The organism is Streptomyces specialis, from assembly GCF_001493375.1.
Lineage (GTDB): Bacteria > Actinomycetota > Actinomycetes > Streptomycetales > Streptomycetaceae > Streptomyces > Streptomyces specialis.
Genome location: NZ_LN929895.1, coordinates 167,328 through 221,586 on the forward strand (window position 1 = coordinate 167,328; position 54,259 = coordinate 221,586).

The window sequence follows — 54,259 nt, forward strand, 5'->3', positions numbered from 1 at the left end:
GAGTCCGACCACAGCAGCACGGTCAACGCGCCGTTGCCGGAGACGTGCCGGGTCGCGAGGTCGAAGCCCCACGGCGCGTCGGGCCCGTACATCACGTGCCGGTGCTGCCACTCGTGCAGCAGGAACAGCAGCACCGTGGTGGCGAAGCCGATGCGGACGATCGCCGTCTGGTACGGGCCGAGGGCGCGCCGGGTGATGTGGCCGACGCCGCGGCCGAGGGCGGCGTCGAAGCTCCTGCCGAGGCCGCGGAACGGCGACGGCGGGTCGGCCGGGCCGTCCGCCGGAGCCGCCGGGGTCTCCCGGGAACGCTGCGGGGGAACGGTCACGGCTGCTCTCCTTCGTCGTCCTGGGCCAGGGCGCCCCGCGGGAGGTCCTCGGTGGTGACGACCCACCAGTCGAGTTCCTCGTAGGACGTGGCGGTGTCGAAGTCCTCGCGGCGCCAGGCCGGCGACGGGACGCGGGCGGTGGACGAGCGGAGCTGGACGCGTTCGACGTCGTCGAGGTCCACGTCCGTCGCCTCGCCCAGCCGCATCAGCGCGATGCGGTGCACGAAGCTCGCCGACAGCTCGCCGCGCTGGCCGACCGGGTCGCCGTTCTCGTCGTGGGAGCCGACGTAGAAGTCCCAGGCCCGGCGCGTCAGGTTCTGCGCGGTGTGGCTCGGCAGCAGGTTGTGCCGGATGCCCTCGACGTCGAGGGCGCCGAGGTCGAGCCACTCGGTGACCCGGGTCCCGCCGTCCTCCTCACGCACCTCGGCCCGGACCGACAGACCCTCCTGGCGCTGGAGGGGGTTGGGCGCGAACAGCTTCCAGTTCTGCTCGAACTCCGGGTAGATGTAGCCCTGGACGGTGTCCTGGTAGTCCTCGCTGAGCGTGTTGGACGGGGCCACGAAGAGGAAGATCATGGTCAGGTGCCAGACCGTGAGGACGGCCATGGCGCCGACCGCGACGGCGATGATCATCCGGGCGGGCAGGGACAGCGCCCCCAGCCTGACGGATTCCGTCGGCACGTACGCGGTCCGGACCGCGCGGAGGGCGTCGTGTTCGGCGTCGTGCTCCGGTGCCGGGTCGGATGGCAGCATGCTTCGGCTCGTTCCACAGGACTACGGGTCTGCTCAAGGGTTGACCCGTGAACCGTACCTGCCACCGGGCCGCGTTGGCAGGCCCGGTGCCGGACACCACGGCACACCCCTGCCCCGTGCCGCCCTGCCCCGCCCTAGGGTGGGGCCATGAGTCGCGCGAGCGAGATCTCCATCTTCACCGAGATGACCGAGCTGGCCGCCCGCACCGGCGCGGTCAACCTCGGGCAGGGCGTGCCCGAACTCGACGCGCCGCCCGCCCTGCTGGCCGACGTGTCCGCCGCGGTGCTGGCCGGCCGGAACCAGTACCCGCCCGCGTCCGGCTTCCCCGCCCTGCGCGAGGCGGTCGCCGCGCACCAGCGCGCGCACTACGGCCTGGAGTACGCGCCGGACGGCGAGGTGCTGGTGACGACGGGCGCGACCGAGGCGCTGGCCTCGGCGTTCCTGGCGCTGACCGGGCCGGGGGACGACGTCGTCACGTTCGACCCCTGCTACGACGCCTATCCGGCGGGCGTGCGGCTGGCCGGCGCCCGGCTGGTGCCCGTGCCGCTGGCCGCCGACGGCGACGGATTCGCGCTGGACGCGGACGCGCTGCGCGCCGCCGTCGCCGGCGCGCGCCGCCCCAGGCTGCTGGTGCTGAACTCGCCGCACAACCCGACCGGCAAGGTCTTCACGCCCGCCGAGCTGGCGACGGTCGCCGAGGTCTGCCGCGCCCACGATCTGACGGTGGTCACCGACGAGGTGTACGAGCACCTGGTGTACGACGGCGGGCGGCACGTGCCGATCGCGACGCTGCCCGGGATGCGGGAGCGGACGCTGGTGATCTCGTCGGCCGGCAAGACGTTCAACGCCACCGGCTGGAAAGTCGGCTGGGTCTGCGGGCCGGCGCGGCTGGTGGCGGCGGTCGCCGGGGTCAAGCAGTGGCTGACGTACGCCTCGGGCACCCCGTACCAGGAGGCCATCGCGCGGGCGCTGGGCTCGGTGCGGGAGTGGTCGGCGGGGCTGCGCGCGACGCTCACCGCCAACCGGGACCTGCTGGCCGCGGGCCTGACCGAGGCGGGGCTGCGGCCCTACCGGGCCGACGCGGGCTACTTCGTGCAGGCCGACATCAGGCCATGGGGGTTCACGGACGGGTCGGGGTTCTGCCGTGAGCTGCCGGAGCTGGCCGGGGTGGTGGCGATCCCGACCTCGGCGTTCCGGCCGGGCGCGGACCCGGCGCCGTGGCTGGTGCGCTTCTCGTTCTGCAAGCGGCCGGAGTCGATCCGCACGGCGGTGGAACGGCTGGCCGCCGCCCCGGCCGGGGTCACGCGACGAACGGCTCCCCCGCGTCGCTGACCAGCGCCCGGCCCGAGTCCTCCCAGGCGTGCAGGCCGCCGTGCACGTTGGCCGCGTCCAGGCCCTGCCGCACCAGGTACGCGGTGACCTGCGCGGACCGGCCGCCGACCTTGCACACCACGTACAGCCGCTGGTCCCCGGCGTGCTCGGTGATCTCGTCGATCCGCTCCACGACCTGCCCGATGGGGATGTGCAGCGAGCCCGCCACGTGACCCGCGGCCCACTCGTCCGGCTCGCGGACGTCGAGCAGCGGGGCGCCCTCGGGCACGGCGTCGGCCGTGACGGCCGGAAGTGCGAAGCTCATGCCCCGACCCTACCGGGCGAGCAGGGTGGCCAGTTCGGCTTCCTTCCCGGTGACCCGGCGGCGCAGCTCCTCGGCGATCTCGGCGAGCATGGCGTCGGGGTCGTCGCCCGCCATCCGCAGCATGGAGCCGATGGCGCTGTCCTCCAGCGCGGCGGCGGCGTCGGCCAGGAGTTCCTTGCGCTCGGCCAGCCACTCCAGGCGCGCGTACAGCTCCCCGGCCGGGTCGTGCTCGGGCGCGCGGGCGGGCCCCGGGCCGCCGCGTTCCCATTCGGCGGCCAGCTCGCGCAGGGTGTCCTCCTCGCCGCGCGCGTACGCCTGGTTGACGCGGGTGAGGAAGGCGTCGCGGCGGTCGCGCTCGGTGGCGTCGGTCACCAGATCGGGGTGGCAGCGGCGGACCAGCTCGCGGTAGAGGCGGCGGGCCTCCTCGCCGGGCCGGACCCGGGGCGGCTCCTGGACGGACTGGCCGGTGAGCATGGCGTACGCCTCGGGTCCGAAGCCGTCGGCGTCGAGCCAGCCCTGGAACAGTTCGGCGACGCCCGGCATGGGGGCGACGGCGGCGCGGGCCTCACGGGCGCGGCGCAGGTCCTCGGGGGCGCCGGTGCGGTCGGCGACGGCCTCGGCGATCAGGGCGTCCAGCTCCTCCAGCCGCGCGTAGAGCGGGCCGAGGCGCTGCTCGTGGAGCCGGGAGAAGTTCTCCACCTCGATCCGGAAGGTCTCCACCGCGATCTCGAACTCGATGAGCGCGGTCTCGGCGGCGCGGACCGCGCGCTCCAGCCGGGCGGTCGCCTCGTCGGCCCCGGCCGGGCTTCCCGTCTCGCTGTCGTCCATCACCCGGCCAGACTATGCGCCGGGCGGCGCCGCACTGAGCCGGGTCGGTCGCCGGGTCGGTCGCCGGGTCAGGGGCGGAACTCGTCGGGGCAGTTCTTGGCGTCCTCGGGCAGGTGCGACTCGGCCCAGCGGGTCAGCTCGGCCAGGGCCGGGCGCAGCCCGAGGCCCGCGTCGGTGAGCCGGTAGCTGACGCGCAGCGGGGGGCCTTCCTGCACATGGCGGGTGACCAGGCCGGCGTGGGTCAGCTCGCTGAGCCGGTCGGACAGCATGCGCTCGCTGATGCCGGGGACGGCGCGCTTCAGCTCGGCGAAGTGGCCGGGGCCGCTCATGAGGGCGGCGATGACGACGCCGGTCCAGCGTTTGCCGAGCAGCGCGAAGACGCGCCGGAGCGCGGACTCCGGGACCGCGCAGAGCCCGTCGTCCGCGCACTCCCCGGTCCCGGTCCCGTTCTCGCCGTCTCTCGCCGCGTCGGCCTCCAGCATGATTTCAGCCTACCCGAAGGAGAGTGGATGCAGAAAAGTAAGTTCATGTGTTATTACTAGTACCGCACGGGCTTGCAGTACCTAATCTACTTGGTCCGCTTGATCTACTCGTTGGAGCACCCCATGGCCACGCTTCTGCACCTCGACTCCTCCCTGAACGGCGAGAACTCCGTCTCCCGCGACGTCACGCGCACCTTCCGCACGGCGTGGGAGGAGCAGCACCCCGAGGGCACCGTCGTCTACCGCGATCTCGCCGCCTCGCCGCTGCCCCACATCGACGCCGGCGCGTACTACGCCTCCTTCACCCCCGCCGACCAGCACACCCCGGAGCAGCGCGCGCAGTTCGCGCTCCGCGACGAGCTGGCCCGCGAGCTGGAGACGGCGGACGCCGTGGTGATCGGCGCCCCGCTGTACAACTACGCGATCGCCTCCTCGCTCAAGGCGTGGCTGGACCACGTGATCATCATCGGCCGGAACGCGTCCACCGCGGACTCCCCGCTCACCGGCAAGCCGGTCGTCGTCGTCTCCAGCCGCGGCGGCTCCTACGCCCCGGGCACCCCCCAGGAGGGCAACGACTTCGCCGAGCCGCACCTGCGGTTCGTCCTCGGCACCGCCCTCGGCATGGACGTGCAGTTCGTCGTTCCCGAGCTGACCCTGGCCCGGACGACCCCGGCCATGGCGCACCTCACCGACGCGGCCGACGCCTCCCTGGCCCAGGCCCACGAGGAGGCCCGCGCCAAGGCCAAGGCGCTGGCGGCGCGGCTCGCGGGCTGAGCCGCGCGGGTCCTACCGGGCGGCGGGGCGGCTCAGCCCGGCGGGCCGGTCCGCGCCCTGGCCCGGCATGCGCGGGGCGGCGGCGGACCGCCGTCCCGGCACGTCCCGCAGGTGCCGCACCAGGCGCCCCGCGGTGAACGACACGCCGTGCACGAACCGCATCGCCGGGCCGAAGGACGGCGCGCTCAGCAGCCCGGCGAAGAACAGCCCCGCCCGGGACGACTCGAACCCCCCGCTCAGCGCCGGCGCCCGCGTGCCGCGCACGGTCCGCAGGCCCTCGCGCAGCGCCGGGTCCAGCAGGTCGAGCCGCCGCAGATCGGGCACGAACCCGGTCGCGGCGATCACATGCCCGGTCTGATACGTCTCGGGGTTGCCCCCGGCCGAGGCCACCGTCAGCCGTACGCCGGACCCGGCCGGCTCGGCGCGCAGCACCCGCAGACCGAGCCGCACCGGAACGACGCCCTCGAACCGTTCGCGCAGCCACCAGGCGCCGGCCGGGCCGAGGGCCGTGGCCACGACCCGCGCGCGGGCCGCCTCCGGCAGGCGGCGCACCGCCCACGGCAGCTCGGACCACACCCATGTCGTCCAGCCGGTGCCGAGCCCGCTGTGCGGGGCGCGCAGCGCGGCGAGCGCGCGGCGCCGCAACGGCACGGGCGGGGTGTTCCAGCGCAGCCGCGTGGCGCGTGCCACGACGGTGGGCCTGGCCCCGGCCTCGGCCAGCAGCGCGGCGGTCTCCAGGGCCGCCTGCCCGGCGCCGACGACTGTCACGTCCACGCCCCGGAAGCGGCCGAGGTCGCGGTGGTCGCTGCTGTGCGAGGCGAGGGGTCCCGGCAGCCCGCGCAGCGCGCCCGGCAGGTGGCCGAACGGCATGACGCCGACCGCCAGCGCCACGTTCCGGGCGGTCAGCGTCCCGCCGTCCGCCGTCCGCACCACGAAGCCGCCGTCGCGCGGGGCCACGGCGGTGACCTCCCGTTCCTCCACGGGCAGCGGCAGCCCCTGGGCGAACCACGTGCCGTACCGGGCGAACGTGTCCACCGGCAGCGGGACGCCGTGCTCCGCGCGCAGGCCCTGATCGGCGCAGTAGGCGGCGAGGGTCCGCCGCCGGCCCGGCTCGGACAGGTCGGTGGCCCACGGCTCCGACTTCAGGAACATCCCGGCCGGCATGTGGTCGCGCCAGGACGCCATCGGGCGGCCCAGGACCCGCGCGTCCAGCCCGGCCGCCGCGGCGTGGGCGGCGACCGACAGTCCGTACGGGCCGGCGCCCACCACTACGAGGTCATGCATGTCGCCTCACCGCTCACTCTCGTCTCGTGCTTCTGGTGCTTCCCGGGGTCGTGCGGCCGGTGCCCCCCGGACGTCACGGGCATCCGGCTCCGCGGGCCGGGGCGCGCCGCCCCTCCGGCCGCGCCCGCCAGCCGCCGCCCGAGGGACAGCGCGCCCCGGCCCAGCCAGCCGCCGGTCATCGCGAGGAACGGCGCCGGGTCGTCGGCCGCGAACCACGCCCACTCCACCTCCCGGCGCCCGGCAGCGACCGTGCCGCGCGGGAGGCGCCCGCCCGCGGCCAGGGCGGCGAGCGGCCCGTAGTTCTCCGCCACGAAGACCCGCCCGGCGACGGGCCGTCCTGGCCGCACCGGCCGGCCGGTCAGGTCGAGGTGCAGGGCGCGGACCACGTCGAGCCCGGAGCCGTCCGTGAACAGCCGGAACTGCGCGCCGGGTCGCGGGTTGAAGCCCAGCAGGTGGTGGACGCCGGTCGCGGCGTCGCGCCGGAAGTCGAGGTCCGCCACGCCCCGGAAGCCCAGGTGCCGGGCCAGCCGCCGCGCCACCGCCGCGATCTCCGGGCTCGGCCGCCCGCTCCCCACCGCCGTCAGCCCCGCCCGCACCGGCCAGGACAGCTCCTTGCGGCCGGTGCCGCCCATCAGGCACTCGCCGCCGGCCCCGAAGCAGCCGTGGAAGAACCAGTCCGCGCCCGGCCCCCCGGGCACCAGCCGCTGGAGCAGCAGCCGGCTGCCCGCCAGCGGCGCCGCCCGGAACAGCTCGCGCGCCTGCGCGGCACTCGTCACCAGCGTCGTGCTGCGCAGCCCGCCGCCCGGCGGCAGCAGCCACGGGCGGCTCCACTTGGCGACGGTGGGCAGCCCCAGGCCGGTGACGGCCGCCGCCGCCTCGGCCGCGCTGGACGGCATCAGGGTGGTCGGGTGCGGCACCCCCGACCGGGCGCACAGCGCCGCCAGTTCCGCCTTGTCCGCGACGCGCTCGGCCAGCCCGTCCGGCAGCGCGGGCAGCAGGAACCGGCCGCCCAGCCGGCCCGCCAGCCGCGCGGCCGTGACCGCGCCCACGTCGTCCATCGGGATCAGGACGGCGGGCCGCCCGATGCGCGCGGCGGCGGCGAGCAGCGCCCGTTCCACGTCCGCGGCGGACGCGGGGTCACCGGTGAAGACGTGGGCGCGCCGCAGGAAACGGGAGCGGCCGAGCGGCGTGCCCGGTCGCTCCACGAAGGCGTGCACCTCGACCCCGGCCCGCCCCAGCGACCTGACCGCGCCCAGCGAACCGTGGTGGAACGGGTTGCGGTCGAGCCGGAGCAGCAGGGCGGGCACCTCGGTGTCGAGCGGTGACATGCCACCGATCCTCCCCGGCGGGTACCGGCCCGGTGGGCGACGCCTCGATCGGCCTACGGGAAAGCGTTCCCCCGGCGCATTGAAAGGATCGTGTGCTTAATGCGGTGGCGGCACGGGCGAGCATGCCGGGCGGGACCGCACGAACGGGTGAAGTTGCCTTGCTTTGCTGTCATTTGGAGCGATGGTCTGTTTACCGTCCGGTGCATGGATGAACAGCGCGAAGCTCCCGGCGGCCGGGCTCCCCGCGAGGGCGCCATCGACATCGACGACTTCGTCCACGCGGCCACCGGGACCCGGGTGCGGCGGCTGACGATGCCGGACGGCACCCACTGGTTCCCGGCGGCGGACGTGCTCCGCGCGCTGGGGTACGCCAACCCCGACAGGACGTTCAGGGAGCAGGTCCCGGCGGAGGCCCGCACCTCGCTCGCGGCCCTCACCGAGCGGTACGGTGTCGCCGTTCCGCCGGGTCAACGGCTCAGGAAGTCCCTGCGCATGGTGGACCTGGCCGGGCTGCTGGTCCTGGTGGCCGGCTCCACCGAGCCGGCCACGCGGCCCTTCAAGCGGTGGGTCGCGCGGGTCATCGCGACCGTCCGGCGCGAGGGGTCCTACGCCCTCGACGAGGCCGAGATCCAGCCCGCCGCCGCGTCCGGGGCGCCCGCCGCCCACGCGATGCCCCGGGAGGTCGCCGACGCCCTCGTCCGGCTGGAGCGGCAGGCCCTGGACGGCGACGGGACGACCGTCGACGTGCCGCGGACCGTCGCCGAGGCGCAGCGGCGGTCGGTGCTGGCGATGCGGGATGTGATGGTGGACGTCGCCCGTTCCATGTCCCGGCTGGCGGACTCGGTGGAGGATCTGGTCGACCGGATGCCGCCGCGCCCCGCCGCACCGCCCGCCGAGCCGCGCGTGCCGCGCCGGGGCGGGCCCGTGCTCAGCGCCGGGCAGGTGCTGACGGCCTGGCGGGCGCGGCTGACCGTCACCGACGACGCGTGGGCCGTCGCCGTGCTCCTGGCCCCCGCGCTGGCCGAGCGCGGCGAGGTCCGGCTCGGCGTCGGGACGATCGCCGCCCGGACCGGCCTCACCCCGGACCGGGCGCGCGACGGCCTGCGCTCCCTGCTGGAGCACGAGTGCATCCGGCGGATCGGCACCGTGCACGACACCCCCGTGTACGAACTGCGCCGCGCCTAGCCGTTCAGGCGATGATCCCCGCGTCGCGGGCGGCCTTCAGCCAGGAGGGGAACTCCGACAGCAGCCGGTCGTACAGCTCCCCGTCCGGGACCCCGCCGATGTCGTCCACCGAGAAGAAGCCGACGTTGTCGATGGCGCGGCCCGGGAGGGTGTCGAAGCGTTCCAGGACGCCGTAGTTGGCGCGGCCGAGACCGACGAACTGCCAGAACACGGGCTCGGCCGCTGCCGCCCGGAGCTGGGCCTCGATCTCCCGGTCGCGGTAGACGCCGCCGTCGGAGAAGAAGAGGACGAGGGTCGGCACGGCGGCCGGGTTCTCCCGGACGAAGGCGCGGACCTCCTCGATGACCTTCTGCTCCTCGTTCTGGATGCCCACGGCCTTCATGTCGACCTGTCCGGGCGCCAGGTCCCGGCCCGGCCGCTTGCGGCGGCCCCCGAAGAGGCTCAGCTCGCCGACCCGGACGTGGAGCCCGAGCCAGTGGGGCAGTTCGGGAAGGCGCAGGTCGGGCAGGCGGGCGGGCCGGGAGGCGAAGGTCCACGCCTGCATCTCGCCGTCGTCGTCCAGCGCGGCGGCGACGGCCGCCATCCGTTCCACGACGTCCGCGACGACGCCGTCCCGGTAGAGCGCGGTCATCGAGCCGGACGCGTCGAGGACGAGCACGACCCGCGCCCGCACGCCGGGCACGCCGTGCTTGCCGAGGCTGACGGCGACCTTCTCCTTGCGCAGCGACAGCCGCTTGCGCATGTCCACCGGCAGCCGCTCCAGGGACGGTTCGGCCGAAGCCGAAGCTGGCGCCGGGGTCGGGGGCCGACGCGGTGGAGGTCGATCTCGCCGCCCTGGAGCCGGGCGTGGAGCGGGTGGTCCTCGCGGCCTCGGCGGACGGCGGGACGTTCGGGCAGGTCAGCGGGTTGCGGCTGACGCTGTCGGACGCCGGGACCGGGGCGGAGGTCGCGGTGTTCGACATGGCGGCGACCACGGAGACGGCGTTTGTGAGCGGCGAGCTGTACCGGCGGGCCGGCGCGNGCGCTGCTGCTCGGCGCGGACGGACGGGTGCGCGGGGACGGCGACTTCGTCTTCTACAACCAGCCCCGGCACGCGTCCGGCGCCGTGCGGCACACGGGGAAGCGGTCGGGGGCCGACGCGGTGGAGGTCGATCTCGCCGCCCTGGAGCCGGGCGTGGAGCGGGTGGTCCTCGCGGCCTCGGCGGACGGCGGGACGTTCGGGCAGGTCAGCGGGTTGCGGCTGACGCTGTCGGACGCCGGGACCGGGGCGGAGGTCGCGGTGTTCGACATGGCGGCGACCACGGAGACGGCGTTTGTGAGCGGCGAGCTGTACCGGCGGGCCGGCGCGTGGAAGTTCCGCGCGGTGGGCCAGGGGTACGCCTCCGGACCTGTCTCTTTTTCACATCTTCCCGCCCCCGAGACCGGCAGGAAACTCGTTTGCCGTCTTTTGCTTTTAAACCAACAACCTACACAACTAAACATATAATATATATCTGCTCACTGAAACAATTAAAACGTCATGCACGTGATATTTCAGTGAGCAGATATATATTATATGTTTAGTTGTGTAGGTTGTTGGTTTAAAAGCAAAAGACGGCAAACGAGTTTCCTGCCGGTCTCGGGGGCGGGGAGATGTGAAAAAGAGACAGGTCCGGAGGCGTACCCCTGGCCCACCGCGCGGAACTTCCACGCGCCGGCCCGCCGGTACAGCTCGCCGCTCACAAACGCCGTCTCCGTGGTCGCCGCCATGTCGAACACCGCGACCTCCGCCCCGGTCCCGGCGTCCGACAGCGTCAGCCGCAACCCGCTGACCTGCCCGAACGTCCCGCCGTCCGCCGAGGCCGCGAGGACCACCCGCTCCACGCCCGGCTCCAGGGCGGCGAGATCGACCTCCACCGCGTCGGCCCCCGACCGCTTCCCCGTGTGCCGCACGGCGCCGGACGCGTGCCGGGGCTGGTTGTAGAAGACGAAGTCGCCGTCCCCGCGCACCCGTCCGTCCGCGCCGAGCAGCAGCGCCGACGCGTCCACGTCCGGCGTCCCCGCACCGCCCACCGACCACGACAACACCGCGCGCACCGACGCGGCACCCACCGGAACGTTCGCACCCTTGCTGAGGGACATGGCAGTCATGCGGCCAAGTGTGCCCGAGGGGACCGGCGTCACGGCCCCGGACCGTCGTGGAGCGGGGCCACGACGGTCGGGGCGGGCCGCGCGACGCCGGTGGTCAGTCCGCCATGGGCAGGTAGACCCGCCCCCCGGCCTCCGCGAACTCCCGTGACTTGGCGAGCATTCCGGCCTCGACCTCCGCGTCGCTCAACTCCCCGGCCCCGTCGGGCGCGAAGCGCTCCGCGATGCCGCGGCTGATCTTCATCGAGCAGAACTTCGGGCCGCACATCGAGCAGAAGTGCGCCGTCTTGGCCGGCTCGGCCGGGAGGGTCTCGTCATGGAACGCGCGGGCCGTGTCCGGATCGAGGGAGAGGTTGAACTGGTCCTCCCAGCGGAACTCGAAGCGCGCGTCGGACAGGGCGTCGTCCCAGACCTGGGCGCCGGGGTGCCCCTTGGCCAGGTCGGCGGCGTGGGCGGCGATCTTGTACGTGATCACGCCGGTCTTCACGTCGTCCTTGTCCGGCAGGCCCAGGTGCTCCTTGGGCGTGACGTAGCAGAGCATCGCCGTGCCCCACCAGCCGATCATCGCCGCGCCGATGCCGGAGGTGATGTGGTCGTACCCGGGGGCGACGTCCGTCGTCAGCGGGCCGAGGGTGTAGAACGGCGCCTCCTCGCACAGCTCCTGCTGGAGGTCGATGTTCTCCTTGATCTTGTGCATCGGGACGTGCCCGGGGCCCTCGATCATCGTCTGCACGTCATGTGCCTTGGCGACCTTGGTGAGTTCGGCCAGCGTCCGCAACTCCGAGAACTGCGCCTCGTCGTTGGCGTCCGCGATGGAACCCGGACGGAGGCCGTCGCCGAGCGAGAAGGTGATGTCGTACGCGCGGAGGATCTCGCACAGCTCCTCGAAGTGCGTGTACAGGAAGCTCTCCTGATGGTGCGCCAGACACCAGGCGGCCATGATGGAGCCGCCGCGCGAGACGATGCCCGTCTTGCGGCGCGCGGTCAGCGGGATGTAGCGCAGCAGCACGCCCGCGTGGACCGTCATGTAGTCGACGCCCTGCTCGGCCTGCGCGACGACGGTGTCCCGGTACAGCTCCCAGCTCAGGTCCTCGGCCCGGCCGCCGGCCTTCTCCAGGGCCTCGTACAGCGGCACGGTGCCCACGGGGACCGGCGAGTTGCGCAGCACCCACTCGCGGGTGGTGTGGATGTCGCGGCCGGTGGAGAGGTCCATGACCGTGTCGGCACCCCACCGGGTGGCCCAGGTCATCTTCTCGACCTCCTCCTCGACGGAGGAAGTGACCGCGGAGTTGCCGATGTTGGCGTTGACCTTCACCAGGAAGTTCTTGCCGATGATCATCGGCTCGCTCTCCGGGTGGTTGACGTTCACCGGCAGCACCGCCCGGCCCGCCGCGATCTCGTCGCGGACGAACTCCGGAGGGCGGTTCTCCCGGATGGCCACGAACTCCATCTCCGGGGTGATCTCCCCGCGCCGCGCGTACGCCAGTTGCGTGACGGCGGGCGTCCCGTCCGCGCGGCGCTCGGCGATCCAGTCGCCCCGCAGCGGCGGCAGGCCCCGGCGGACGTCGGTGGTGACGGCCGGATCGGTGTACGGGCCGGAGGTGTCGTACAGAGTGACGGAGTTGCCGTCCGTCAGGTGCACCCGCCGCACGGGGACCCGCAGATCGGGACGGCTTCCGGTGATATATCCCTTGTGTGAACCGATGACAGGCGTGCTGATGCGTGCGTCGTCCTGCGTGGTCATCAGATCTACTCCCTACGCCGGCATTACCCGGTAACAGGTTCGGCGGTCGGCGCGGCGTCAGCGCCCTCTCAGCCCCGTGCCCGGAGCTCCCGCGATGTGCGAATCGCGCCACCCACGCTAACGGCACACCGGACCGGCTGAACAGAGGGCCGGGCCTTTTACGCGATGATCGGAACGTGACGGCACCCGAGGACAACCACCCCCACGCCCACGGGCACTCCCACGCGCACGCCCACCACCACGGCCCCGCCGCGCCGGTCTCGGCCCACCTGCGGCGGGTGATAGCGGCGGTGCTCATCCCGTTCGCGGTCGTGATGGTGGCCGGCCTGGTGGTGCTGTGGCCCGGCGGCGCGCCGGAGCAGGACGAGCACACCGGCGTCGGCTTCGACCAGCAGCACGAACGCGCCCGCGTGACCGAGGTCACCGAGGTCCCGTGCGAGGACGTCGGCGTGCAGGTCCCCCAGGGCGTCGAGGGCGCCTGCCAGCGGGCGACCGTCGAGGTGACGTCGGGACCGGACACCGGGCGCGTCTTCGAGGAGATCGTGCCCCCGGACGCCACCCAGCGGTACGAGTCCGGCCAGGGGGTGATCGTGGCCTACGCGCCGGACGCGCCGGAGGAGTTGCAGTACAGCGTCACGGACGTGGAACGGAAGGCCCCGATGCTGCTGCTGGCCGGGATCTTCGCGCTCGCGGTCGTCGCGGTCGGGCGGCTGCGCGGGCTGCTGGCGCTGGCCGGGCTGGTGGTGAGCTTCGTCGTGCTGACGCTGTTCATCCTCCCGGCCATCCTGCACGGCTCGAACCCGCTGCTGGTGGCGGTGATCGGCGGCAGCGTGATCATGCTGGTCACGCTCTACCTGTGCCACGGCGTCAACGCCCGCACGTCGGTCGCCGTGCTCGGCACGCTGGTGTCGCTGCTGCTGATCGGCGTGCTGGGCTCGCTGTTCATGGACTGGGCGCACCTGACGGGCAACACCGACGACCAGACCGGCCTGGTGCACAGCCTCTACCCCGGCATCGAGATCCAGGGCCTGCTGCTCGCAGGGATCCTCATCGGGTCCCTGGGCGTGCTGGACGATGTGACGGTGACCCAGACGTCCGCCGTCTGGGAGCTGAAGCAGGCCGAGCCGGGCGCGAGCTGGCGGCGGCTGTACCGGGCCGGGATGCGCATCGGCCGCGACCACATCGCCTCGGTGGTGAACACGCTGGTGCTGGCCTACGCGGGCGCCGCCCTCCCCCTGCTCCTGCTGTTCACGATCGCACAGAGCAGCGTCGGGACCGTCGCGTTCAGCGAGCTGGTGGCGGAGGAGATCGTCAGGACGCTGGTGGGCTCGGTGGGCCTGGTGGCGTCCGTGCCGGTGACCACCGTGCTCGCGGCACTGGTGGTGAACGCGGACCGGCACCCGGCCCCGGGCGCGGGAGGGGCCGCTACCAGCCGCCACCGGAGGAGGGCGAGGAAGAGGTGACCTTGCGGACCAGGTAGATCAGCCCGGCCACCACGGCGACGCCGAGCAGGACCCGGAACACCACGGCGACCAGCCATGCCACCACGCCGGCCAGCAGGACGCCGAAGACGACGAGCGCGGCGGCGGGGAGGGCGACCCACCGCAGCCACCACGGCAGGGTCATGAACGCCTTCTTCATCGCCACGGCTCCCTCTCCCGCCCCCGGTTGTCCAGTGCCCCGCACTGCTGTCGATGCCGTCGATGCTAAGCGCGCCGGACCCGCGCCGGGAGGGCGGACGGCCCCGGTCCTCCCCTGACCGTCCCCTGAGCGCGACCCTGAGAAGGGGCCCGGGAAGGTCACCCCTCGGGCGGCGAGAAGACCACCATGACCCGCAGGTCCTCGGCGATGTGGTGGAACCTGGCCGGCGTCCCGGCCGGCACGTAGACCACGCTGCCGCGCGCCACGGTGGTCGTCTCGGCGCCGACCGTCATCGACGCCCGGCCGCTGACGACGAAGTGGAGCGTGTCCTGCGGGTGCGGGCGCTGCGTGTCCTGCTGCCCGGCACCCAGCGCGTAGAGCCCCGCCGAAAGGTTGCGTTCGCGAAGAAAACGGAGGTAGGCGCCGTCGTTCGCGATCCGCTCCGCCTCCAGCAGGTCCAGCCGGAACTCCTTCATCGCGCCCAGTCCCCTTGCGCCCGTGCGGCCATCTGAAACGATCTCTCTATGACAAGCATCCTGTTCCGGTTCGTCGCCAACGCCGTGGCGCTGGCAGCCGCCGTCTGGCTGGTGGGCGGCATCGCCCTCGGCGACGACGACGCCGGCGACGGCGGCAAGACCGCCACCCTGCTCGTCGTCGCGCTGATCTTCGGCGCGGTGAATCTGATCGTCAAGCCTCTCGTGACGTTCCTGACCCTGCCGCTGGTCATCCTGTCCCTCGGTCTGTTCACGCTGGTGATCAACGCCCTGATGCTGATGCTGACCGACGCGCTCGCGGGCGACCGCTTCGAGGTCGACGGCTTCTGGCCGGCCCTGCTGGGCGGCCTGATCATCTCCATCGTGTCGTGGGCGGTCAACATGGTGCTGGACAGTGACTGACCGCCGCGCCGCACGGCGGGCCGACACCGGGCGGGGCCGATGACCGGGGACGGGACCCGCGCGGTGCGGGCCGGGCTGCCGGAGGCGGAGCCCTACGGGCCGCCCATGCCGGGGCCGGTGCTCGCCTCCCACTTCCACCTTCCGGGCGACCCGGCCGTCGCCCCCTACGGCTACGGCCGGGAGGGCAACCCGACCTGGACCGGTCTGGAGCGGGCCATCGCCGAGCTGGAGTCCCCCGGCCAGGAGGCGCATGCCGTCGTCTTCCCGTCCGGCATGGCCGCCACCTCCGCCGTCCTCACCGGGCTGCTGCGGCCGGGCGAGACCGCCGTGCTGCCGTCCGACGGCTATCAGCTCCTGGCCCGCGTGCGCGACCGGCTGGCGGAGTCCGGCGTCCACGTCCGCACGGCCCCCACCGACGACGACGCCCAGCTCGCCGCCCTCGCCGCCGACGACCGGGACGGTTCCAGGCCCGGTGCGCCGAGGCTGCTGTGGCTGGAGACCCCCGCCAACCCCGGTCTCGACGTCTGCGACATCCGCCGCCTGGCCGACGCCGCCCACGGCCGCGGCACGCTCGTCGCCGTGGACAACACGCTGGCCACCCCGCTCGGGCAGCGCCCGCTCGACCTGGGCGCCGACCTGTCCGTGGCCAGCGGCAGCAAGGCCCTCAACGGCCACGGCGACGTGCTGCTCGGCTACGTCGTCACCCGCGACGCGGAGCTGGCCGCCGTGATCCGGCGGTGGCGCACCACCACCGGCGCGATCCTCGGCCCGATGGAGGCGTGGCTCGCCCACCGGGGGCTCGCCACGATCCACCTGCGGGTGGAGCGCCAGCGGACGAACGCGCTGGCCGTCGCCGCCGCGCTCCGCGAGGCGCCCGACGTGACGGGGCTGCGGCACCCGGGGCTGCCCGACGACCCCGGGCATGCCGTGGCCGCGCGCCAGATGCGGTCGTTCGGCTGCGTCGTCTCGTTCGTCCTGCCGGACCGGGAGCACGCCGAACGGTTCCTCGCGGCGCTGCGCCTGGTGGACGACGCGACGAGTTTCGGCGGCGTCCGCTCGACGGCCGAACGGCGCGGCCGGTGGGGCGGTGACGCGGTGCCCGAGGGCTTCGTCCGGCTCGCGGTCGGGGTGGAGGACCCGGAGGATCTCGTCGCCGACGTACGGCGGGCCCTGGCGGCGGCGCGGACGGAGGTTTCACCGGGGACGCGCGGGGCCACATGACTGGCATGACCCCAGCACAACCCGTGGTCAAGCGCACCGCGCGCGCCATCCTCCTCGACGAGGCGGACCGTCTCGTCGTCATCAAGCGGACCAAGCCGGGCCGCCCGCCGTACTGGATCACGCCGGGCGGCGGTGTCGAGCCGACGGACGCCACCGTGCTGGACGCCCTGCACCGCGAGGTGTTCGAGGAGCTGGGCGCCGAGATCACCGACGTGGTCCCGGCGTTCGTGGACACCGTGCCGTGCACCCAGGACGACGGGGACGGCCTGCCGCCCGGCCTGAAGGTGCAGCATTTCTTCGTCTGCCGGCTCGTCTCCATGGACCTGTCGCTGCGGCACGGGCCCGAGGTGGAGGCGCCGCGCGGCACGTACGAGATCGTGCGGCTGCCGTTCACGCCCGAGGGGCTGGCCTCGGTCGATGTCGTGCCGTCCTCGCTCAGCCGCTACCTGGCGGCGAACGTCCCCGGCATCCGCGCCCTGCTCGCCCGCGACTTCGCCTGACGCCGCACGGCCCCCGCGCCTCGGCCTCAGCCTCAGCCGAACCAGCCGCCCGACGACCCGCCGGCCCCCGCGCCCCGGCGTCGCGCCAGTTCCAGCGCGCGCCGCGCCTCCTCGCGCCACGCCTCCGCGTCCGGTGGCCGGGGCGCCCGCTCCTGGGCCGCGCCCGGGGCGGCGGCGGGCACGGACCGGCCGTGCAGCTCGCGGGTGCGGCGCACCTGGGCCTCGCGGGCGGCGCCGAAGAAGTCGCCGCCCTTGCGCTTGTGGTCGTCGGTGCCCCAGTCGCGGGCGGTGCCCCGGGCGGCCTTGACCAACCGCGGGATGTGCTTGGCGCAGTGGATGTACGCCTCCTCCACCTCGATCCGCACCCACAGCCCGGCGGCGCGGCCGGGCGCGGTGTCCCGGGGCAGTCCGGGGTGGGCGGCGCGGAGTTCGGCGTCGGGGACGATGGCGGCGCGGCCGTTGATGTGCAGGCCGATCCGGGCCCGGTCGAAGTCCATCAGGAGCAGGCCGGCCCACGGGTTCTCGGTGATGTTGCCCAGCGAGGCGTGCACCCCGTTGCCCCGGTACTCGGGGTAGGCGACGGCCTTCGGTCCCAGCACGTGCAGGAAGCCGGGCGGGCCGGCCCGGAAGCTGTTGTCGCACGCGCCGTGGCGGTCGGCGGTGGCCAGGAAGAACATCTCCTGCCGGGCGACGAAGTCCCGCATGCGCTCGTTGAGATGGTCCAGGACCTGCTCGTCGTAGAAGCGGTCCGCGCGCTCCTCGGTGCCCAGCCGCCGCTGGAGGGCGTGCTCCCCGTCGCTGCCGGGACGGCGCTCCGCGTCCGTCCGCGTGGTCCCGCCCGTGCGTGAACTACCCATGCCTGACATGCCGTTGCTTCACTTCGCGCTTTCCGTGTGTCCCGTGCCCGCCTCGCCCGGGAAGTCGTGCCGTATCCGGTCCTCCGGGATGCCCGAGGACACCAGGGCCTCGACGCCCTTGCGGATCATCGGCGGTGGCCCGGACAGATAGCCGTCGAACTCCGGCCAGGGGCCGAACTTCCGCACCGCGTCCGGAAGTTGCCCGGAATAGCCGCGCGTCGCGTACTCGGCGACGACCGGGCGCACCGCGAGCCACGGGTGCCGGCGTTCCAGGTCCTGGAGGTGGTCCAGGTCGTACAGTTCGGCGTCGCGGTTGGCGCCGAAGAACACCTCGACCCGCCGCCGCCCGCCGTACTCGGCGGCCTCCTCGACCAGCGCCCTGATCGGCGCGATGCCGGTGCCGCCCCCGACGCAGAGCACGCCGTGCCCCGAGGAGTGGTCCAGGGTCATCGAACCGCCGGGCGGGCCGAGCCGCAGCACATCGCCGACCCGGGCGCGGTGCACCAGCGCCCGTGAGACCCAGCCCGCGGGCACGGCCTTGACGTGGAACGACAGCAGCCCGTCCGGGCGCGGACAGGACGCGAACGAGAAGCACCGCCACTCGCGCGGCCACCACGGCGTCTCCAGCGTGGTGTACTGCCCGGCCCGGAACGGATACGGCTGGTCGGGGCGGACGGTGACCACGGCGACGTCGCTGGTGCGGCGCTCGTGTCCGACGATCTCGGCGTGCCACCAGGGCGGCGAGCGCAATTCGGCCTCGGCCGCGGCGTCGATCATGATCTGGGAGATCAGCGTGTACGCCCGCACCCACGCCGCCTCGGCGTCGGCGCCCCAGGAGGCGGGGGCGTAACGTTCCAGCGCGGCCATCAGGCACTCGCCGACGGTCGGATAGTGCTCGGGCCGGGTGCCGTATTTCCGGTGTCCCCGGCCGAGTTCGCACAGATAGTCCGTCAACGCGGCGCGGTCGTCGATGCGTTCGGCGGCGGTGAGAAGTGCCCTGAAGATCCGGTCGCGTTGGCCGGTCATGGCGACCGGGAACATGTCGCGCACTCCCGGGTCACGGACGAAGAGCAGCGCGTAGAAGTACGCGGTGGCCTCGTCCGCGAGCGGCCGGATCTCCGCGAGTGTGCGCCGGATCACCATCGCGTCGGGCGATGGCGCGTTCTCCCTGTTTCCCTTGCCGTGTGCGGCCATGGTGGCACCGTCGCCGGCCGGTATCGCGGTCATGCCCCTGCCTCGCCTCGATCAGCTCCCGGTCGCACAGCGTGTCAGCATGCTCACCCCGGGCGGGTGGTCAACCGGGAAACCCGCCGTCGAGCCCCGCGCCACCCATAAAATGAACGGCTTCGCGCCGCCCGGGCGCGTAATCGACCCTACCGTTATACGGCTGAGACACAAGCCCCCTCCTGGAACGTGAGGTTCGCGCGTTTTCCCCTGTTTCCTAGACTGCCGGTTATGGATATCACTCTGCGGCAGGCGATTTCCGCGGACGTCCCCGAGATCGTCGCCATGCTGGCGGACGACATCCTCGGCGCGCGGCGCGAGAATCCCGCCGAACTCGACCCTTATCTGGCGGCGTTCGAGCGCATCGACGCCGATCCGAATCAGCTTCTGCTCGTCGGTGAGCGCGCGGGCCGCGTGGTGGGAACTTTGCAGCTCAGCATTCTGCACGGCCTGTCCCGGCGCGGTTCGTCCCGCGCGCTGATCGAGGCGGTCCGGGTGGCGGCGCCGGAACGCGGCGCCGGGCTGGGCGGCGAGCTGATCCGGCAGGCGGTCGAGGAGGCGCGGCGGCGCGGCTGCGTCCTGGTGCAGCTCACCTCCGACGCGGCCAGGACCGACGCGCACCGCTTCTACGAACGGCTGGGTTTCCGGGCGACGCACGTCGGTTTCAAGCTGGCGCTGTGACCGGATTCACGTCCCCTTTTTCCCCGGCGAGCGGTGGAAAAGGGGTCGCCCGGGGGTGGCCGGTCGGTCACGCTTGAGGCCGTGACCCCGACGCCCGCACCGCCCGTCCGCCGCCTCACCCTCGCCGACCTCCCCGCCTGCCTCGACCTGGCCGCCGATCGCGGCTGGCCGCCCGAGGAGCACAAGTGGCGGCTGCTGCTGTCCGCCGGACAGGGCTACGGCCTCGACGCCCCGCCCGGTGACGGCGGCGGCCTCATCGCCTCCGCCGTCGTCACCTCGTACGCGGGCACCTGCCACTGCGTGAGCATGGTGCTGGGGGCCGCCCGCCACGCGGGACGCGGCCTGGGCCGCCTGCTGATGCGGCATGTCGTCGCGGAGTGCGCCCCGGCCACCACGTTCCTCACCGCGACCGACAACGGACGGCCGCTGTACGAGCAGCTCGGGTTCAAGGCGGTGGGCGCCGTCACCCTGCTGCGGGGCCGCTTCACCGGCGACGTGCCCGGCGCCGGGACCGACGCGGCGGTCCGCCCGGCGACGGCCGCCGACCTGCCGGACGTCCTCGCCCTCGACCGGCCCGTCTTCGGCGCCGACCGGACCGGACTCCTCGCGCGGCTGCCGTCGTTCGCCGACCAGTTCCTGGTGGCCAGGGCACCGGACGGCCGCCTGGCCGGCTACGCGGCGGCCTGGCCCAACCTCACGACCACCGTCGTCGGCCCGGTCTGCGCCGACGACACCGCCACCGCGCAGGCGCTGATCGCCCGCCTCGGCTCCAACGCCCCGCTGCCGCTGCGCTTCGACGCCGACGACCGCCACCCGGACCTGGCCGCGTGGCTGCGGGCCAACGGGCTCACCGGCACCAGCCGGTTCACCCTGATGGTGCTCAACGCGCCCGACATCCCCGGCGACTTCACGCGCCGCTTCGCGCCGTACTCGGTGGCCCTGGGCTGAGCCGTGCCGCGCCCTACCAGACCGGGCGCAGCGGGGGCGGCGGGGCGCCGCCGGGTTCGCGGGCGGCGGCGGCGAGGCCCGCGCGCCGCCGGCCGGGGTCGGCGCGGCCCGCGGGCCGCGCGGTCAGTTCGTTCTCCAGGCCGTGCAACAGGTCCCCGGCCACGGCGAGATGGCGGTGGGCGGCCTCGGTGAGGACGACGAGCTTGCGGCGGCCACCGGCGGGGTGGGGCTCGCGCCGTACGTAGCCGCGCCGTTCGAGGTCGTCCACGATCTGACCGGCGGCCTGTTTGGTGACGCCGAGGCGCCGCGCCAGTTCGCTGCCGGTGGCGCCGGCCGGGCGCAGCGCCTGGAAGGCGAGGCCGTGGACGGGCCGCAGGTCACCGTAACCGGCGTCCGCGAGGCGGCCGTTGAATTCGCCGAGCAGGAGCTGGAAGGCCAGTCCGAGAAGGAACAGCAGCTCCAGCTTTTCCAGTTCGGCCGTGGCGGGTGGTGTGGGGGCTTCCTGGTGCACGGGTCCATGGTGACACACGCGGGTCAAGGTGCTTTACTCGTCCCCGTCCGGATGAGTAAAGCACCTTGACCCACGTCGGCTCGCCGCCACCCACCGAGGGGACCACCGCCATGCACGTCCACACGCCCACCGCCGCCGACGTCTCGACCACCCCGAACGCCGTGATGACCAGCCTGGCCACGCCCCGCCGGGGCACCGCCGAGATCAGCGCCTGGACCGTCCGCATGGAACCCGGCGCCGCCGGGCCGCGCCACGCCATGGACCGCGAGCAGATCTGGCTGCCGCTCTCCGGCGCCATCACCGTCACCACCGACGACGGCGTCCGCGAGGTCGGCCCTGGTCAGGCGGCCGTCCTGCCCGCCGGTGAGGTCCGGCGCATCGCCACCTCGGGCGACGCGCCCGCCGAGATCGTCGTCTGCATGGCCAACGGCGGCCGGGTCACCGTCGCCGACACGGGCGAGATCAGGACCGCTCCCTGGACGGAGTGACGGCCACCGGTCCGGCGGGCGTGTGCGCGGCGACGACCGCGCCCGCTCCCGCCCGCCGCGACCCGCCGGTCCGCTCCATCCGCGCGGCGAACAGGGCCAGCAGCAGCGCACCGGCCGCCATCGCCGCGCCCACCAGGTTCGGCAGGGTCGGGCCGCCCCCGGCGGCGAGCACCAGCCCGCCCAGCCAGGCCGCTATCGCGTTGCCCAGGTTGAACACCCCGATGTTCACCGCCGACGCCAGCGTCGGCGCGTCGGACGCGTGGTCCAGGATCCGCTTCTGCAACGGCGGCACGGTCGCGAACCCGAAGGCGCCGATCAGGGGCAGGGTCACCGCCGCCCCGACCCTGTCGTGCGCGGTGACGGTGAAGACCGCCAGCGCCACCGCCAGCGCGCCCAGCGACGCGTAGAGCATCGGCATCGGCGCCCGGTCCGCGTACCGGCCGCCGACCAGATTGCCGACGACCAGCCCGACGCCGAACAGGACCAGCAGCCAGGTGACGCTGCCCTCCGCGTAGCCGGCGGCCTCGGTCATCATCGGCGCGATGTAGGTGATCGCGGCGAAGACGCCGCCGAAGCCCAGCACCGTCATCGCCATGGCGAGCAGCACCTGCGCGTCGCGGAACGCCGCCAGCTCCCGCCGCAGCCCCCCGGACGCTTTCGAGCCGGGCGCGGCGTCCCCGACGCCGTAGGGCACCAGCACGGCCACGCCGATCAGCGCGACGACGCCGACGACGGTGATCGCGGCGAACGTCAGCCGCCAGCTCACCTGCTGGGCCAGCAGGGTCCCGGCGGGCACGCCGACCACGTTGGACACGGTCAGCCCGGTGAACATCAGCGCGATGGCCCCGGCCCGGCGCTCCGGCGCGACCAGGGTGGCCGCCACCACCGAGCCGATCCCGAAGAACGCGCCGTGCGCGAGCGAGGCGATCACCCGCCCGGCGAGCAGGACGCCGAAGGCGGGCGCGACGGCGGAGACCGCGTTGCCCGCGATGAACAGCGCCATCATCAGCATCAGCATGCGCTTGCGGGGCACCCTGGCCCCGGCGATGGCCAGGACCGGGGCGCCGACCATGACGCCGAGCGCGTAGCCGGAGGCGGTCAGGCCGGCGGTCGGGACCGAGACGCCGAACTCGGCGGAGACCTCCGGCAGCAGGCCCGTGACGACGAATTCCGTGGTGCCGATCCCGAAGGCTCCGATGGCCAGGGCCAAGAGCGCGAGTGGCATGAGCCGACCCTCCCAGGTCTGTGCAGGCAAGCATTACCAGCTCAGACAATAATTGCAGACGCGCTATATACGCAAGCGCGGTCTGTTGCGTTGCTGCGTTAGACTCGGCGGAGGCACGGCAAGGGAGGAAGAGGCCGATGACACGTCCGGATCCGGGCCTCGCCCAGGGCTGGTGCGCCCTGTCCGCGCTGCACGACCGCATCGAGGCGCACATCGAGCGCGCGCTCCAGGCCGGTCACGGGCTGAGCGTGCGGGAGTTCTCCGTACTGGACGTCCTCAGCCAGCAGCACGACGGCGACGGCGGCCACTTCCGGATGACCGAGCTGGCCGACGCGGTGGTCCTGAGTCCGAGCGCCACCACCCGCCTGGTGAACCGCCTGGAGGACCGCGGCCTCCTCACCCGCTACCTCTGCCCGACCGACCGGCGCGGCATCTACACGAACGTGACCGAGGCCGGGCGCGTCCTCCTCGAAGAGGCCCGCCCGACGAACGACGCGGCCCTGCGCGAAGCCCTGACCGAAGCCGAACGCCGCCCGCCCCTCGCCCCCCTGGTGGCGGCGGTCCGCACACTGCACTACGAGTCGACGAGCCGGCCCGCCGGCCGGTGACGGGCGGGCGGCGCCCCTACAGGTGGGTGGGCAGCCGGCATACGCTATTTCTGCCTGTATCGTGGGCTCGGATATGTGTGTAAGAGAGAGGTACAGGTGGGTGGGGGGTGGTGTGCCGGGGGTCCATTCTCCGCGTTCGTGGGCTTGCCTGAGTTGTTCCGCCCTGCGGTGGTCGGCTTCGGTGTAGAGGGCTTCGCCGCCGAGGCAGACCGGCAGGGCTTTGCCTCCCCCGGTGTAGAGGGCGGAGGTGACGGCGTATTTGGTGATGCCTTCGGCGTGCATGATGTCGGGCAGTTCGGCCCAGCGCATCGGGGCGGCCGGGGTGAGGGCGCCGGGTTCGGCGTATCCGCCGGCGAGGACGTAGGTGAGGGTTTCGGGCTGGTGGGTTTGGGGGTTGCGGGGGGTCTGGTCGAGGGCGACGGCCCGCATCACGGTCCTGCGCAGTCCGGTCTGCTCGGCGAGGAGTTGTGCTCCTCGTTCGAGGATCAGTTGGCCTTCGTGGACGAGGCCGCCGGGCAGGTCCCAGTCCGGTGCCCCGGGGGGGCGTAGTTGCAGTACGCCGTACTGGTCGCCTCCTGCCAGGACGAGGATGCTGACCTTCACGGTGCGGGTCGTGCTCATTGGTCGTTCACCTTTCCTTGTCCGTCCTGGGGGATGACCAGGACGGGGCGTCGTCCGGGGGGTCGCATGGTGGTGCCGGCTTCGAGCAGGAGGGTGTGCACGTTCTGCGGGCGCCGTCCGTGCCGCCGGGCCAGTTCGCTGAGGGAGGCGCCGTTGTCGTATCCGGTGCGCAGCAGGTCCGCGACGCGGGCCCGCCATCCCGTCCGCCGCCGCAGCGGCAGGCATGTCCGTCCCGTCCCGGGGTCCAGTCCCTGCCCGGTCAGCATCACGGCGACCTCGGCGGGGTCGATTCTCAGGAAGTGGCCGATCTCGTAGGGGGTCACCCCGCAGCGGAACATCCCCGCCGCCTTCCTGCTCACCTCGTCCGCTTCCGGCATGCGCCTTCTTGCCTTGTCGTGGGGTGGGTGGTCTGTTCGCGGACGACGGCCGCCGCGTAGATGAGCGCGTCACACGCCGCGCACCGCTTCCCCTCCGGGGTCACGGCCAGCTCGCCGCTGTGCGTACACGGGCCGTTGTCGTGCTCTGGCGGTTCCGGGCTTTGCTCCACGTTTCCTCATTTCTCATTCCTCACTTCCAGGGGCCGATTTCCCGGATGAGGAATATGAGGCAGCGGCATCCGCGCAGTTCCGGCAGCAGGCGGGGCATTACTCCGCCTCCTTCGCACCGCACGCGCACGTGATGTGCCGGGGCTCGGTGTCCCACTCACGCCCGTCACGCCGGAGGAACACCTGCACCTCCTGCCGCCCGTCCCGCTCCCACACCAGAACGTCCGTCAGGACACCCGAGCTGCCGGTCGCCATGTCGGTCACCTCGTGACCCCGGTGACACATCACCGGATCACTCACCCCTGAGAGCAGCTTCACCCGCTCAACCACCCCGATAACCGGACTCACCGCTCGCCCCCAACAGTGGAGCCGCGCCGTGCGGGAAACACATCAACCAGTGCGTTGGATGTCCGCTTCAGGTTCTGTGACATCGCCTATCCCAGCTCGTCAGGTGCTTACTTCTGCTCCGAGGATCGGGTCGCGCTGAGGCATTGCACGACCCTGTTCCCTTGGGATGGTTGGCCGTGCATACTCGCAAGAAGTCCCGGGCAAACAGGGAGTTCGCAGGTAAGGCGTGCGGAGTATGCCTCCGAACGCTAGAGCGATGCGCCACACGGTCGTAGCATGAAAGCACGGCCCAATGCGACCGAGGAGGCCAGCCGTTGGCTACTGGCAAGCACTACCGCAGCCGTCGCGCCGCTGTTGCCGCGCGCGCTGCTCAGCTTCACGCGAACGGCTGGAGTTGGGGTGACGTCGCCGCGTCCATCCAGCGCGAGCAGCGGGTGAACGCTCGGGTCGCCATGCGTCTGGCGCGTGGATGGAGTCAGCAAGCCGTGGCCGACCTATGGAATGAGCGGTTCCCTCATGCCTGCGGTGAGCGACCTCTTACAGCTAAGAAGCTGTCGTACTGGGAGACTTGGCCGCAGTCCGGCCACGAGCCCACGCTGACGACGCTCAGCCGATTGGCTCAACTCTATGGGTGCACCACCAAGGACCTTGTAGACGCCGATGTGCCGCCCTCTGCCGAGGAAGCACAGCCGGTGGCAGGGAATGCAACCAGTGTGGTTGCCAATCCCGCGCTTACTGATTCACATATGGCGTCATCGGCTGTTCTCTCTGCTGCGGCAACCAGGGATTTGGCGCGGCAGGTCGAGACCATAAGCCTGAATGACCTTGCCCAGGAAGTGCTTACGTGGATAAGGCTGGGGTACCTGGATATGAACCGTCGTGACCTGCTCCAAAAAGTAAGTACTGCGCTCACTGTGGCCGCCGCCGCACCACTGTTTGACATGGTTGAGGCGGATGGCCGTGACCGTTGGGTCCCGGCAGTCCGGGATCATCCGCGCCGTGTTGACGCCACGATGGTCTCCGAAGCCGAGCAGGCGTTGTTGCAATACCGAAAACAGGGTGACGTACTCGGCTCACAAGTCGCCTTGCAATCGGCTCTGGCGCAACGCGAATTCATCGCCGGGTTTCTGGCTGATGCCCCAAGCGCGCTCAAGCCACGCCTGTTGTCTGTCTATGCCGAGCTGAGCCAGACGGTCGGTTGGCAACTCTTCGACCTGGGAGACTACCGGGCGGCGCAGTATTACTACGACGACGCGAGGACTGCGGCCCACGATGCCGAAAATGTCGAACTCGTCTCGTACGTGCTGTGCACCATGAGCCAGATGGCCACGTGGCAAGGAAAGCCCCGCGTCGGAATCGACCATGCCGTAGCGGCTCGTTCCTGGGCTGAAGAGACAGGGAGCTGGGCAGCACGGGCGTATGCGGCTGATGTGGCCGCCCGAGCCTATGCCGCCAACGGGGACGGGTCCAAGACACAGCGTGCCCTCGATGACGAACGCGCCGCTTACGCCAGGATCCATGACGCCGCTCAACCGCTGTCATCATGGTGGTATTTCTACGACGAATCGTTCTACTGGTCTATCCGCGCCGAATGCGGCTTGCGGCTTGGCAACCCTGATGACGCGCTCTATGCCATCGAAACAGCCGTGCCGCTGTCCGACCCCACGAACTTGCACGACTACGCGCATGTCCTGGTGAAACAGTCGTCGGCGCATATCCTGCAAGGGGATATCGACCGCGCCAGCGAGATTGCGGGCTCGGCCGCCAAAATCACAGCCGTTACCCGGTCGCCCCGAACTATCGGCCGCGTGAGGGAATTGCGCGCCACCCTTTCTCCATGGCAGCAAACACGCGCCGTTCGAAACCTCGATGACGTGCTACGTGGTTATGGAGTCTAAAGGTTAGCGAGTCCTGCCCCTACGTCACCGAGGCCGTGGATGTCCTCACGGCATCATCGACGTGCTGAGCGGCACGACCATTCCCTACTGGGATGCGGCGGCACAACCCGCAGCACCGGCGATAGTTGTGAGTGAGCTGGACGACCTGAGACGGGCGACGGAAGCTGGGACTCGGACGGCTCCGAAGTCGTCCGAGTCCCCGGCGATGATCACAGCTATCGCCGGTGAGGGTGGGTAGGTATCCAGAGCTTGTTCAGCCGTGCCCACAATCGGGGGAACGCGTATCGATGATCAGGGAAGTTGATCTCAGCACCGCCCAATGGGCCAAGAGTGACTTGAGCAGTGGTGGCGCCAACTGCCTGGAGGTCGCCTTCGTTGGTGACGTTGTGGCACTGCGCGACTCGAAGGACGTTGGCCGCCCGGAGGCCGCGGTCCTGCTCCTCTCCATAGAGGACTACAGGGCGTTCACCGGGGGGATCCGGCAGGGACAGTCGAACCTTCTTGCCCCTTAGTCTGCGTCCCCTGTTGGGCGGCCATCCGCCTCGGGGTGGAGGACCGCACTGTCTCTGAATCTCAGGAAGGCTGGTTTCATGGGAAAGAGTGGGAAGACGCCGGTCGGCAGGTCGTTTGACTGGCGTACGAGCAGCTACACCGCCGGGAGCGGCCAATGCGTCGAGGTCGCCTCCGGTGGGTCCATAGTGCTCGTGCGCGACACCAAGGACCGAGGCCGGGCGTACACCCGTACGTCGGCTGAGGCGTGGATGGCGTTCTTGCCCGTGCTCAAGGCAGGCAAGTTCTAGCGCCGTTGGGCCGTGGTTGACGGAGCCCCCTGCGTTCGGTGAATTCCAGGGGGCGTTGCCACACAGAGATCAACTGGCTGTGGCCAGGAGCTTAGCGAGACGCTCGGCTGGGGTTTCCCAGCCGAGCGTTTTGCATGGCCGGCTGTTCAGCTCGGCTGCGACGGCCGCCACGGCCTGGGGGGTGAGCGGCCAGGCCGGTACCGGCAGAGCATTACTCGCCTCCTTCGCGCCACACGCGCGGGCGACGTGCTGCGGCTCGGTGTCCCGGAGGAACACCTGCACCTGCCGCCGCTGCTCCTCCCGCTCCCACACCAGAACGTCCGTCATCACGCCCGTGCGGCCGGTCGCTCGTTCAGGTGGTCCACGCCCCCGGACCGACGCACATCGGTCGCGGGAGTTCTTGTCTCATCTGCCATGCCTCGCAACCGAGTGATCGCGCGGAAGGTGACGCCGCTTGACTACTGCTGGAGGCATCAACGCCTCAACTCCCAGAGGTTCACGATGCGTGACTTCGCCGATCTTGCACGCAGGGCACTGCGGGACAGCGGTTACTCGATGAAGGCTGCCGCTCGCGCGTTGAACTACGACCCGGCTCATCTTTCGCGAGTGCTCAACGGCAAGCAGAAGCCGTCCGCGAAGCTGGCCTCGTCGCTCGACTCACTCGTCGGTGCGGATGGCGCGTTGGCGGCGGCAGTTTCCGAAGAACCCGCGGTGGTCGGCCCGTTGGCCATGGGCGAGACGGCCGACGACGAGTTTCACGCGTGGGAACTCACGCGCCGGATTCAGGCCACCGATGTGGGATCGGAGACGCTGGATCGTCTGGAGAACGCCTTCGACGAATTGGCCACCGCCTATCCGGTCGCGTCACCACAACAACTCCTGCGCCAAGTCCGGCTGCATCTGTCGTATGTGACCCGGCTTGTGGACGGCAAGAAGACTCTGGGGGAGCATCGGCGCCTCCTGGCCGTCGGCGGATGGCTGAGCCTCTTCGCAGCGACGCTTCATATCGACCTGAAGCAGGGAAAGCCCGCCGCGGCGTGTCTCCACACCGCGACCTCCTTGGCCCGGGAGGCGGGAGAGCCGGAGATCGAGGCATGGTGCTTCGAGACCGAGGCATGGCGGGGCCTGACGGCGGGTGATTACCGGCGCTCCGTCGAACTCTCCCGCGCCGCACAGGATCTCGCGCCTTCCGGAAGTTCGGCGCTCGTTCAGTCCACGGCACAAGAAGGCCGGGCGCTCGCCCGTCCCGGGCAGTCCAGGGAAACGTACTCGGCCATCGACAAGGTGCAGGAACTGGCGTCGAGACTGACTCTCTCGGGCAGTCCGGGACACCATTACCGCTACGACCCGGCGAAGTTCCTCGCGTACGCCACGACCACCCTGGCCTGGCTGGGCGATGTGGCGGCGGAACCATACGCACGGGAGCTGATCGCGCGGCTCGGGCCCAGCAACGACGTCACGGAATGGCCGCGCCGTGTCGCCTCGGCCACCATCGATCTGGCGCTGGTTCTGATGAAGAACGGCCGGATGGACGAGGCATGCGACGCGGCACAGAAGGCCATACTGAGTGGCCGGGTCGTTCCGTCGAATCACTGGCGCGCTCTGGAAATCGTCCAGGAGGCCGAGACCCGCAAGCTACCCGAGGCATCGGACCTTCGAAGCGCCTACCAAGGAATTTTCGAGATGTGAGGCGCGGTGCCGGGCCCTCACCGGGGCGGAGGGTCTCGCTGTTTCCGGGTACGTTACGGCCAGCGTTGAAGGGAGTGCTGTGAGTGAGCTGGACGACCTGAGTCGGGTCGATGGGAGCTGGGTGTGGCAGCGGCTGGACGACGGGCAGTTGCGCGAGTTCGCGGAGGATTTCCGGTTCGCCTTGAAGGGGGTCCGCCTGACCTACGAGGTGGAGCCGCTGGCGGAGGTGGTCAGGACCTGGTGGACGGTCGTGGGAGGGCCGACCGACGCGGCGGACGCCGACCGGTGGCGGTCGCTCCAGGACGCGACGATCACCCGGCGTCCGCACCCGCCGCAACAGGACTTCACACGGTGGGTGGACCGCACCGGCCCGGCCATCCGGGCCGCGCTCCCCGACAGCGCGCGCACCGACTTCGAGCGCGCCTTCGGAGACGCCTTGTGGGCATGCGAACAGTACTGGGACCACCGGCACCTCCTGCGAGTGCTGCACGACTGGTGGCCGGTGGCGCACCAGACGGCCAATCCCGAGCAGATGGAGAAGGACCTGGCCACCGCCCGGCGGGTCCAGGCCGGTGACACCGGCATGATGATCCCCCGAGCGCGGACATCATGACGGCGTGTACACGCTACGGCTCGTGGACCGAGCCGAACGCCGGTCGGCGCCCCTTCCGGAGATCCGCGCGAGGCCGTCGACGAGCTTCTGGGCGAGTCGAAGAAGGATCCTCGGAAGAAAGCCCAGCGCGGCAGCAACGACACCTGGTGGCGCGACTTCGAGGGCGGCCAGGTGCTCTACATGATCACCGACCGATACGCGCGGGTGACGCAGCGAACTGCGGGATTTCCTAACGCTCAATATGAGTGTTAGAACTCCTGGGCGAGGGCTCGTCGTCCACACCCGCCGCGCCGTACTCAATCTGGGCATGCTGCTACGGGACAGCAACGTCGCACGTCAGGCACGGTTTTACTCCTCAACACAGAGGAAGCCGGGCGCCTGGCACCCCCCACGCCCCCTGTGGACAACTTCATCCACAGCCTTGCGGGCGCTGACCTGACAGGCATCCCGCCATGGCGAAACGGCCCGAAACCGCAAGGCGAAGTTGCGGCTTCGGGCCGCGCGCATCTTAGCGATCAGAAGGCGAGCGGTCCGGACACCGCACAAGGTTTCCCGGCCTGGGTGGTCGGCCGATTCGTTCACGATTCCGGTGCTGTCTTCGACTCGATCGCGTCGGCGTCGTCACCGACGATCGGGGAGCCGCACGTCGAGGCCGGGGCAGCAGTGGTGGCGCCAACCGCCCGGCTGGCGCGTTGCCGTGGCGGTGCGGGAGGCCACGTGGGCAGGGAAAACGCAACTTCGACAGGGCCCGCCGAGGCGGCTACCTTCGCCTGGTCCTCGGCGATCGCCCACGGTCGCACAGCCACCCGCGAACGGGATGAGTAGGGCACGCCCACGCATCCTCACGCCCACCGGGCAGCACCGAGCAGGGAGAGACGCATGACCCACCTCGCGCTGTACACATTCGGCGTCCTGAAGTCACCTCTCGCCGATCCCGCGCCTCTCACGCGCGAGTTCCACGACCGCGGCGAGGTCGTCTACCGGAAGATCGGCCGGCGGCCCGGGTACCTGGCTCGTGCCGAACCGGCGGACGGCCACCGGGGCACACTGTTCGACGCGGACTGGGGCGCCTGGGGAGAGTTCGCCGTGCCGGCCTGGTACGACAAGGGCCGTACGGTGGAAACCACCGCCCTGGCCGCGACCCTCTCCCTCTGGACCGGCCTGCGCCCCGCCTCCGACGCCATCTACACCGGGCCGCACCGTGAGGCGCTGAACAGGCGTTACGACTGGTTCGTAAGGACAGGGCACCCGAGTCACGTGTGCTGGTGGGTCCCCGAGGGCGTGATACCCACCTGGCGGGACGGTGTTTCCAGGCTGGAACACCTCCACGACCACGGCCCCGCGCCGCGCGGCTTCACCTTTCACCACTCGTTCGCCCCGGAGGGAACTCCGACGAGGATCGACGGCGGCCCCTCGGCCCGGTGACCGATTCGTTCAAGACTCCGGGGGTGTGCGGTGCCTAGGCTGCCGGGCATGACACCTCGACTCGATCTCATCGGCATCGTCACCGACGATCTCGCCGCTTCGCTCGCCTTCTACCGCCTTCTCGGCGTGGACGTCCCCGACGGCGCGGAGCGGGAGCCGCACGTCGAGACCGTGCTGCCCGGCGGGGTGCGGCTCGCCTGGGACACCGTGGAGACCATCAGGAGCTTCCGGCCCGGGTGGACGCCGGCCCCGGGCGGGCAGCGGCTGGGGCTTGCGTTCCTGTGCGACGGCCCGGCCGACGTGGACCGGCGGTACGCGGAGCTGACGGGCGCGGGCCACGCGGGGGAGACCGCGCCGTTCGACGCGCCGTGGGGGCAGCGTTACGCGGTCGTCTCGGACCCGGACGGCAACAGCGTGGACCTCTTCGCGCCCCTCGGCTGAACGGCGGACACCGGCGCGCCCGTCAGCCCCTTCACCTCCCGCGCCAGGTGCGCCTGGTCGGCGTAGCCGGCGCGGGCCGCGACCTCCGCCAGGGGCAGGCCCGTCCGGGCCAGGGCCAGCGCCCGCCGCATCCGCAGCACCCGGGCCAGCGTCTTGGGCCCGTAGCCGAACGCCGCGAGGCTACGGCGGCGCAGTTGCCGCTCGCTCAGGCCCAGCAGCGCGGCCGTGTCGGCGACGCCGAGGCCGCGCCCGAGCGCGGCGACCGCCGCGCGCCGCCACGGGCCGGGCGGGTCCGCGCGGCGCGGCCGCCCGGCCGCCACCGCCTCCAGCGCGGCGCCGGGGTCGGGGGCGGCGGCGACGCGTTCGGCCAGCTCGCGCACCCGCTCCGGCGGCCAGAGGTCGGCCAGGGGCACCCGCAGGTCGGTGAGTTCGTCGGCGGGGACACCGAAGACGTCGGGCCCGGCCCCCGGCTCGAAGCGCACCCCGGTGTACCGGGCGCCGACCGTCCGTCCGAACAGGTGGGCCCGCGTGTCCGGGCCCGCGACCAGCAGCAGGCCGCCGTTCCAGATCAGATCCGTGCAGCCGTCCGGCAGGATCCGCCCGGTCGGCCCCGGACCGCATGTCCACACGACCGTCCCGCCGCCGAGCCGCGAGGGCCGTTCCCGGTACATGCCGTCCAGGATGGCACGCCACCCCCGTGCATCCGTTATGCCCGTATTGCGGCACTTCGTGGGCCGGGTTAGAACGGAGGCACCGGCGGGGGGGCAGCCGCACCCAGGGGCGGACCATGCGCGACACGGAGTTCCAGACCCGCCCCGGCGACGCGTCCGCCCCCCTCACCCCGGTCCTCGCCTTCCAGCTCTCCGTGGACGGCCTCCCGGCCTGTCTGTGGCTCAAGCTCGAGTCGCACAACGCCCACGGCTCCGTCAAGGACCGCACGGCGCTCGCCCTCTGGCGCGACGTCGCCCCCCGCGTGCACCCCGACACCGGCCTCATCGAGTCCACGTCGGGCAACCTCGGCGTCGCCCTCGCCGCGATCGCCGCCGACCACGGCGTGCCGTTCACCGCCGTCACGGACCCCCGCAGCCCGGCCTCCGTCGTCGCCGCCATCCGCGCCCTGCGCGGCACCGTGGTGACCGTCGACCGGCCCGACGGCGCCGGCGGCTACCTCCTCAGCCGCCTCGCCCACATACGCGAACGGCTCGCCGCCCAGCCCCGCCTCGTCTGGCCCAACCAGTACGCCAACCCGGCCAACCCCCGCGCCCACGCCGAGGGCACCGCGCCCGAACTCTGGTCCCAGACCGGGCGCCGCCCGGCCCGCGTCCTGGTGGCCGTCTCCACCGGCGGCACCCTCGCCGGCTTCCGCGACTTCGTCGCCGGCGCCCGCCCCGACTGGGAGCTGGTCGGCGTGGACGTCACCGGCTCCGCCGCCCTCGGCGGCACCCCCGGACGCCGTCTGCTGTCCGGCATCGGCGCCAGCCGGCCGTCGTCCTTCCTCCCCGGCGGCCACCACCCGGCCGTGCGGGTCACGCCCCGGGACGCGGTCGGCGCGTGCCTGTGGTTCGCCGACGCGACCGGCGTCGCCGTCGGCGCCAGCTCCGGCGCGCTGATCGCCGCCGCGCTGCGCCTGTTCCGCGCCGCCCCGGGCCGCGCCGACATCGCCTGCCTGTGCCCCGACGGCGCCGCCCCGTACGGCGAGACGGTGTACTCCGCGCACTGGCGCCGCCGCAACGGCGTCGATCCCCCCGGCGACTTCGCACGCGGCGTCCACGTCATCGGCTCCGGCCGGCCCCCCGAGCGAGCCCCCGCCGGAACCGGGCGGACGCCATGACGCGCGACTGGTACGAACGGGCCGGGGTCCGCACCGGTCCGCGCCGCCGTCCCGGCGCCGGACTGCGCGACGAACTCGACGCCGGGCGCCTGTACTTCCCCCCGGACCTGGTGCCGTACCACGACCACCCGCTGGTCCAGGCCCTGCCCGCGCGGCGCCGCGACGAGCTGCTCGCCCGGCACCTCTTCCACTACCTCACGTTCACCGCCCACTTCGAGACCCGCGTCGTCAACCGCGCCACCGAACGCATCGCCGGCGGGCGCGGCGGCGTCGAGACCGGCACCGATGTCCGCCTCGACGCCTACCGCATCTACTGCGACGAGGGCTACCACTCCCTCTACAGCCTCGACGTCGTCGACCAGATCTCCACCGCCACCGGCATCGCCCCGCTGCCGTACGCCTTCGACCCGTTCCTGCGGCGCCTGGACGCCACCGGGGCCCGCGCCTTTCCCGAGAGCCCCGTCCTCGCCCAGCTTCTCCAGGTCGTCGTCTTCGAGACCCTGATCACCGGCATCCTCAGCGACATCCCGCCGGACGACCGCGTCCTCACCGTGGTCCGCGACATCGTCCGCGACCACGCCCGGGACGAGGGCTGGCACCACGCGTTCTTCTCCCGCTTCTTCCGCGAGCTGTGGGCGCAGCAGTCCGCCGCCGACCGGGCCCGGATCGCCCGCTGCGCGCCCGCCCGGCACGTCGAGGGCGCCGCCTGCCGTTCCCTCGCCATGCCGGGCGCCGTCGAGAGCGACGACGGGCCCGCCGCCTTCGGCCTGAAGCTGATCAACGCCGCCACCAGCAACCCCGGCCACGGCCACGAACGCGCCGGGGGCGTGGCGTTCCTCTTCGACCCCGAGACCGCGCGCCCCCGGGTCCTCGCCGAGGCCGGGTGGCTCAGCGCCGCCCGCACCGCCGCGTACACCGTGGTCAGCCTCACCCACCTCGGCCCCCGGCGCTGGGACGCGATGACCCTCGTCGGCTGCGGCACCCTCGCCCGCGCCCACATCGACCTCGCCGCCCGCGCCTTCCCCGGCCTCGCCCGGCTCCACCTCCACGACCTCGCCCCCCCCCGCGCCGAGGCACTCGCCGACAGAGACCGCGATCCCCCAACGATCCCCCCTCCCCCCGCCCCCGCCAGCGCCCGAGGTTAATAAGGCACCCCGGCGGACCCGACGCCGGCCACCGCCCCGCACCGCCAGGAGAGATGAGACGCCCATGCTCAACCCCGCCCGCGTCCTCACCTACCAGCACCTCACCGCAGGCGACCTGATCCCGCCCCCCTCGCCCCGGGTCTTCTTCGACCCCGCCGACACCGAGACCGGCGTCTGGGTCGCCCGCGACCTCATCACCGAGGGCTGCTCCGTCCTGGACCTCGGCGCCGGGAGCGGCGCCGCCGCCGCGGCCATGGCCCGCGCCGGAGCCGCCCGCGTCCACGGCGTCGACTCGGGCCCCGAATCCGTCGCCTGGGCCGCCGAGCACTACGCCTCCCCCGGCGGCGACCCGCGCGTCACGATCGCCCAGGCCGACTTCGCCCGCCTCACCACCGACGAACTGCTCGCCACCGTCCCCGGCCCGCTGCCCCGGCCCCTCGTCGTCACCAGCAACCCGCCGTACGTCCCGCTCGCCGAACGAGCCGACGCGCGGCGCCCGTCCATCAGCGGCGGCGCCGACGGGCTCAAGTGGGTGCCCGCGATCATCGGCCACGCCCGCGCCCTCGGCAGCGACCTCGGACTCACCGTCGCCAGCTACTCCACCCCGCGCCGCGCCGCACACCTGCTGCGCACCGCCGGGTACCGCATCGCCGGGATCACCCTGTGCCCGCTGCCGCTGGGCGAGTTCACCCTCCGCCACCTGGAACAGATCCTCGCCCTCGAACAGAGCGGCGAAGCCGTCCTCTGGCGGCGCCCCGACGACCCCACCCCCCCCCCCCCCCCCCCCCGCCCCCCCCCCCCCCGGCCCGCCCCCCCCCCCCCCCTCCCCCGCCCCCCCGCCCCCCCGCGCCCCGCCCCCCCCCCGGACGCCGCCCCCGCCTCGGAAAAAAACATACAGAACCAAAGCATGACCCACCCACACTGGCTCTCCACCCACATATGACAACATCCTCAAATACGACCTCGCCCGCCCCCGCGCCGAGGCACTCGCCGACTGGATCCGCCACCACCACCCCCGGCTCACCGCCCACGTCCACGACGACCCGCGCGACGCCGTACGCGCCGCCACCGTGCTGGTCACCACGACGACCAGCGACCGCGGCTGGCTGCCCGCCGCGTGGCTGAGGCCGGGCACGTTCATCGCGCACGTCTCGCTCGACGACCTGCTGCCGGACGTCTTCCACGGCGCGCGGGGCCTGTTCGTGGACGACATCGGTCTCGTCCGGGACAACCCGCGCCGGGTCCTCGGCCGCCTGATGCGCGACGACGGCGTCACGCCCGACGGCACCCTCGGCCAGGTCCTCACCGGGCGCGTGCCCGCCGTACGGCCCACCACCGGCCATGTCGTCAGCAACCCGTTCGGCATGGCCGTCCTCGACGTCGGGCTCCTCGACGCCGTCCACCGCGTGGCCCGGGCCAAGGGGTACGGGCACGACCTCGCCCTCCTGTGAACCGGCCGCGCCCAACCCCCAGCCCCCGCACGTGAGATGAGAAGCCCATGGACGACACCCCCGCCACCGGCCTGTTCTCCCTGGCCGACCTGGACCCCGCCACCGTCACCGCCCTCGCCCGCCGCTCCGCCGCCCTCCACCGCGACCCGCGCGACCACGACCGCCCCCTCGACGGGCAGGCGGCGGGCGTCCTGTTCACGAAGCCCTCCACCCGGACCCGGACCGCGTTCACGGTCGGCGCCCTCCGCCTCGGCGCCACCCCCGTCACCTACGGCCCCGACGACCTCCAGCTCAACACCGGCGAGACCGTCGCCGACACCGGCCGGGTCCTCGGCGCCATGCTCGACCTCCTGGTCGCCCGCACCGCCGGTCCCCTCGACGACCTCCGCGCCCTGTCCCGCGCCGGGCGCCTGCCCGTCGTCAACGCCATGGCCGCGCAGGAGCACCCCACCCAGGCCGTCGCCGACCTCGCCACCCTCCTCACCGTCCACGGCACGGACCTGACCGGCATCCGCCTGCTCTACGTGGGCGAGGGCAACAACACCGCCGTCGCCCTCGCGCACGCCCTCGCCGCCGTCCCCGGCGCCCACGCCACCTTCGCCTGCCCCGCCGGATACGGCCTCCCCGAGGCGGCGCTGAAGGCCGCCACCCGCCGCGCCGGCACCACCGGCGCCGTCGTCGAGCAGATCCACGACCTCGACCTGGCCCCCGACCACATCGACGTGCTCTACACCACCCGCTGGCAGACCACCGGCACCGCCAAGCCCGACCCCGACTGGCGCGAGGTCTTCCGCCCCTTCCACGTCGGCCCGCGCCTCATGGACCGCTGGCCCGGCGCCGCGTTCATGCACGACCTCCCCGCCCACCGGGGCGACGAGGTCGCCGGGGCGGTCCTCGACGGCCCCCGTTCCCTGGCCTGGACACAGGCCGCGATGAAACTGCCCGGCGCCATGGCCGTCCTGGAATGGACCGCCCACACCGCCCACACCATCCGTACCCGCCTCTTCTACTCCTCTGACGCCGCCGCCGTCACCGCCCGCACCTCCCGTCCTTATTATTATGTTTCGCAAAGCAGAAGTCGCCAAGGGAGTTTGCGCCCGGTTAGGTGGCCCGGAAGATGTTTATAAGGGAAAGTGGGTGTTCGCCGCGCCCTCCCGCAGCGACGTCTCCACCAGCGCCCGCACCAGCCCGGCGAACATCTCCGCCTCGTCCACCCGCACCTGCACATCCACCGCCCGCACCTCCAGCGTCGGGTACCGGTCCGACAGCCGCGCCTGCCAGTAGAGCTGGCCGCGTCCGCGCACCACCCCGGAGCCCAGCAGCGCGCTGACGCGCCGCTCGTAGTCGCCCACCCCCGCGAACACGGGCGGCGGCCCGCTCACCGGCCACCGCCCGAAGACCACCGTCCGCCAGCTCGCGAACCCCGTGTCCCGCCCGTCCGCCAGCGGCGAGTTCGCCCCCATCGCGACCAGCACCGGAAGCCACGGCCGCACCCGGTTCAGCGCGTCCACCCCGGCACCGCGGCCCGGCACCCCGACATGGACGTGCATCCCGTTGATCGCGTGCGCGTGGATCACCGGCGGCGTGTCCTGGGCCAGCGCCCGGTACCGGGGTTCGTCCGTCACCAGCGACGACGCCCGGCCCTCGAACGGCTCCGAGCCCGTCATCGCCACCCGGCACCCCACCGCCACGGCCGCCTCGCCCGCGACCCGCCGCAGCCGTGCCAGATGCCCGGCCACCTCGTCCAGGTCGCCGCAGACCGGGGTGGCCACCTCCACCTGCGAGCGCAGCAGCTCCGCCCCCACCTCGCCGCCCGCCAGCGCCCGCACCCGCGCCGACCGCGCCACCGGGGCCCCGTCCGCCGGGTCCAGCAGCAGATACTCCTCCTCGACACCCACCGTGATCATGCCTCGCATCATGACGCAGACCCGCCCCGGGCACCGCTCACGGCTTTACATCACCGATTTACATAAATACTTGATACGATCGCGGTGTGACCGCCCACCCCGACCCCGCCGAGCTGGACGTCGCCGAACTGACCGCCGTGCTGGAGGACTTCACCCGGGTCTTCATCACCCTCCCGAGGGTGGAGCGGCTCAGCTTCACCACGCTCTCCGTGCTCCACACCCTCCGCCACGACGGGCCCAAGCGGCTCGGTGAGCTGACCGCCGGCGAGCAGGTCACCCAGCCGGCGATCACCCAGATCGTGACCCGGCTGGAGCGCGACGGCCTGGTCGAGCGCCGGCCGGACCCCTCGGACGGCCGCGCCGTCCTGGTCCGCGTCACGCCGAGGGGCGCCGAGGTCGTGGACGGCCGGCGCGCGGACCGCACGGCACGCCTGGCGGAGCTCACCGCCGGGCTCACCCCGGCGGACCGGACGGCCCTCGCCGCGGCCCTGCCCGCCCTGGCGCGCCTGACCGCGCTGCACCGGCGGCGCGCGGGTGAGGACGACGCGGGTGACGACGACGCGGGTCAGCACGACGAGAGGACAGGACGACGATGAGCCACCGCACCGGACCCCGCCCGTTCCCGCTGAAGCCGACCCCGATCCATGTGCCCGACGACGTGCTCACCGACCTGCGGCGGCGGCTCGACCTCACCCGCTGGCCCGACGACGCGGGCAACCGGGACGGCTTCTACGGCGTCGACCGCGTCCGCCTGCGGGAGCTGGTGGACCACTGGCGCACCGGCTACGACTGGCGCCGCGCCGAGGCCGCGATCAACGCGTACGAGCACTACCGGGTCGAGGTCGACGGCGTACCGGTCCACTTCATGCGCCGGCCAGGAGCCGGCCCCGACCCGACGCCGCTGATCCTCACGCACGGCTGGCCGTGGACGTTCTGGCACTGGTCGAAGGTCGTGGACCCCCTCGCCGACCCGGGCGCGTACGGCGGCGACCCGGCCGAGGCGTTCGACGTGATCGTGCCGTCCTTCCCGGGCTTCGGGTTCTCCACCCCGCTGCCCGACCACCCGGACATGAACTTCTGGAAGGTCGCCGACCTCTGGCACACTCTCATGACCCGGACCCTGGGCCACGCCAAGTACGCCGCCGCCGGCTGCGACGTCGGCGCCCTGGTCACCGCCCAGCTCGGCCACAAGTACGCGGACGAGCTGTACGGCATCCACATCGGCTCCGGGCTGAAGCTCTCCCTGTTCAACGGGGACCGCGCGTGGGACATCAGCGGCGGCCGGCCCCTCCCCGAGGGGGTCCCCGCCGAGGTCAGGGACCGGATGGTCACCCTGGAGAAGCGCTTCGCCGTCCACCTCGCCGCCCACATGCTCGCCCCCAGCACCCTCGCCCACGGGCTGTCCGACTCACCGGCCGGGATGCTCGCCTGGCTCCTCGAACGCTGGACGAAGTGGAGCGACAGCGGCGGCGACGTCGAAACCGTCTTCAGCAAGGACGACCTGCTGACCCACGCGATGATCTTCTGGGTCACCAACTCCATCGGCACGTCGATCCGCACCTACGCCAACAACAACCGCTACCCGTGGACCCCGTCCCACGACCGGTGGCCGGTCGTCGAGGCACCCACCGGCATCACCTTCGTCGCGTACGAGAACCCGCCCGGCGTCACCACCGACCAGCGCGTGCGGCACTTCCTCGACAGCGACCGGGCCGACTGGTACCACCACGTCAACCTCACCGTCCACGACCACGGCGGCCACTTCATCCCCTGGGAGATCCCCGACGCCTGGACGACCGACCTCCGCCGCACCTTCCGCACCCGCCGCTGACCCTCAGGCCGGGCGCGCAGGGCCGCGCGCCGGGCCGGTCAGAAGCCGCCCTCCATGTTCACGAAGCGCGAGTAGTGGCCCTGGAACGCCACGGTGATCGTCGCCGTCGGGCCGTTCCTGTGCTTGGCCACGATCAGGTCCGCCTCGCCCGCCCGGGGGGACTCCTTCTCGTAGGCGTCCTCCCGGTGCAGCAGGATCACCATGTCCGCGTCCTGCTCGATCGAGCCCGACTCGCGCAGGTCCGACACCATCGGCCGCTTGTCGGTGCGCTGCTCCGGACCTCGGTTGAGCTGGGAGAGCGCCACCACCGGGACCTCCAGCTCCTTCGCCAGCAGCTTCAGGTTCCGCGACATCTCGGAGACCTCCTGCTGACGGCTCTCCGGCCGCCGGCTCCCGCCCGTCTGCATGAGCTGGAGGTAGTCGATGATCACCAACTGGAGGGCGTTGCGCTGCTTCAGCCGGCGGCACTTCGCCCGGATCTCCATCATCGACAGGTTCGGCGAGTCGTCGATGTACAGCGGGGCCTCGTTCACCTCGGCCATCTGCCGGGCCAGCCGGTTCCAGTCCTCGTCCGTCATGCTGCCCGACCGCATGTGGTGCAGCGCCACCCGCGCCTCCGCCGACAGCAGCCGCATCGCGATCTCGTTCCGCCCCATCTCCAGCGAGAAGATGACGCTCGGCAGCTTGTGCTTGATGGAACACGTCCGCGCGAAGTCCAGCGCCAGCGTGGACTTGCCCATCGCCGGGCGGGCCGCGATCACGATCATCTGCCCGGGGTGCAGCCCGTTCGTCAGCGAGTCCAGGTCGGTGAATCCGGTGGGCACGCCCGTCATCTCGCCGCTGCGGTTGCTGATCGCCTCGATCTCGTCGAGGGTGCCCTCCATGATCTCGCCCAGCGGCAGATAGTCCTCCGACGTCCGCTGCTCGGTGACCGCGTAGACCTCCGCCTGTGCCGAGTTGACGATGTCGTCCACATCGCCGTCCGCCGCATACCCCATCTGGGTGATGCGGGTACCGGCCTGCACCAGGCGCCGCAGCACCGCCCGGTCGTGCACGATCTCCGCGTAGTACTCCGCGTTCGCCGCCGTCGGCACCGTGTGGACGAGCGAGTGCACATAGCCCGCGCCGCCCACCTTCGCCAGCTCGCCGCGCTTGGTCAGCTCCGCCGAGACGGTGATCGGGTCGGCCGGCTCGCCCTTCGCGTACAGGTCGAGGATCGCGGCGTAGATCGTCTCGTGCGCCGGCTTGTAGAAGTCCTGGCCGCGCAGCACCTCCACCACGTCCGCGATGGCGTCCTTGGACAGCAGCATGCCGCCCAGCACCGACTGCTCGGCCGCCAGGTCCTGCGGCGGCACCCGCTCGAACGCCGCGCGGGCCTCGCCCCCGCCGTCCCCGGGGTCCCCGGCGTCCCGCGAGTCGAAGCTCCGGCGCGGCCGGGACACGGACAGGGGCTGATCCGCCTCGCCGTCCCACGAGGGCCCCGCATGCTCGTCGAGCTCGGTCACCGACCCCGCCTCCTCCCGGCCGCAGCCGCCGCGTCACCGCTCGTCCTCACGACACAGCTCTTTCCTACGGCACAGCTCTGACATTTCCGCGCCGGGCGGGGACCTACGGTACGGCCCGGGAAGGACAGGACCAACCAAGTTATCCACAGGCTATGTGGATTTCAGATCGGTCCCTGTGGATGACTCGGCGATTCCTGTGGACGAAGCGGGGGACGACGCTGTGGAGAACTCCGGCGCCCCCCTGGCACGCCCTCGCTGACCTGCGGTTTCTTCATCCACTGCCTGTGTGCGGGAAAAAGTTGGCACCGCGTGCGCCGATCCTGGCACCGAGGGCGGACCATCACACCGCGGCGACCCCCAAGTAAGGGCCAGTGAGCCCTTGCGTCCATTACCTGTGGATGTTTGGATCGGACCATGTCCCCAGCGTCACCGAGCATGCGCCGCCACGACCGGGAGATACTCGCCCTCGCCCTCCCCGCCTTCGGAGCGCTGGTCGCCGAGCCGCTCTTCCTGATGGCCGACAGCGCCATGGTCGGCCACCTCGGCACCCCCCAGCTCGCCGGTCTCGGCGTCGCCGCCGCCCTGCTCACCACGACCGTCAACGTCTTCGTCTTCCTCGCCTACGCGACCACCGCCGCCGTCGCCCGCAGCGTCGGCGCCCGCGACCTGCCCGCCGCCATCCGGCAGGGCATGGACGGCATCTGGCTCGCCGTCGTCCTCGGCGCCGTCCTGGTCGCCGCCGTGCTGCCGACCGCCTCGGCCCTCGTCGACGCCTTCGGCGCCTCCGCCACCGCCACCCCGCACGCCGTCACCTACCTGCGGATCAGCGCGCTCGGCATCCCCCCGATGCTGGTCGTCCTCGCCGCGACCGGCGTGCTGCGCGGCCTCCAGGACACCCGCACCCCGCTCTACGTCGCCGTCGGCGGCTTCGGCGCCAACATCGCGCTCAACGCCCTGTTCCTCTACGGCCTCGGCTGGGGTGTCGCCGGCTCCGCGTGGGGGACCGTGCTCGCCCAGACCGGGATGGCCGCCGTCTACCTCCGCGTCGTCGTCCGGGGCGCCCGCGCCCACGGCGCCGGCCTGCGGCCCAGCGCCGCCGGCATCCTCGCCGGCGCCAGGGCCGGCGTACCGCTGCTGATCCGCACGCTCTCGCTGCGCGGGGTGCTCCTCATCGCCACCGCCGTCGCCGCCCGGATGGGCGACACCGACATCGCGGCCCACCAGATCGGGCTGACCGTCTGGATCCTGCTGGCCTTCGCGCTGGACGCCATCGCCATCGCCGGCCAGGCCATCATCGGGCGCTACCTCGGCGCGGACGACGCGGACGGCGCGCGGGCCGCCTGCCGCCGCATGGTGTGGTGGGGAACGGTGACCGGGGCCGGGCTGGCCGTGCTGGTGGCGGCGTCCAGCCCGCTGATCCTGCGGCTGTTCACCGGCGACTCCGAGGTGCGGAACGACCTGCTGCCGGTGCTCCTGGTGATCGCGGTGACGGCGCCGCTCTCGGGCGTCGTCTTCGTCCTCGACGGGGTGCTGATGGGCGCCGGGGACGGGCCCTACCTCGCCGGGGCGATGCTGCTGACGCTCGCCGTGTTCGCACCGGCCGCGCTGCTGGTGCCGGTCCTCGGCGGCGGCGTCACCGCCCTGTGGTGGACGATCGCCGGGCTGTCGATGACCGTCCGGCTCGTCACCCTCACCCTGCGGGCCAGAACCGGCCGCTGGCTGGTGACCGGAGCGGTGCGGACCTGACCGGCCACGCCGCGGGAACGGCCGCGACGGCCCCAGGACGGCCGGGAAGGCCGCGCCCCCGGCGCGGGGGCGCGGCCTCCAGCGGTGTCACTTCGCGGACTCGACCTGGAGGCCGACGTTCGCGACGACCTCGGGGTGCAGCCGGACCGAGATCCGGTGCGTGCCGAGGCTCTTGATCGGCGTGCTCAGCTCGATCCGGCGCTTGTCGACATCGGGGCCGCCCGCGGTCTTCACCGCGGAGGCGATGTCGGCCGGGGTGACGGAGCCGAAGAGGCGACCGCCGGTGCCGGCGCGGACCTTGAGCCGGACGGTGACGCCTTCGAGCTGGGCCTTCACGTCGTTGGCCTGCTCGACCGAGGCGATCTCGCGGATCTTGCGACCGCGGCGGATCTGCTCGACGTCCTTCTCGCCGCCCTTGGTCCAGCGGATGGCCACACCGCGGGGCAGCAGGAAGTTACGGGCGTACCCGTCCTTCACCTCGACGATGTCGCCGGCGGTACCGAGGCCGGAGACCTCACTGGTCAGGATGATCTTCATGACGCTTCGGTCACCCTTCCTTAGCGAGCGGTGGAGGTGTAGGGCAGCAGCGCCATCTCACGGCTGTTCTTCACGGCGGTGGCGACATCGCGCTGGTGCTGGGTGCAGTTGCCGGTGACCCGGCGGGCACGGATCTTGCCGCGGTCGGAGATGAACTTCCGCAGCAGGTTCGTGTCCTTGTAGTCGACGTAGGAGATCTTCTCCTTGCAGAACACGCAAACCTTCTTCTTGGGCTTGCGCGCGGGCGGCTTCGCCATGGTGTCTCTCCGGTGAAATCAAAAGAAGTGTGAGTGCGGGGTCGAACGCGCCCGTCAGAAGGGCGGCTCGTCCGAGTAGCCACCGCTCGTTCTGCTAACCCTTTTCGCCCATGTATACAGTACAACTTTTTTTTTTTTTGCAAGCAGAAGACGGCATGCGAGTTTTCTGCCTGTCTCGTGGGTTCGGGTATGTGTATAAGAGACAGGACCGCCGCGGGCGGCGGAACGGGTGACCTTGGCGGTCGCGCTGCGCAGGCTGGGGCCGACCTCGTCGACCTCCAGCTCGAAGACCGTGCGCTTCACACCGTCCCGGTCCTCGTAGGACCGCTGCTTCAGCCGGCCCTGGACGATGACGCGGGTGCCCTTGGTGAGCGACTCCGCGACGTTCTCCGCCGCCTGCCGCCAGACCGAGCAGGTGAGGAACAGGCTCTCGCCGTCCCGCCACTCGCTGGTCTGCCGGTCGAAGACACGCGGCGTGGACGCGACACGGAACTTCGCGACCGCCGCACCGGATGGGGTGAAGCGCAGCTCGGGATCGTCGACCAGGTTGCCGACGACCGTGATGACGGTCTCGCCTGCCATTGGGGGTACCTCTCGGCGCGGGTTAACTGCTGATGCTGCGATGATTACTTATGGCACTGACAGTGCTACTCGGCGTACCCGGACGCTCGCTGAGCGGTAGGGCCCTGGAGCCCCGGACTCAGTGGGTCGCGGGGCGGAGGACCTTGGTCCGCATGACCGACTCGTTCAGGTTCATCTGCCGGTCGAGCTCCTTGACGACGGCAGGCTCGGCCTGGAGGTCGATCACGGAGTAGATGCCCTCGGGCTTCTTGTTGATCTCATAGGCGAGACGGCGGCGGCCCCACGTGTCGACCTTCTCGACCTTGCCGTTGGCCTCACGGACGACGGAAAGGAAGCTCTCGATCAAGGGGGAGACCGAACGCTCTTCGAGATCGGGGTCGAGGATGACCATCACCTCGTAGTGACGCATGCGAAAACCCACCTCCTCTGGACTCGGGCGGCCACGGACGATCCGTGGCAGGAGGGTCGTGATGCGATTCCGCTCCGCGGGAGACGCGCGCGTTCCCCAGGAGAGCGGAAAGTACACCGTACCCGCTTGTCTCCCCGGGTTGAAATCCAGTGCGAGAACGGAGCAATCTGGACATCTCGGGGATTCACGGCGAGGAGGTGCCTCATGGCGCACACGGCGCACCACGGCCCGATGGCCCGGGTGGGTTCGTGGCTGAACACGGACGGCAGGCCGCATCCGGTGGAGAACGGTCTCGCGGCGGTGACGCTGCTGCTCGGGGCGGTCGCGGTGATCACGGCGATCTTCCCCGCACTGCACGCGGTGAGCTGCTGGACGGGTCTGGTGGGGATCGCGACGGGCGGCTGGACCCAGTTGATCTCGGCGACGACGGCGCAGCGTTTCGTGGCGGTGACCGGGCTGGGAGCGGCGGCGGTCGGGTTCTACCTCGGGATGGCGAACGGCGGCATGTTCGGCTGATCCCGGGCGGGCGGGCCCGCCACCGCGCGTCCCGGCCGGGGGGCGGGCGCCGTTAGGCTTCCGGCAGACCCTGCGATTGATGCCGGAGGAGCGCCCCCGTATGAGTCTGACCCTAGGGACCATCAGCCGCGAGCAGCATGTGGCCTATGTCCGGTCGCTGCCCTCCGCCAGCCATATGCAGGTGCCGGCCTGGGGGGACGTCAAGGCGGAGTGGCGTTCGGAGTCGCTCGGCTGGTTCGGGCCGGGCGGCGAGATCGTGGGCGCGGGGCTGGTGCTGTACCGGCAGATTCCCCGGCTGAAGCGGTACTTGGCGTATCTGCCGGAGGGTCCGGTGATCAACTGGTACGCGCCGAACCTGGACGAGTGGCTGAAGCCGATGCTGGCGCACCTGAAGCAGCAGGGCGCGTTCTCGGTGAAGATGGGCCCGCCGGTGGTGATCCGGCGGTGGAACGCGGGGGCCGTCAAGGCGGGTATCCAGAACCCCGACGCGAAGCGGCTGCGGGACGTCGAGGCGACGTTCATCGAGCCCCGGGCTTTCGAGGTCGCGGACCGGCTGCGGCGGATGGGCTGGCAGCAGGGCGAGGACGAGGGCGCCGGATTCGGGGACGTGCAGCCCCGGTATGTGTTCCAGATCCCGCTGAAGGACCGTTCGCTGGAGGATGTCCACAAGGGCTTCAACCAGTTGTGGCGGCGGAATATCAAGAAGGCCGAGAAGGCCGGCGTCGAGGTCGTGCGGGGCGGCTACGACGATCTGGAGACGTGGCAGCGGCTGTACGAGGTGACGGCGGAACGGGACCGGTTCCGGCCGCGTCCGCTGGGCTACTTCCAGCGCATGTGGCGGTCGCTGAACGCGGAGGACCCGGACCGCATGCGCCTGTATCTCGCGATGCACGAGGGTGAGGCGGTGGCCGCCGCGACGATGCTGATCGTCGGTGGCCACGTCTGGTATTCGTACGGGGCTTCCGCCAACCACAAGCGGGAGGTCCGCCCGTCGAACGCGATGCAGTGGCGGATGCTCCAGGACGCGCACGCGCTCGGGGCACACGTGTACGACCTACGGGGGATCGGTGACTCGTTGGAGGACACCGACCATCTCTTCGGCCTTATCCAGTTCAAGGTGGGGACGGGCGGTGAGGCGGCGGAGTATCTCGGCGAGTGGGACTTCCCGCTCAATAAGCTTCTCCACAAGGCGCTCGACATCTATATGTCGCGGCGCTGAATCTTCCCTCGCAGAGGTAGCGAAAAGAAAGGGTCTCACCGGCCATGGCGCTCACCCTTTATGTCGACACCGACCGCTGGCGGGCGCACCAGCGGTCGGTGGTCGCCGATTTCCCCGACCTGGTGCCCGTGTGCAAGGGCAATGGTTATGGCTTCGGCCATGACCGGCTGGCGGAGGAGACGTCCTCGCTGGAACTCGACACCCTGGCCGTGGGCACCACCTATGAGGCCGAGGCGATGAAGGACCGGTTCAGCGGGGACATCCTGGTGCTGACGCCGTACCGGCGGTCCGAGGAGCCGGTGCCGCTGCCGGACCGGGTGATCCGCTCGGCGTCGTCGGTCGACGGGGTGTACGGGCTGGTGGGGTCCCGGGTCGTCGTCGAGGTGATGAGTTCGATGCGGCGGCACGGGGTGCTGCCGTCGGACCTGGGGAAGCTGCAGTCGGCGCTGGAGGACGTGCGGCTGGAGGGGTTCGCCATCCATCTGCCGCTGGACCGGACGGACGGGACCGACGCGGTGGAGGAGGTCATCGGCTGGATGGACCGGCTGCGGGCCGCGCGGTTGCCGCTGCACACGATGTTCGTGAGCCATCTGACGTCGGAGCAGTTGGCGCGGCTGCGGCAGCAGTTCCCGCAGACGCGGTTCCGGGCGCGGATCGGGACGCGGCTGTGGCTGGGGGACCACCAGGCGACGGAGTACCGGGCGGCGGTGCTGGACGTGACGCCGGTGGGCAAGGGCGACCGGTTCGGGTACCGGCAGCAGAAGGCCCCGGGCACGGGCTGGCTGGCGGTGGTGGCGGGGGGCACGTCGCACGGGGTCGGTCTGGAGGCGCCGAAGGCGCTGCACGGGATGACGTCGCGGGCGAAGGGGATGGCGCGGGCGAGCCTGGCGACGGTGAACCGGAACCTCTCGCCGTTCGTGTGGGACGGCAAGCAGCGGTGGTTCGCGGAGCCGCCGCACATGCAGGTGTCGATCCTGTTCGTGCCGGACGACGCGAAGGCGCCGAAGGTGGGGGACGAGTTCCGGGTGATCCTGCGGCACACGACGACGACGGTGGACCGTTTCGTGGACCGCTGAGGCACCGCCGCCGGGCGCGAGGGGGCCCGGCGGGAACACGCGAAGGCGGCGGCCCCGGGATGACCGGGGCCGCCGCCTTTCCGCCTTGCGCGCCTTCTCGGCGTGGGCCGCCGTGGGCCGGGCGCGGTGTCAGCGCGGGATCAGCTCTCCAGCTCGCCGCTGATGAACTTCTCGACGTTGTCGCGGGCGACATCGTCGAAGACCTGCACGGGCGGGGACTTCATGAAGTACGCCGACGCGGAGAGGATCGGGCCGCCGATGCCGCGGTCCTTGGCGATCTTCGCGGCGCGCAGGGCGTCGATGATGACGCCGGCGGAGTTCGGGGAGTCCCAGACCTCCAGCTTGTACTCCAGGCTCAGCGGAACGTCGCCGAAGGCACGGCCCTCGAGGCGGACGTAGGCCCACTTGCGGTCGTCGAGCCAGGCGACGTAGTCCGACGGGCCGATGTGGACGTTCTTCTCGCCGAGGTCCCGGTCGGGGATCTGGGAGGTGACGGCCTGGGTCTTGGAGATCTTCTTGGACTCCAGCCGGTCGCGCTCCAGCATGTTCTTGAAGTCCATGTTGCCGCCGACGTTGAGCTGCATCGTGCGGTCGAGGATGACGCCGCGGTCCTCGAAGAGCTTGGCCATCACGCGGTGGGTGATGGTGGCGCCCACCTGGGACTTGATGTCGTCGCCCACGATCGGGACGCCGGCCGCGGTGAACTTGTCGGCCCACTCCTTGGTGCCGGCGATGAAGACGGGCAGCGCGTTGACGAAGGCGACCTTGGCGTCGATGGCGCACTGCGCGTAGAACTTGGCGGCGTCCTCCGAGCCGACGGGCATGTAGCAGACGAGCACGTCGGCGCGCGTCTCCTTGAGGACCCGCACGACGTCGACCGGGTCGGCGTCGGACTCGACGATGGTCTCGCGGTAGTACTTGCCCAGCCCGTCGTGGGTCTCGCCACGCTGCACGGTCACGCCGGTGGGAGGCACGTCGCAGATCTTGATGGTGTTGTTCTCGCTGGCGCCGATGGCCTCGGAGAGGTCGGTGCCGACCTTCTTCGCGTCGACGTCGAAGGCGGCCACGAACTCGATGTCCGAGACGTGGTAGTCGCCGAACTGGACATGCATCAGACCCGGGACCCGGCTGTCCGGGGCGGCGTCCTTGTAGTACTCGACGCCCTGTACCAGCGATGCGGCGCAGTTGCCCACGCCGGCGATGGCTACGCGAACCGAACCCATTCCGGTTGCTCCCTGTGTGTGTTCTCGACATGACCCCGCTTCGTCGCGGGGAGGTTAGGTGGTGCTGTCGCCGGAGGGGTCCGACGGGTCACGCTCGCGGGCGCCGCCGCGGTCGCGTCCTTCCCGCTCGCTCTCGATCAGCTCGTTGAGCCAGCGGACCTCGCGCTCGACGGACTCCATGCCGTGGCGCTGGAGTTCGAGGGTGTAGGCGTCCAGCTTCTCGCGGGTGCGGGCCATGGACGCGCGCATCTTGGCGAGGCGCTCCTCCAGGCGGCTGCGGCGGCCCTCCAGGACGCGCATCCGCACGTCGCGCGAGGTCTGGCCGAAGAAGGCGAAGCGGACGCCGAAGTGCTCGTCCTCCCAGGCGTCGGGCCCCGTCTGGTCGAGGAGCTCCTCGAAGCGCTCCTTGCCCTCGGCCGTGAGCCGGTAGACGATCCGCGCCCTGCGGTTGGACAGGGGGGTGGCCCGGGGGTCGTCGGCCGCACGGCCGGACTCCTCGGCCAGCCAGCCCTGCTGGACGAGCGTTTTCAGGCACGGATAGAGGGAGCCGTAGCTGAACGCCCGGAAGACCCCGAGCGAGGTGTTGAGCCGCTTCCGCAGCTCGTAGCCGTGCATCGGGGACTCGCGCAGGAGACCGAGAACGGCGAACTCCAGGACACCGGAACGTCGGCTCACCTGGGGGATCACCTCCGTCCTCATCGGTCGTGCCTTGCCTTTCGAGCCCTCTAGTGTGGTGCGATGCATTGAGCCGATGTATCAGCTCGATACATCAGCACGATAGAACGAGTCGGCGGGCTGAGCAAGCAGGGGACCGGTGAAGGGGGTCACATCTTCACTTCGCACCGCACACAATGCCGGTATTGCCCCTTTCTTAGGGAAAGTTGGCACTTTGCGGCTGCGTAGGCTTGGGTCCGTGCAGACCACCACGGCTGGGAACCTTGGGGCGCCTGGCGGCGTCCTTGTTCCAGGTGCAGTGCGCCCGCATCCGGGGACGGACCGCACATCGGGGGACTGGATGCCACAGGAAGTACCTGCCGTCTACAGACACTTGTGTCTGTCCGAGGAGTAGCTGTCCATGAGCGAGCACCGTCGCAAGCCGCCGCAGGGCCGCGGTCGTCGCGCAGCGGCACCGTCCGGCCGCCGGGCGACTCCCCCGCCCGGGTCGCCCGCGGGCGACCCGCCGGGCGCGACGCGGGACCGGCCGTACGGCAGCCGGGCGGAGGCACGGCGGGCCGCGCAGCGGGGTGGCGGCAGGCGGCGGGCGGCCACGCCCGCCGAGGGCGTGACCGGCGGCAGGCGCAGGCGGGCGGAGCCGGAGCGCCGGAGGCGTTTCATCGACTACCCGCGCTCCGGGTACAGCGGGATGCGCCGCTTCGTGCCGTCGTGGAAGCAGGTGATCGGCTCGTGCGTCGCGTTCACCGGGATGTTGATCGGGCTGATCGGCATCGCGTACGCCATGACGGACATCCCCACCGCCAACGACATGGCCGTCCAGGAGAGCAACGTCTACTACTGGGCGGACGGCTCCCGGATGGTCGTCGCCGGCGCGAGCAACGTCAACCGGCAGAACCTCGACCTCCAGGACATCCCGCAGGCGATGCAGGACTCGGTGGTCTCCGCGGAGAACGCCACCTTCTGGGAGGACCCGGGCATCGACCTGATGGGCATCGGCCGCGCCGTGGTCAACATGGCGCGCGGCGGCGAGACCCAGTCGGGCTCGACCATCACCCAGCAGTTCGTGAAGAACATGTACCTCACCCAGGACCAGACCCTGGAGCGCAAGGGGCGTGAGCTGCTGCTGTCGGTGAAGGTCGGCGCGGAGTACTCCAAGGAAGAGATCATGGAGGGGTACCTCAACACCTCCTACTTCGGCCGCGGCGCCTGGGGCATCCAGGCCGCCGCCCAGGCGTACTACGGGAAGGACGCGAAGGACCTCAGCGCCAGCGAGTGCGCGTTCCTGACCGCCCTGCTCAAGGGCCCCGACCTGTACGACCCGTACGCGGGCGGGGACACCGAGGGCATCAACGACGAGAACCTCGCGCGCGCCGAGGAGCGGTGGTCCTGGGTGCTGGACCGGCGGATAGAGGTCGGTGAGGGGCTGAGCACGCAGGAGCGCCAGGAGATCGCCGAAGTGGGCTTCCCCATGCCGAACGAGCCCACCAAGGCGATGGAGAAGGCCGGACAGATCGGCTACCTGACGGACCTGGTCGACCAGTACCTGATCGCGAACGACGTCCTGTCGAAGGAGGAGCTGGAAGCCGGCGGCTACCAGATCTACACCACCTTCGACGAGGCGATGGTGAACGAGATGGAGGCCGCGGTCCAGCAGATCTCCGAGGAGAACATCGACCCGGAGCTCCGCGACGAGGACCGGCACGTCCAGTTCGGCGGCGCCGCCGTGGTGCCGGGTGACGGGGCGATCCGCGCGATCTACGGCGGCGTCGACTGGACCGAGCACTACGTCAACAACGCCAACAACCCCGGTGCCCAGGTGGGTTCGACGTTCAAGCCCTTTGTGCTGGCCGCGGCCATGCGCGACGGCGTCCGGGACCCCGAGGGGCCCGTGGAGCAGAGCCGGGAGGAGCGGACGCAGGTCTCGCCGGACAGCGTGTACCGCAGCGAGGACGAGCTCCTCATCCACAACTACAACGGCGACCCCGTCATGGTGGACGACGAGGAGACGGGCGAGTCCGTCCAGTGGCGGCAGAACAACTTCGAGGGCGGCTCGCAGGGCGACATCACCCTGCGCGAGGCCATGGAGGTGTCGGCCAACGCGCCGTTCGTCCAGCTCGGCATGGACGTCGGGCCGGCCACGGTCGCCCAGGCGGCCATGGACGCGGGCCTGTTGGAGGACAGCCTCGGCAGGGCCGACGACACCGTCCCCACCTTCGCGCTCGGTGTCTCCACTCCGGGTCCTATCCGGATGGCGGCGGCGTACGCGACGTTCGCCGCCAGCGGCGAGCAGGCCGAGCCCTACTCGGTGGTCAGCGTCGAGAACAGCCGGCTGGACTTCACCTGGGAGCACCGGAGCGAGACCACCCAGGCGTTCGACTCGGTGGTGGCCGACAATGTGACCGACGTCCTCACCGAGGTCGTCCAGGGTGACGAGGGCAGCGGCGAGCGCGCCCAGGAGCTCGGCCGCCCCGTCGCCGGCAAGACCGGCACCACCGACGACAACAAGAGCGCCTGGTTCGTCGGCTACACCACCCAGCTCTCCACCGCCATCGGCATGTGGCGCCTCCCCGACTCCGAGGAGGACCTCGTCGGCGACGAGGAGATGGGCTTCATGCCCATGTACGGCACGGGGGGCAACGAGAGGAACAACGGCAGCAACATCCCGCTGTCGATCTGGCTGGCCTTCATGGAGGAGGCGACCGCGGGGGAACCGATCGAGGAGTTCCCCGAGCCCGGTGAGATCGGCGAGGTCCTCTGGGGCGGCGGCGCCGAGAGCCCGCCTCCGGCACAGCAGGAGCCGCGGGAGACCGAGGAGCCCGTGGAGCCCGAGGAGAGCCACTCGCCGGACCCCACGGAGGAGCCGACGGACGAGCCGACCACGGTGGAGCCCACCACACCCGACCCCACCGACACCTGCGGGCCGTTCGACCCGGACTGCGGGGACGGCGGCACCGACACGGGCACCGACGAGGGCATCGAGGGCGGTACCGACGCCGGCACGGATCAGGGCACCGACCAGGGGACCGACCAAGGCACCGACCAGGGAGCCGGCAACCAGGGCAACGACGGAGGACTCTTCGGCGGCGGCACGGGATAGCTGTGCCCTGACGCCCTGACGGTGGGCCGTGCGGCAGGATGTGGGCATGGCACAACCCCTCCCGCGCGCGGCGGCGCGGCCCACCGACCAGGACGACACGGCCGCCGCGGCCAGCGAGCTGATCGGCGGACCGGCCGGCCGGCGGGCCGTTTCCGCCGGCGGCTGGTGGAACCCGGTGCGGGTCGTGGCCCTGGTGATGATCGGGATGTTCGCGCTCGGCATGGCGCAGAAGGCCCCGTGCTACGAGAGCGGCTGGTTCCACGGCCCGGCCGACCAGTACACCCATGCCTGCTACTCCGACATCCCCCACCTCTACCGCGGGCGCGGCTTCGCCGATGGGCTCGTGCCGTACTTCGACCGCATCCCCGCGGAGCTGTCCGGCGGCATGGAGTACCTCGAATATCCGGTGCTCACCGGCCTGTTCATGGAGGTCGCGGCCTGGTTCACGCCGAACGGATCCACCGACCCGAGCCCCGGGCAGATCTACTGGCTGGTCAACGCCGGGCTGCTGATGATCTGCGCGGTGATCATCGCGGTCTGCGTCGCCCGCATCCACCGCGACCGGCCCTGGGACGGGCTGCTGATCGCGCTCGCCCCCGCCCTGGCGCTCACCGCCACCATCAACTGGGACCTCCTGGCCGGAGCCCTGACCTGCTGTGCCCTGCTGATGTGGTCACGCGGTCGTCCCTTCGCCACCGGTGTCCTGCTGGGGCTCGCCACCGCCGCCAAGTTCTACCCGGTGCTGCTGCTGGGTCCGCTGCTGGTGCTGTGCTGGCGGGCCGGGCGGTGGCGGGAGTTCCGCGCGGCGGCCGTGGGCGCGATCGGCGCCTGGCTGGCGGTCAACCTCCCGGTGCTGATCGCCGCCCGGGAGGGCTGGGCCCAGTTCTACACGTTCAGTGAGGAACGGCCCGTCGACTTCGGCTCGTTCTGGCTGATCATCGCCCAGCGCACCGACGCGGACCTCGGGGCCGTCAACACCTACGCGGCGGTGCTTGTCGCCCTGGGCTGCGCCGCGATCGGCCTCCTGGCCCTGGCCGCGCCCCGCCGTCCCCGGCTGGCGCAGCTCGCTTTCCTGGTCGTCGCGGTCTTCGTCCTCACCAACAAGGTGTACTCCCCGCAGTACGTGCTCTGGCTGATCCCGCTGGCCGTCCTCGCCCGGCCCCGCTGGCGGGACTTCCTGATCTGGCAGGGCTGCGAGGTCCTGTACTTCCTGAGCATCTGGATGTACCTCGCCTTCCTCAATACCGACGACCGGCACGGGCTGTCCGTCGGCGGCTACCAACTCGCCATCTTGATCCACTTGTTGGGCACCGCCTATCTGTGCGCCATGGTCGTCCGCGACGTGCTGCGCCCCGAGCACGACGTCATCCGGCGCGACGGCTCCGACGACCCGGGCGGCGGCGTGCTGGACGGCGCGGCGGACATCTTCACCCTGCGCCGCCCGCGACCCGCCCCGGCGGCCCCGGCCGCCTTCGTCGACTGGGGCACCTCACCCCGGCTCCCGGCCGACACCGGCCGGACCGAGCCGGAGGCATGACGTTTCACGTGAAACTTGTAAAACATGGAAGACCCGGACAACGCACCGGCGACCGCGCCGATCTGCGTT

57 protein-coding genes and 4 pseudogenes (2 of these 61 only partly in view) are annotated in these 54,259 nt (G+C 71.8%); 35 read left to right on the forward strand and 26 right to left on the reverse strand.

What is annotated here, in order from left to right:
* Positions 1–326, reverse strand: the 5' end (the start) of a protein-coding gene (locus BN2279_RS15485) for an HTTM domain-containing protein (protein ID WP_059009980.1). It extends 982 nt beyond the left edge of the window; the window shows 326 of its 1,308 coding nt (coding positions 1–326); its start codon is at positions 324–326; its stop codon lies off the left edge, out of view.
* Positions 323–1,078 carry a DUF5819 family protein gene (locus tag BN2279_RS15490; protein WP_059009982.1) on the reverse strand — a complete coding sequence of 252 codons (756 nt, stop codon included), beginning with the start codon at positions 1,076–1,078 and terminating at the stop codon, positions 323–325. The genes BN2279_RS15485 and BN2279_RS15490 overlap by 4 nt, the downstream gene beginning before the upstream one ends.
* A gap of 147 nt (positions 1,079–1,225) precedes the next feature.
* Here BN2279_RS15490 and BN2279_RS15495 point away from each other — a divergent pair, with 147 nt between their 5' ends.
* A complete protein-coding gene (locus BN2279_RS15495; RefSeq protein WP_059009985.1) occupies positions 1,226–2,410 on the forward strand; it encodes an aminotransferase class I/II-fold pyridoxal phosphate-dependent enzyme in 1,185 nt (394 codons plus the stop codon).
* Here the strand turns inward: BN2279_RS15495 and BN2279_RS15500 are convergent.
* From BN2279_RS15500 to BN2279_RS15510, 3 genes are all read right to left on the reverse strand, one after another.
* Complete coding sequence (locus BN2279_RS15500) at positions 2,379–2,714, reverse strand: rhodanese-like domain-containing protein (RefSeq protein ID WP_059009987.1); 336 nt, start codon at positions 2,712–2,714, stop codon at positions 2,379–2,381. The genes BN2279_RS15495 and BN2279_RS15500 overlap by 32 nt on opposite strands.
* A gap of 9 nt (positions 2,715–2,723) precedes the next feature.
* Positions 2,724–3,542 carry a J domain-containing protein gene (locus BN2279_RS15505; protein WP_059009989.1) on the reverse strand — a complete coding sequence of 273 codons (819 nt, stop codon included), beginning with the start codon at positions 3,540–3,542 and terminating at the stop codon, positions 2,724–2,726.
* A gap of 68 nt (positions 3,543–3,610) precedes the next feature.
* Positions 3,611–4,024: a winged helix-turn-helix transcriptional regulator gene (locus BN2279_RS15510; RefSeq protein ID WP_059009991.1), complete on the reverse strand. Its 414-nt coding sequence runs from the start codon at positions 4,022–4,024 to the stop codon at positions 3,611–3,613.
* Between the two features lie 123 nt (positions 4,025–4,147).
* Between BN2279_RS15510 and BN2279_RS15515 the strand changes: the two genes are divergently transcribed.
* Entirely contained in the window at positions 4,148–4,798 is a 651-nt protein-coding gene (locus tag BN2279_RS15515; RefSeq protein ID WP_059009992.1) for an FMN-dependent NADH-azoreductase, read from the forward strand.
* A 12-nt stretch (positions 4,799–4,810) separates the two neighbouring features.
* Here BN2279_RS15515 and BN2279_RS15520 read toward each other — a convergent pair whose 3' ends face one another.
* Complete coding sequence (locus BN2279_RS15520; RefSeq protein WP_059009995.1) at positions 4,811–6,082, reverse strand: NAD(P)-binding domain-containing protein; 1,272 nt, start codon at positions 6,080–6,082, stop codon at positions 4,811–4,813.
* The gene (locus tag BN2279_RS15525; RefSeq protein WP_059009997.1) at positions 6,067–7,410 is read right to left on the reverse strand and encodes a carboxylate--amine ligase; all 1,344 of its coding nucleotides are present in this window, start codon (positions 7,408–7,410) and stop codon (positions 6,067–6,069) included. Before BN2279_RS15525 ends, BN2279_RS15520 begins: the two co-directional genes overlap by 16 nt.
* Positions 7,411–7,614: 204 nt before the next feature.
* Between BN2279_RS15525 and BN2279_RS15530 the strand changes: the two genes are divergently transcribed.
* Positions 7,615–8,595, forward strand: a complete 981-nt coding sequence (locus BN2279_RS15530; protein ID WP_059009999.1) for a BRO-N domain-containing protein — start codon at positions 7,615–7,617, stop codon at positions 8,593–8,595.
* Between the two features lie 4 nt (positions 8,596–8,599).
* On the opposite strand, the pseudogene BN2279_RS15535 reads toward BN2279_RS15530, so the two are convergent.
* Positions 8,600–9,448, reverse strand: a pseudogene (locus BN2279_RS15535) (vWA domain-containing protein); the annotation flags it as partial.
* A gap of 2 nt (positions 9,449–9,450) precedes the next feature.
* Here BN2279_RS15535 and BN2279_RS31500 point away from each other — a divergent pair.
* Positions 9,451–9,555, forward strand: a pseudogene (locus tag BN2279_RS31500) (hypothetical protein); the annotation flags it as partial.
* Positions 9,556–9,619: 64 nt separating this feature from the next.
* Positions 9,620–9,982: pseudogene (locus tag BN2279_RS15540) on the forward strand (TerD family protein); the annotation flags it as partial.
* A gap of 263 nt (positions 9,983–10,245) precedes the next feature.
* On the opposite strand, the pseudogene BN2279_RS15545 reads toward BN2279_RS15540, so the two are convergent.
* Together BN2279_RS15545 and thiC are read right to left on the reverse strand one after the other, a co-directional pair.
* Positions 10,246–10,725, reverse strand: a pseudogene (locus BN2279_RS15545) (TerD family protein); the annotation flags it as partial.
* Positions 10,726–10,819: 94 nt separating this feature from the next.
* Positions 10,820–12,466 (reverse strand): phosphomethylpyrimidine synthase ThiC, encoded by a 1,647-nt coding sequence (gene thiC, locus BN2279_RS15550; RefSeq protein ID WP_059010003.1) that lies wholly within the window; start codon positions 12,464–12,466, stop codon positions 10,820–10,822.
* Positions 12,467–12,642: 176 nt separating this feature from the next.
* Here thiC and BN2279_RS15555 point away from each other — a divergent pair, with 176 nt between their 5' ends.
* Positions 12,643–13,929 carry a YibE/F family protein gene (locus tag BN2279_RS15555; protein WP_059010005.1) on the forward strand — a complete coding sequence of 429 codons (1,287 nt, stop codon included), beginning with the start codon at positions 12,643–12,645 and terminating at the stop codon, positions 13,927–13,929.
* Here the strand turns inward: BN2279_RS15555 and BN2279_RS15560 are convergent.
* Positions 13,892–14,107 (reverse strand): DUF5326 family protein, encoded by a 216-nt coding sequence (locus BN2279_RS15560; RefSeq protein WP_059010007.1) that lies wholly within the window; start codon positions 14,105–14,107, stop codon positions 13,892–13,894. The genes BN2279_RS15555 and BN2279_RS15560 overlap by 38 nt on opposite strands.
* A gap of 158 nt (positions 14,108–14,265) precedes the next feature.
* On the reverse strand, positions 14,266–14,583 hold the full coding sequence (locus BN2279_RS15565; RefSeq protein ID WP_059010009.1) for a cupin domain-containing protein: 318 nt from the start codon (positions 14,581–14,583) through the stop codon (positions 14,266–14,268).
* 48 nt (positions 14,584–14,631) lie between these two features.
* Between BN2279_RS15565 and BN2279_RS15570 the strand changes: the two genes are divergently transcribed.
* Genes BN2279_RS15570 through BN2279_RS15580 form a run of 3 tightly spaced genes read left to right on the forward strand, consistent with a single transcriptional unit; the run spans position 14,632 to position 16,724 of the window.
* On the forward strand, positions 14,632–15,003 hold the full coding sequence (locus BN2279_RS15570) for a phage holin family protein (RefSeq protein WP_059010011.1): 372 nt from the start codon (positions 14,632–14,634) through the stop codon (positions 15,001–15,003).
* 39 nt (positions 15,004–15,042) lie between these two features.
* Positions 15,043–16,224: a cystathionine gamma-lyase gene (locus BN2279_RS15575; RefSeq protein WP_059010012.1), complete on the forward strand. Its 1,182-nt coding sequence runs from the start codon at positions 15,043–15,045 to the stop codon at positions 16,222–16,224.
* 5 nt (positions 16,225–16,229) lie between these two features.
* A complete protein-coding gene (locus BN2279_RS15580; protein ID WP_059010014.1) occupies positions 16,230–16,724 on the forward strand; it encodes an NUDIX domain-containing protein in 495 nt (164 codons plus the stop codon).
* Between the two features lie 32 nt (positions 16,725–16,756).
* Here the strand turns inward: BN2279_RS15580 and BN2279_RS15585 are convergent, their stop codons facing one another.
* A complete protein-coding gene (locus BN2279_RS15585) occupies positions 16,757–17,581 on the reverse strand; it encodes a pyridoxamine 5'-phosphate oxidase family protein (RefSeq protein WP_059010015.1) in 825 nt (274 codons plus the stop codon).
* A gap of 18 nt (positions 17,582–17,599) precedes the next feature.
* Positions 17,600–18,808, reverse strand: a complete 1,209-nt coding sequence (locus BN2279_RS15590) for a globin domain-containing protein (protein WP_059010017.1) — start codon at positions 18,806–18,808, stop codon at positions 17,600–17,602.
* 228 nt (positions 18,809–19,036) lie between these two features.
* On the opposite strand from BN2279_RS15590, the gene BN2279_RS15595 reads away from it, so the two are divergent.
* Both BN2279_RS15595 and BN2279_RS15600 read left to right on the forward strand, forming a co-directional pair.
* Positions 19,037–19,486 carry a GNAT family N-acetyltransferase gene (locus BN2279_RS15595; RefSeq protein ID WP_059010019.1) on the forward strand — a complete coding sequence of 150 codons (450 nt, stop codon included), beginning with the start codon at positions 19,037–19,039 and terminating at the stop codon, positions 19,484–19,486.
* Positions 19,487–19,567: 81 nt separating this feature from the next.
* Positions 19,568–20,434 carry a GNAT family N-acetyltransferase gene (locus BN2279_RS15600; RefSeq protein ID WP_059010020.1) on the forward strand — a complete coding sequence of 289 codons (867 nt, stop codon included), beginning with the start codon at positions 19,568–19,570 and terminating at the stop codon, positions 20,432–20,434.
* Between the two features lie 13 nt (positions 20,435–20,447).
* On the opposite strand, the gene BN2279_RS15605 is transcribed toward BN2279_RS15600, so the two are convergent.
* Complete coding sequence (locus BN2279_RS15605; protein ID WP_234347880.1) at positions 20,448–20,945, reverse strand: MarR family winged helix-turn-helix transcriptional regulator; 498 nt, start codon at positions 20,943–20,945, stop codon at positions 20,448–20,450.
* A gap of 65 nt (positions 20,946–21,010) precedes the next feature.
* Here BN2279_RS15605 and BN2279_RS15610 point away from each other — a divergent pair, with 65 nt between their 5' ends.
* Complete coding sequence (locus BN2279_RS15610; protein WP_234347881.1) at positions 21,011–21,433, forward strand: cupin domain-containing protein; 423 nt, start codon at positions 21,011–21,013, stop codon at positions 21,431–21,433.
* Here BN2279_RS15610 and BN2279_RS15615 read toward each other — a convergent pair.
* Positions 21,408–22,658, reverse strand: a complete 1,251-nt coding sequence (locus BN2279_RS15615; RefSeq protein WP_059010022.1) for an MFS transporter — start codon at positions 22,656–22,658, stop codon at positions 21,408–21,410. The two genes, BN2279_RS15610 and BN2279_RS15615, sit on opposite strands and share 26 nt — an antisense overlap.
* A gap of 137 nt (positions 22,659–22,795) precedes the next feature.
* On the opposite strand from BN2279_RS15615, the gene BN2279_RS15620 reads away from it, so the two are divergent.
* Positions 22,796–23,266, forward strand: a complete 471-nt coding sequence (locus BN2279_RS15620; RefSeq protein WP_059010025.1) for a MarR family winged helix-turn-helix transcriptional regulator — start codon at positions 22,796–22,798, stop codon at positions 23,264–23,266.
* A 381-nt stretch (positions 23,267–23,647) separates the two neighbouring features.
* The gene (locus BN2279_RS29380; RefSeq protein WP_159037228.1) at positions 23,648–23,815 is read left to right on the forward strand and encodes a hypothetical protein; all 168 of its coding nucleotides are present in this window, start codon (positions 23,648–23,650) and stop codon (positions 23,813–23,815) included.
* Between the two features lie 68 nt (positions 23,816–23,883).
* Here BN2279_RS29380 and BN2279_RS29920 read toward each other — a convergent pair whose 3' ends face one another.
* On the reverse strand, positions 23,884–24,264 hold the full coding sequence (locus BN2279_RS29920; RefSeq protein WP_199827733.1) for a helix-turn-helix domain-containing protein: 381 nt from the start codon (positions 24,262–24,264) through the stop codon (positions 23,884–23,886).
* Between the two features lie 267 nt (positions 24,265–24,531).
* Positions 24,532–24,687 carry a hypothetical protein gene (locus BN2279_RS15635; protein ID WP_159037229.1) on the reverse strand — a complete coding sequence of 52 codons (156 nt, stop codon included), beginning with the start codon at positions 24,685–24,687 and terminating at the stop codon, positions 24,532–24,534.
* Positions 24,688–25,094: 407 nt separating this feature from the next.
* Here BN2279_RS15635 and BN2279_RS15640 point away from each other — a divergent pair, with 407 nt between their 5' ends.
* The 7 genes from BN2279_RS15640 to BN2279_RS15675 all read left to right on the forward strand — a co-directional run bounded on the left by BN2279_RS15640 (position 25,095) and on the right by BN2279_RS15675 (position 31,646).
* On the forward strand, positions 25,095–26,678 hold the full coding sequence (locus tag BN2279_RS15640; protein ID WP_159037230.1) for a helix-turn-helix domain-containing protein: 1,584 nt from the start codon (positions 25,095–25,097) through the stop codon (positions 26,676–26,678).
* 287 nt (positions 26,679–26,965) lie between these two features.
* Positions 26,966–27,190, forward strand: coding sequence for a DUF397 domain-containing protein (locus tag BN2279_RS15645; RefSeq protein WP_059010037.1), 225 nt, complete (start codon positions 26,966–26,968; stop codon positions 27,188–27,190).
* Between the two features lie 78 nt (positions 27,191–27,268).
* A complete protein-coding gene (locus tag BN2279_RS15650) occupies positions 27,269–27,478 on the forward strand; it encodes a DUF397 domain-containing protein (protein ID WP_059010040.1) in 210 nt (69 codons plus the stop codon).
* Positions 27,479–27,979: 501 nt separating this feature from the next.
* Positions 27,980–29,167 carry an NsdA family TPR-like regulatory protein gene (locus BN2279_RS15660; RefSeq protein ID WP_059010877.1) on the forward strand — a complete coding sequence of 396 codons (1,188 nt, stop codon included), beginning with the start codon at positions 27,980–27,982 and terminating at the stop codon, positions 29,165–29,167.
* A gap of 79 nt (positions 29,168–29,246) precedes the next feature.
* Positions 29,247–29,780: a DUF6247 family protein gene (locus BN2279_RS15665; protein ID WP_059010045.1), complete on the forward strand. Its 534-nt coding sequence runs from the start codon at positions 29,247–29,249 to the stop codon at positions 29,778–29,780.
* 879 nt (positions 29,781–30,659) lie between these two features.
* Positions 30,660–31,205, forward strand: coding sequence for a DUF3291 domain-containing protein (locus tag BN2279_RS15670; RefSeq protein WP_059010046.1), 546 nt, complete (start codon positions 30,660–30,662; stop codon positions 31,203–31,205).
* Positions 31,206–31,253: 48 nt separating this feature from the next.
* A complete protein-coding gene (locus BN2279_RS15675) occupies positions 31,254–31,646 on the forward strand; it encodes a VOC family protein (protein ID WP_059010048.1) in 393 nt (130 codons plus the stop codon).
* On the opposite strand, the gene BN2279_RS15680 is transcribed toward BN2279_RS15675, so the two are convergent.
* The gene (locus BN2279_RS15680; RefSeq protein WP_059010050.1) at positions 31,586–32,317 is read right to left on the reverse strand and encodes a helix-turn-helix transcriptional regulator; all 732 of its coding nucleotides are present in this window, start codon (positions 32,315–32,317) and stop codon (positions 31,586–31,588) included. The genes BN2279_RS15675 and BN2279_RS15680 overlap by 61 nt on opposite strands.
* A 116-nt stretch (positions 32,318–32,433) precedes the next feature.
* On the opposite strand from BN2279_RS15680, the gene BN2279_RS15685 reads away from it, so the two are divergent.
* The 5 genes from BN2279_RS15685 to BN2279_RS15705 all read left to right on the forward strand — a co-directional run bounded on the left by BN2279_RS15685 (position 32,434) and on the right by BN2279_RS15705 (position 37,200).
* A complete protein-coding gene (locus BN2279_RS15685; protein ID WP_059010051.1) occupies positions 32,434–33,477 on the forward strand; it encodes a pyridoxal-phosphate dependent enzyme in 1,044 nt (347 codons plus the stop codon).
* Entirely contained in the window at positions 33,474–34,622 is a 1,149-nt protein-coding gene (locus BN2279_RS15690) for a diiron oxygenase (protein ID WP_059010054.1), read from the forward strand. Before BN2279_RS15685 ends, BN2279_RS15690 begins: the two co-directional genes overlap by 4 nt.
* A 64-nt stretch (positions 34,623–34,686) precedes the next feature.
* Positions 34,687–35,565 (forward strand): methyltransferase domain-containing protein, encoded by an 879-nt coding sequence (locus tag BN2279_RS31070; protein WP_059010056.1) that lies wholly within the window; start codon positions 34,687–34,689, stop codon positions 35,563–35,565.
* A 4-nt stretch (positions 35,566–35,569) separates the two neighbouring features.
* Positions 35,570–36,073, forward strand: coding sequence for a hypothetical protein (locus BN2279_RS15700; protein WP_079032192.1), 504 nt, complete (start codon positions 35,570–35,572; stop codon positions 36,071–36,073).
* A 47-nt stretch (positions 36,074–36,120) separates the two neighbouring features.
* Positions 36,121–37,200 (forward strand): ornithine carbamoyltransferase, encoded by a 1,080-nt coding sequence (locus tag BN2279_RS15705; RefSeq protein ID WP_079032193.1) that lies wholly within the window; start codon positions 36,121–36,123, stop codon positions 37,198–37,200.
* Here BN2279_RS15705 and BN2279_RS15710 read toward each other — a convergent pair.
* A complete protein-coding gene (locus tag BN2279_RS15710; RefSeq protein ID WP_059010059.1) occupies positions 37,195–37,980 on the reverse strand; it encodes a carboxylate-amine ligase in 786 nt (261 codons plus the stop codon). The two genes, BN2279_RS15705 and BN2279_RS15710, sit on opposite strands and share 6 nt — an antisense overlap.
* Positions 37,981–38,066: 86 nt before the next feature.
* Here BN2279_RS15710 and BN2279_RS15715 point away from each other — a divergent pair, with 86 nt between their 5' ends.
* Together BN2279_RS15715 and BN2279_RS15720 are read left to right on the forward strand one after the other, a co-directional pair.
* Positions 38,067–38,576 carry a MarR family winged helix-turn-helix transcriptional regulator gene (locus tag BN2279_RS15715; RefSeq protein WP_059010061.1) on the forward strand — a complete coding sequence of 170 codons (510 nt, stop codon included), beginning with the start codon at positions 38,067–38,069 and terminating at the stop codon, positions 38,574–38,576.
* Positions 38,573–39,811 carry an epoxide hydrolase family protein gene (locus BN2279_RS15720; RefSeq protein WP_059010064.1) on the forward strand — a complete coding sequence of 413 codons (1,239 nt, stop codon included), beginning with the start codon at positions 38,573–38,575 and terminating at the stop codon, positions 39,809–39,811. The genes BN2279_RS15715 and BN2279_RS15720 overlap by 4 nt, the downstream gene beginning before the upstream one ends.
* A 38-nt stretch (positions 39,812–39,849) precedes the next feature.
* Here BN2279_RS15720 and dnaB read toward each other — a convergent pair whose 3' ends face one another.
* A complete protein-coding gene (gene dnaB / locus BN2279_RS15725) occupies positions 39,850–41,259 on the reverse strand; it encodes a replicative DNA helicase (protein ID WP_059010879.1) in 1,410 nt (469 codons plus the stop codon).
* Positions 41,260–41,730: 471 nt separating this feature from the next.
* On the opposite strand from dnaB, the gene BN2279_RS15730 reads away from it, so the two are divergent.
* A complete protein-coding gene (locus BN2279_RS15730; RefSeq protein WP_059010066.1) occupies positions 41,731–43,062 on the forward strand; it encodes an MATE family efflux transporter in 1,332 nt (443 codons plus the stop codon).
* Between the two features lie 87 nt (positions 43,063–43,149).
* Here the strand turns inward: BN2279_RS15730 and rplI are convergent, their stop codons facing one another.
* From rplI to rpsF, 3 genes are all read right to left on the reverse strand, one after another.
* Complete coding sequence (gene rplI, locus BN2279_RS15735) at positions 43,150–43,599, reverse strand: 50S ribosomal protein L9 (protein ID WP_059010068.1); 450 nt, start codon at positions 43,597–43,599, stop codon at positions 43,150–43,152.
* Positions 43,600–43,619: 20 nt separating this feature from the next.
* A complete protein-coding gene (gene rpsR / locus BN2279_RS15740) occupies positions 43,620–43,856 on the reverse strand; it encodes a 30S ribosomal protein S18 (RefSeq protein ID WP_003978893.1) in 237 nt (78 codons plus the stop codon).
* Positions 43,857–44,556: 700 nt separating this feature from the next.
* A complete protein-coding gene (rpsF, locus tag BN2279_RS15750; protein WP_059010069.1) occupies positions 44,557–44,847 on the reverse strand; it encodes a 30S ribosomal protein S6 in 291 nt (96 codons plus the stop codon).
* Positions 44,848–45,051: 204 nt separating this feature from the next.
* On the opposite strand from rpsF, the gene BN2279_RS15755 reads away from it, so the two are divergent.
* The 3 genes from BN2279_RS15755 (at position 45,052) to BN2279_RS15765 (ending at position 47,658) form a co-directional block, all read left to right on the forward strand.
* Positions 45,052–45,363, forward strand: a complete 312-nt coding sequence (locus BN2279_RS15755; RefSeq protein ID WP_059010071.1) for a hypothetical protein — start codon at positions 45,052–45,054, stop codon at positions 45,361–45,363.
* A gap of 100 nt (positions 45,364–45,463) precedes the next feature.
* Positions 45,464–46,582, forward strand: coding sequence for a lipid II:glycine glycyltransferase FemX (locus tag BN2279_RS15760; RefSeq protein ID WP_059010073.1), 1,119 nt, complete (start codon positions 45,464–45,466; stop codon positions 46,580–46,582).
* 44 nt (positions 46,583–46,626) lie between these two features.
* On the forward strand, positions 46,627–47,658 hold the full coding sequence (locus tag BN2279_RS15765; protein ID WP_059010075.1) for an alanine racemase: 1,032 nt from the start codon (positions 46,627–46,629) through the stop codon (positions 47,656–47,658).
* Between the two features lie 140 nt (positions 47,659–47,798).
* Here the strand turns inward: BN2279_RS15765 and BN2279_RS15770 are convergent, their stop codons facing one another.
* Together BN2279_RS15770 and BN2279_RS15775 are read right to left on the reverse strand one after the other, a co-directional pair.
* Positions 47,799–48,881 carry an inositol-3-phosphate synthase gene (locus BN2279_RS15770; protein WP_059010077.1) on the reverse strand — a complete coding sequence of 361 codons (1,083 nt, stop codon included), beginning with the start codon at positions 48,879–48,881 and terminating at the stop codon, positions 47,799–47,801.
* A 54-nt stretch (positions 48,882–48,935) separates the two neighbouring features.
* Entirely contained in the window at positions 48,936–49,556 is a 621-nt protein-coding gene (locus BN2279_RS15775) for a PadR family transcriptional regulator (protein WP_059010881.1), read from the reverse strand.
* Positions 49,557–49,956: 400 nt separating this feature from the next.
* Between BN2279_RS15775 and BN2279_RS15780 the strand changes: the two genes are divergently transcribed.
* The 3 genes in view from BN2279_RS15780 to BN2279_RS15790 are tightly spaced (at most 46 nt apart) and all read left to right on the forward strand, a layout consistent with a single transcriptional unit that may run on beyond the window.
* On the forward strand, positions 49,957–52,653 hold the full coding sequence (locus tag BN2279_RS15780) for a transglycosylase domain-containing protein (protein WP_059010079.1): 2,697 nt from the start codon (positions 49,957–49,959) through the stop codon (positions 52,651–52,653).
* Between the two features lie 46 nt (positions 52,654–52,699).
* Positions 52,700–54,190 carry a glycosyltransferase family 87 protein gene (locus BN2279_RS15785; RefSeq protein WP_059010081.1) on the forward strand — a complete coding sequence of 497 codons (1,491 nt, stop codon included), beginning with the start codon at positions 52,700–52,702 and terminating at the stop codon, positions 54,188–54,190.
* Positions 54,187–54,259, forward strand: the 5' end (the start) of a protein-coding gene (locus tag BN2279_RS15790) for an MFS transporter (RefSeq protein ID WP_079032194.1). It continues 1,277 nt past the right edge of the window; 73 of the gene's 1,350 nt are visible here — the first part of the coding sequence; its start codon is at positions 54,187–54,189; the stop codon falls past the right edge of the window. Before BN2279_RS15785 ends, BN2279_RS15790 begins: the two co-directional genes overlap by 4 nt.

Excerpts from the sequence above, each read along its gene's own strand:
- BN2279_RS15490 (WP_059009982.1), bottom strand. The coding sequence starts at position 1,078 with ATGCTGCCATCCGACCCGGCACCGGAGCACGACGCCGAACACGACGCC.
- BN2279_RS15495 (WP_059009985.1), top strand. The coding sequence starts at position 1,226 with ATGAGTCGCGCGAGCGAGATCTCCATCTTCACCGAGATGACCGAGCTG.
- BN2279_RS15500 (WP_059009987.1), bottom strand. The coding sequence starts at position 2,714 with ATGAGCTTCGCACTTCCGGCCGTCACGGCCGACGCCGTGCCCGAGGGC.
- BN2279_RS15505 (WP_059009989.1), bottom strand. The coding sequence starts at position 3,542 with ATGGACGACAGCGAGACGGGAAGCCCGGCCGGGGCCGACGAGGCGACC.
- BN2279_RS15510 (WP_059009991.1), bottom strand. The coding sequence starts at position 4,024 with ATGCTGGAGGCCGACGCGGCGAGAGACGGCGAGAACGGGACCGGGACC.
- BN2279_RS15515 (WP_059009992.1), top strand. The coding sequence starts at position 4,148 with ATGGCCACGCTTCTGCACCTCGACTCCTCCCTGAACGGCGAGAACTCC.
- BN2279_RS15520 (WP_059009995.1), bottom strand. The coding sequence starts at position 6,082 with ATGCATGACCTCGTAGTGGTGGGCGCCGGCCCGTACGGACTGTCGGTC.
- BN2279_RS15525 (WP_059009997.1), bottom strand. The coding sequence starts at position 7,410 with ATGTCACCGCTCGACACCGAGGTGCCCGCCCTGCTGCTCCGGCTCGAC.
- BN2279_RS15530 (WP_059009999.1), top strand. The coding sequence starts at position 7,615 with ATGGATGAACAGCGCGAAGCTCCCGGCGGCCGGGCTCCCCGCGAGGGC.
- thiC (WP_059010003.1), bottom strand. The coding sequence starts at position 12,466 with ATGACCACGCAGGACGACGCACGCATCAGCACGCCTGTCATCGGTTCA.
- BN2279_RS15560 (WP_059010007.1), bottom strand. The coding sequence starts at position 14,107 with ATGAAGAAGGCGTTCATGACCCTGCCGTGGTGGCTGCGGTGGGTCGCC.
- BN2279_RS15565 (WP_059010009.1), bottom strand. The coding sequence starts at position 14,583 with ATGAAGGAGTTCCGGCTGGACCTGCTGGAGGCGGAGCGGATCGCGAAC.
- BN2279_RS15570 (WP_059010011.1), top strand. The coding sequence starts at position 14,632 with ATGACAAGCATCCTGTTCCGGTTCGTCGCCAACGCCGTGGCGCTGGCA.
- BN2279_RS15575 (WP_059010012.1), top strand. The coding sequence starts at position 15,043 with ATGACCGGGGACGGGACCCGCGCGGTGCGGGCCGGGCTGCCGGAGGCG.
- BN2279_RS15580 (WP_059010014.1), top strand. The coding sequence starts at position 16,230 with ATGACCCCAGCACAACCCGTGGTCAAGCGCACCGCGCGCGCCATCCTC.
- BN2279_RS15585 (WP_059010015.1), bottom strand. The coding sequence starts at position 17,581 with ATGGGTAGTTCACGCACGGGCGGGACCACGCGGACGGACGCGGAGCGC.
- BN2279_RS15590 (WP_059010017.1), bottom strand. The coding sequence starts at position 18,808 with ATGACCGCGATACCGGCCGGCGACGGTGCCACCATGGCCGCACACGGC.
- BN2279_RS15595 (WP_059010019.1), top strand. The coding sequence starts at position 19,037 with ATGGATATCACTCTGCGGCAGGCGATTTCCGCGGACGTCCCCGAGATC.
- BN2279_RS15615 (WP_059010022.1), bottom strand. The coding sequence starts at position 22,658 with ATGCCACTCGCGCTCTTGGCCCTGGCCATCGGAGCCTTCGGGATCGGC.
- BN2279_RS15620 (WP_059010025.1), top strand. The coding sequence starts at position 22,796 with ATGACACGTCCGGATCCGGGCCTCGCCCAGGGCTGGTGCGCCCTGTCC.
- BN2279_RS29920 (WP_199827733.1), bottom strand. The coding sequence starts at position 24,264 with ATGCCGGAAGCGGACGAGGTGAGCAGGAAGGCGGCGGGGATGTTCCGC.
- BN2279_RS15635 (WP_159037229.1), bottom strand. The coding sequence starts at position 24,687 with ATGGCGACCGGCAGCTCGGGTGTCCTGACGGACGTTCTGGTGTGGGAG.
- BN2279_RS15645 (WP_059010037.1), top strand. The coding sequence starts at position 26,966 with ATGATCAGGGAAGTTGATCTCAGCACCGCCCAATGGGCCAAGAGTGAC.
- BN2279_RS15650 (WP_059010040.1), top strand. The coding sequence starts at position 27,269 with ATGGGAAAGAGTGGGAAGACGCCGGTCGGCAGGTCGTTTGACTGGCGT.
- BN2279_RS15660 (WP_059010877.1), top strand. The coding sequence starts at position 27,980 with ATGCGTGACTTCGCCGATCTTGCACGCAGGGCACTGCGGGACAGCGGT.
- BN2279_RS15670 (WP_059010046.1), top strand. The coding sequence starts at position 30,660 with ATGACCCACCTCGCGCTGTACACATTCGGCGTCCTGAAGTCACCTCTC.
- BN2279_RS15675 (WP_059010048.1), top strand. The coding sequence starts at position 31,254 with ATGACACCTCGACTCGATCTCATCGGCATCGTCACCGACGATCTCGCC.
- BN2279_RS15680 (WP_059010050.1), bottom strand. The coding sequence starts at position 32,317 with ATGTACCGGGAACGGCCCTCGCGGCTCGGCGGCGGGACGGTCGTGTGG.
- BN2279_RS15685 (WP_059010051.1), top strand. The coding sequence starts at position 32,434 with ATGCGCGACACGGAGTTCCAGACCCGCCCCGGCGACGCGTCCGCCCCC.
- BN2279_RS15690 (WP_059010054.1), top strand. The coding sequence starts at position 33,474 with ATGACGCGCGACTGGTACGAACGGGCCGGGGTCCGCACCGGTCCGCGC.
- BN2279_RS31070 (WP_059010056.1), top strand. The coding sequence starts at position 34,687 with ATGCTCAACCCCGCCCGCGTCCTCACCTACCAGCACCTCACCGCAGGC.
- BN2279_RS15705 (WP_079032193.1), top strand. The coding sequence starts at position 36,121 with ATGGACGACACCCCCGCCACCGGCCTGTTCTCCCTGGCCGACCTGGAC.
- BN2279_RS15710 (WP_059010059.1), bottom strand. The coding sequence starts at position 37,980 with ATGATCACGGTGGGTGTCGAGGAGGAGTATCTGCTGCTGGACCCGGCG.
- BN2279_RS15720 (WP_059010064.1), top strand. The coding sequence starts at position 38,573 with ATGAGCCACCGCACCGGACCCCGCCCGTTCCCGCTGAAGCCGACCCCG.
- BN2279_RS15730 (WP_059010066.1), top strand. The coding sequence starts at position 41,731 with ATGTCCCCAGCGTCACCGAGCATGCGCCGCCACGACCGGGAGATACTC.
- rplI (WP_059010068.1), bottom strand. The coding sequence starts at position 43,599 with ATGAAGATCATCCTGACCAGTGAGGTCTCCGGCCTCGGTACCGCCGGC.
- rpsR (WP_003978893.1), bottom strand. The coding sequence starts at position 43,856 with ATGGCGAAGCCGCCCGCGCGCAAGCCCAAGAAGAAGGTTTGCGTGTTC.
- rpsF (WP_059010069.1), bottom strand. The coding sequence starts at position 44,847 with ATGCGTCACTACGAGGTGATGGTCATCCTCGACCCCGATCTCGAAGAG.
- BN2279_RS15755 (WP_059010071.1), top strand. The coding sequence starts at position 45,052 with ATGGCGCACACGGCGCACCACGGCCCGATGGCCCGGGTGGGTTCGTGG.
- BN2279_RS15760 (WP_059010073.1), top strand. The coding sequence starts at position 45,464 with ATGAGTCTGACCCTAGGGACCATCAGCCGCGAGCAGCATGTGGCCTAT.
- BN2279_RS15765 (WP_059010075.1), top strand. The coding sequence starts at position 46,627 with ATGGCGCTCACCCTTTATGTCGACACCGACCGCTGGCGGGCGCACCAG.
- BN2279_RS15770 (WP_059010077.1), bottom strand. The coding sequence starts at position 48,881 with ATGGGTTCGGTTCGCGTAGCCATCGCCGGCGTGGGCAACTGCGCCGCA.
- BN2279_RS15780 (WP_059010079.1), top strand. The coding sequence starts at position 49,957 with ATGAGCGAGCACCGTCGCAAGCCGCCGCAGGGCCGCGGTCGTCGCGCA.
- BN2279_RS15785 (WP_059010081.1), top strand. The coding sequence starts at position 52,700 with ATGGCACAACCCCTCCCGCGCGCGGCGGCGCGGCCCACCGACCAGGAC.